This is a genomic window from Lentzea jiangxiensis, assembly GCF_900104175.1.
Lineage (GTDB): Bacteria > Actinomycetota > Actinomycetes > Mycobacteriales > Pseudonocardiaceae > Lentzea > Lentzea jiangxiensis.
Window position 1 is genome coordinate 57,012 of record NZ_FNIX01000009.1, and the last position, 55,512, is coordinate 112,523.

Genomic DNA, 55,512 nt, shown 5'->3' on the forward strand with positions numbered 1-55,512 from the left:
GACGGCACCATGCGCCACCACGGCTCGCGGGAGCCGAGCATCTCCTCGACGACGGCGGCCTGCTCCTCGGCCGTGCGGCGCCACACGTCGCCTTCCGGGTCGACCGGGTCGGGCGGGCCGAGCGCGGCCAGATCCGCGCGGACCCGGTCCAACCGGGACTGCACGACGAGTCGCCAGTCGGTGACCCTGGGTTTGCGTTCGGCCATGCCACGATGGTGGCAGCCGGCACCGACAATATCGGCGGCCATCCGTGTGACGTGCTGAAACGTCACCCGGGGCGGATCACGCCGTCACCTCCGCGGTGCGAAGGCCGCGTAGTCGAGCGGGTCGTCGTACCTGCCGAACCGGCAGAACCCCGGGAGGACCAGCCGCCCCCTGAGCCACTCCAGCAGGGTGTCGGCGAGCGGCCCGTCCAGCGGCGGTCCCTGGTCCGCGTGACGAGGCGCGAAGATCAACGGCCACTCGTCGGGCTCACCCCGGGTGAGCCACCCGAGCTGGTCGCCGTCGATCGAGTCGCCGAACGGGAGGAACCCGCCGGGCTCCGGCCACAGCGGCAGCGGGTGGTACTCGGGGAACTCCGCCCGCAGCTGCCGGTTGCCGTCGAGCGCGCCCCGCGACATGTCCAGCAGCCCGTGCGGGTCGAGCGGCGCCCACACCCGCAGCCAGTCGGCGAAGGTGCCCGACCCGTAGGTCTCCACCAGCGCCACGTAGTCCGCCGGCAGCGAAGTGCCCAGCTCGCCGTACAACCACTCCCACGTGCGCTCACCGAGGACGGGTCGCGCCGGTGGCACGACGAGGTCGCGCAGCGCGGCCAGCCCGGTTCCCCCGGCCAGCGCGCGCTTGCGGCCCGGCGACGAGTCGACGGGGGGCGGCGGCGTCCACGGCCGGGCGTCCGGCAAGAACGCGGTGCGCCGAGCCGAAGCGGGCAGCGGCCCCAGTCCCGGCAACGCCGTCCGCACCGCCTCCTCCAGCAGGCCCGACAACGACGTGCCGTAGTCGTGCCAGCCCGTGTCGTGGCCGAAGCCCACCACCGGCCACCGCGCGGGATCGGCGTCCACCGAGCTGTCCCAGAACAGGTAGCCGCCGCCACGGGTGGCGCCCCACGGCACCAGGTGCGGCGGCGCGTCGGCGACCGACCGCGTCTGCTTGACCCACTCGCCCCAGTCGAAGCGACCGGCCTCGACGCACGGCACGTGCAGCCAGACGAACTCACCGATGTCGAGCGGGCCGTGCTCGGACGCGATCGCCTTGTAGTCGCCCGGCAACGGCCGGCCGAGCCACGACTCGACGGCGTCCCAGTCGACCGGAACGGGCTTCCCGGAGAACTCCACGGCCGCATGATGCCCGACCCGGGGCGGGGTCAGCGCCGCATCCACGCGCTGCAACCCCGATGGACGACCTCGACACCGAGACGCTGCTGCGGTCCACTGCGGTGGACTGTCCGAACGCAACGCCGAACGCGACTGTCCACAACTGACCGACATGATGCGGGATGCGCCGCCCGGGGCACCGGGCGACGCCTGCCCCGCGCGCTCAGGCGGTCTGCGAAGGCTCCACCAGCGCACGCAGCCGGGGAGGCATCCTCTTCTCCAGCCCGTACGGTTCGAGGTGCGCCTGCAGCACGCCCGTGAACGCCCGCTCCACGGAAGCGGTGTCCCAGTTGTCGCTCTCCAGGATCGGCTGCTTGAAGTACGGCTGGCCGACGATGTGCAGCTGCCGGCCGTTGCACCGGACGACCTGCCCGGTGATGCCCTCGGCGCGGTCCGAGAGCAGGAACAGCACCAGCGGCGCCACCTTGCCCGGCGTGCGGTCGGCCGGGATGGCGCGCAGGGAGCGTTCCGACTTCCACACCATCCGCGTGTGCGCGACGGGGCACACGGCGTTGACGCGGATGCCTTCCGGCTCGAGGTCGAGCGCCCACGAGTAGCTCAGCGAGGCCACCGCGCCCTTGGTCGCCGAATAGGTGGCCAGTTTGCGCTGGCCGAACGAGGCACCGGAGGAAATGTTGATGATGGAACCACCGCCGGAAGCGCGCATCGCCCGCATCGCGGCAATTCCGGTGTAGATGACGCCGAGGACGTTCACCTCGACCACGTTCCTGATCGTCTCGGGATCGTCTTCCCAGGGCGCGGTCTCGTAGTTCAGGCCCGCGTTGTTCACCAAACCGTCGACGCGGCCGAATTCGTCGACGCAGAGCTCCACGATCTTGGCGGCCTCGCTGGGATCGGCGACCGTGTGGGTGGAGGCGACCGCGCGGCCGCCGAACTCGCGGATGTGTTCCGCGACCCGTTCTGCCAGGTCACCGTCGTTGTCGTTGACCACCACCGACGCGCCCGCGAGGGCCGCGTGCATGGCGTAGGCCTCACCCAGCCCCCGGCCCGCTCCCGTGATGACGACCGCTTTTCCGTCCAGGATCCCCATTGCACGCTCTCTTTCACTCGGACGGCGGTTTCCCGGAAGCCCCCTGTGGTCCTTGTAGCCGCCTTCGACAAGCGTGCGGACGTTCCGAAGGCCCGAAGCACATGTTTCGACGAGATGTCGCTGCCGAGCGCCCAGTGGTGAGGCGAGTTCGGCAGAGCAGATGACCTCTACTGATCGGCCTTTTGGACCCGAGCCCTTTGTCCTAACCCGATCGAGTGACACGACAAAGGCCGCCTCCCCGCGTGGGAAGGCGGCCTTCAGAAACGAGGATTCACCGTTCCGTGTAAGTCAGGTTCCTGCCGTTGGACGGGTCGAAGAGCTGGATCTTGTCCGCGTCGAACCAGATGTCCGCCGAGGCGCCTTCCACCGCGCCGGACGCCGACGACAGCCGCGTCACCAGCGAGATGCCGTCACCCGGCACGTCGTCCGACCCCGCGTCCGCCGCGAGCTCCTGGAGCTCGGCCGAGGCCGCCTGCTCTCCCGTGAGGTTGAAGTAGGCGTACTTGTCCGAGCCCATCGACTCCAGCACGTCCACCTGGTGCGTGAACTTGCCGCCCGCCGACAGCTTCGCCGGCTCGACCAGCGCCGCGTCCTCGAAGTGCTCCGGGCGGATGCCCAGGATCACCTCGCGGGGCGCGTCGGCGGCCTCGACGAGCTGCCTGATCCGGTCCGTCAGCGTCACGTCGCCGATGATCGACCGCAGCGCGCCGTTCTCCAGCGTCGCCGGCACGAAGTTCATCGACGGGGAGCCGATGAAGCCCGCGACGAACAGGTTCGCCGGCTGGTCGTAGAGGAACTGCGGCGCGCCGATCTGCTGCACGACACCACCGCGCATGACGACGACGCGGTCGCCGAGGGTCATCGCCTCGGTCTGGTCGTGCGTCACGTACACCGTGGTGGTGCCGAGCTGCTTCTGCAGGCGCGACACCGAGGTGCGCATCTGCACGCGGAGCTTGGCGTCCAGGTTGGACAGCGGCTCGTCCATCAGGAACGCCTTGGGGCTGCGCACGATCGCGCGGCCCATCGCCACGCGCTGCCGCTGGCCACCGGACAGGTTGGACGGCTTGCGGTCGAGGTGCTGCGAGAGGTCGAGGATCTCCGCCGCCTCCTTGACCTTCTTCTCGACGGTGGCGTTGTCGACCTTGGCCAGCCGCAACGGGAAGGCCATGTTCTCCTTCACCGTCATGTGCGGGTACAGCGCGTAGGACTGGAACACCATCGCGATGTCGCGGTCCTTGGGCGCCTTCTCGTTGACCCGCTGCCCGCCGATGCGCAGCTCACCGTCGGTGATGTCCTCCAGGCCCGCGATCATGTTGAGCGTGGTGGACTTCCCGCAGCCGGACGGTCCGACCAGGATGATGAACTCGCCGTCGGCGATCTCCAGGTTGACCTCCTGCACGGCCAGCGCGCCGTCGGGGTACCTCTTGGTCACCTTGTCCAGAACGATCTCTGCCATTGGTCAACTCACCCCTTGACGGCGCCGGAGGTCAGGCCGGCGACGATCCGGCGCTGGAAGAACAACACGAAGAGGATGATCGGGATGGTGATGACCACGGCGGCCGCCGCGATCGACCCGGCCGGGTCCTCGAACTGCGAGCTGCCGGTGAAGAACGACAGCGCCACCGGCACGGTCCGCGACTGCTCGGTCGAGGTGAGCGAGATCGCGAACAGGAAGTCGTTCCAGCAGAAGATGAACACGAGGATCGCCGTCGTGAACACACCCGGTGCCGCGAGCGGTGCGATGACCCGCCGGAACGCCTGCCCCGGCGTCGCGCCGTCCATCTTCGCCGCCTTCTCGAGCTCCCAGGGGATCTCGCGGAAGAACGCCGACAGCGTGTAGATCGCGAGCGGCAGCGCGAACGTGATGTACGGCAGGATCAGGCCGGGCCACGTGTCGAACAGGCCGAGCGAGCGCTCGATCTCGAACAGCGGGGACACCAGCGAGACCTGCGGGAACATCGCGATCAGCAGCGAGACGCCCACCAGCAGGTTCTTGCCGGGGAAGTCGAGCCGCGCGATGGCGTAGGCGGCCATCGTGCCGAACACCACGGCGATCGTGGTCGCGATGAGCGCGATGCCGATGGAGTTGATCAACGCCCGCGTGAACTCGGACGTCGAGAAGATGTTCTGGTAGTTCTCGAGACTCCACTCGCGGGGGATGAAGTTGCCGTCCGCCAGCGTCGCCGAGGACTTGAACGACAACGACACGATCCACAGCACCGGCAACAGCGCGTAGATCACCACGACGGCGTTGAGCAGACCCCAGCCGACCTTCTTGCCGGTGGTCTCCGCTCCTCCGATTCCAGCCATCAGCGCTTCCCCCCGTCGTCACTGCCGGGGGCAGCGGTGCCGAAGAGCTTGATGAACACGAACGCGATGATCGCGACCATGATGAAGATCAGCACGGACATGGTCGACCCGATGCCGAGGTTCAAGCCCTTGATGAGGTTGTTGTAGGTCAGCATCGACACCGACGACGTGCCCTGCGAACCCGCGGTAAGCACGAAGAGGTTGTCGAAGATGCGGAACGCGTCGAGCGTGCGGAACAGCAGTGCCACGAGGATCGCCGGCTTCATGATCGGCACGGTGATCTTGATGAACCGCTGCCACCCGCTCGCGCCGTCCATCGCGGCGGCCTTGAGCAGGTCGTCCGGCACCAGTGCCAGGCCCGCCATCAGCAGCAGGGCCATGAACGGCGTGGTCTTCCAGATCTCCGCGAGACCCACGACCATCAGCGCCGGGATCTTCTCGGTCAGCACGGGCTCGCCGCCGAGCGCCTCGGCGAGGTAGCCGGTGCCGGGCGTCCAGGCGAAGCGCCAGGAGAACGCGGCCACGACCGTGACGATGCCGTACGGGATCAGCGTCGTCGTGCGGACGATGCCGCGGCCGACCAACGCGCGGTGCATGATCAGCGCGAGCGACATGCCCAGCACCAGTTCGATCGCGACGGTCACGACCGTGAGCAGCACCGTCACCCACACCGCGTTCCACCAGTACGGGCTGCTGAGCACGGTGACGTAGTTGTCGAACCAGATCCACTCGGTGCGGTCCGGGAACTTGAGGTCGAACCTCTGCATCGACAGCAGCAGCGAGTAGAGGATCGGCCAGCCCGTCACCGCGACCATGGTGAGCGCGGCGGGCGCGCAGAGCAGCCAGCCGAGCTTGCGCTCGGCCTTCTTGCCCTCGCTCAGCGCCTTCTTCCTGGGCGCGACCGGCGCCGGCGAGGCACCGGCGGTCGCGGTGTTCTCCGTCGTCGCATGACTCACGGCAGCACCCCCTTCGAGTCCAGAGCGTCCTGCAGCTCCTTGCGCAGCCTGTCCGCCGTGGCCTGCGGGTCGATGCTCGCGGGCGGCGACAGGATCGTGGAGATGACCGTCGAGACGTTCTGGTAGGCGGGCGTGCGCGGCCGCACACTCGCGTTCTTCAGCGTCTCCTTGATGTCGTCGCGCATCGGGTACGCCTCGGCCATCTCGGGCTCGTCGTAGACGGCCTCGATGGTCGGCGGCACACCGTCCTTGAGCGCGGCGAGCTTCTGGTTCTCCGCGCTGCGCAAGCACAACACCGCGTCGAACGACTCGTCCGGCTTCGTGGTGAAGTTGCTGACGGCGTAGTTGATCCCACCGACGGTGACCTTCGACTGGTCACCGCTCACGGCGGGGTACAGGGCCCACTTGAAGTTCTTCGCGAACTCCGGCTTCTTCTGCGCCGCCGCGTAGACGTACGGCCAGTTGAGCTGGAACGCCGCGCTGCCGCCCTCCATGGCGAGGCGCGCGTTGTCCTCGGCCGCGTTGGAGAACGACGGGTCGATCGCCTTCGACGTGGCGAGCTTCTTCAACGCCGACAACGCTTCCACGGCCTTGTCGTCGACGATGGCCTTGGTGCCGTTCTCGTCGAGGATCGTGCCGCCGTTGGAGTTGACGAGCGTGTTGTACAGCACGACGAGCCCCTCGTACTGCTTGCCCTGCGCGACGATCTGACCGGGCTTCCCTTCCGCCACCAGCGCCTCGGCCATGGAGATCATCTCGTCCCACGTCTTGGGCGGCGTGGGAACCAGGTCTGAGCGGTACCACAGGAGCTGGACGTTGGTGTTGTCCGGAGCCCCGTACAGCTTGCCCTCGTAGGTCGCCGTGTCGAGCGGCGTCTTCAGCGTGCCGGACTCCACCTGCGACTTGACGGAGCCGGTGAACTCCCTGATCCAGCCCGCCTTCGCGAGCTCCGCGGTCCACGTGACGTCCAGCGCGAGGACGTCCATGCTGTCGTCCTCGGCCGCGAGTCTGCGCACCATCTGCTCGCGCTGGCCGTCGGCCTCGCGCGGCAGCTTGTTGTAGACGATGTTGTAACGCCCGCCAGCCTTCGCGTTGCAGCTGTCCACGATGGCCTGGAAGTTCTCCTGCGGGTACTTGTAGACGTTCACGGTGATGCCCTGGTCGCCAGACCCGCACGCCGTGAGGGTTCCTGCCGCGAGCACCGCGGCCCCCACACCGGCCGCGAGTCGATAGCGCCTTGTCGCACCCATCGGCCCTGCCTCCTTCCCGACTGCACGGAGGAGCCAGACCGCAGCGCGCCCGGCACCTCGTCGTGCCACCGTCCGCACCCGGCGGACCGGTCAACCGAACCTAGGCCCGGTGATCAGGAGCCGCAACCAAAGGAAGCAACGATTCAGAACCAATGCCCTTATGTAAGCCTTAAGAACTCGGGTTCACCGGCCGCATCGCGAGCTTCGCGAGCAGGTCACGGCCCTTTTCGGCCGACTTCGGGTGGCACAGGACGTCGTACCGGTTCGCAACCAGTTGGGACGCGGACTGGAAGTCCCTCTTGCCCTTCGCCGACCCGTACCCGACCGCCGCGAACACCAGCCCGAAGAACACACCGGTGATCAGGCCCGTGAGCACCGGCCCGACCGTCACGCCGGGCTCCGGGCTGAACAGCGTGAGCAGCAGTCCGACGAACAGACCGAACCACGCACCGCTGGCCGCGCCGGTCGCGAGGACGCGGCTCCAGGTGAGCTTGCCCGTGATCCGCTCGACGAGCATCAGGTCGACGCCGACGATCATCACGTCCTGCACCGTGAAGTCCTCGACGGCGAGGAAGTCGACCGCGCGCTGCGCCTCCTCGTACGTGGCGTACGAGCCGATCGGCCACCCCGTCGGCGGAGTGGGCAGGCGGGGCGGGACGCCGGGCCGGTTCGGGTTGGCGAACGGACTCGTCACAGGGACCACCTCTGTCGCGACGCGCTGATCGTCCCATCCTGCCAGTGCGGGATACGGCGTGCCGACACGCCTGCGGGTGCTTTGCCGTGATGCGCCGATAAGCGTACGGCCGTCGACACGGGGAAGATCGCTGGTCGCGCATTCCGCCTTGGGCGGGTGAGTCTCGTCCGGCAACAGAACCTCTGACTGCGGACGTACGCCCGGAGCCGGAGGTTCTGCCACTCGTCCTGCGCCTCACCTACCAGGAGCCGACGAAGAAGTACTCGATCCGGCGATCATGGGACCTGTCAGCGAGTCCCACTCCTTCTGTCATCGACGGCAAATTGTGGACGCATCCGACAAATCCGTGCAGATCGATCCGACCGAGCTCGTCGAGACCACTGATCACAACAGCGATCGGAGGTTCACTTGCGCTCCGCTGCAAATCCCACGAACGATCACTGCAGGCCGCCCGGCTACCGGCACCCAGAACGGAGAAGTCGAGCTTGTCGGTCAGTTCGACGAGGAGAACTCCTCAGCCTTCTCCCAGGAAGCAGGAAAAGCAGCACGAACGACTTGGAAGCCGAGGTCGGAAAGACCTTCCAGCAGCACCGCGGAGTCACCCGAACCCACGAAGTACGGCTCGGATCCTGGCCACGGAAAACGTGAGGCCAGATCAACCCACGACTTCGGGCCTCGCGAATCAGCAGCCACGACGCTTCCCCCGAAGTTGGACGACTCCGTCCTCACGATGACCGGCGTGCCCCATCTCGCCCCGCTCCGAAGATCAGGCGGCCGGATCCGGGCCGCTTGCCGCCCTCCGAAGCCGGCAAGATGCCGGTTTCCACATGATGGCGATTCGAAGCCGACGGAAGTCCTACCCGACAGCGAATGCCGGGTTTTTACGCGTACCGCCTTGCTCGACTCCAGGAGGATGGCCGCCATCCCTGTCCGTTGAGTCGATGACCTCACGCGCGGGTTTGCGCAGCTCTGCAGGAACACCACTGGAATCAGTCGTGCACGGGTTCGACGGCGCAAGGACGCCGGCAGACCTCACACCTGGTCGAGGTAAAGCGCGAACACCTCGTCGTGGGTGAGGACGTCGCCGTGGAAGCGAACCTCGTCGACCGAGCCGGGGAAGAACCCGGCGGCGACACCGGCCTTGCGCGCCGCGCCGACCGTGAAGCCGCCAGTTCCGCTCCACTGGTTCAGGGTGGTGCCCTCGCCGACCAGAGAGCCGTTCACGTACAGGCGGACCCGCTGGTCCTGCGCGTCGTACACACCCACCAGGTGCGTCCACCCGCTGACCTCCTCCGGCACCCCGGACACGGCGGCGGAGGTCACGGGAGCGCGATCGGTGTCGGCCTCAGCGACCGAGAAGCTCCAGTTGCCGGGGTGGTCGCGGTTCCTCAGGTAGGCGAGCGAGAAACGACTGCTGCGCACACCGTCACCGCTCACCGCGACCAGGTTGCAACTGCTGGTGCACGGGGCAGGCAGGGCCACCCACGCGGACACCGTGAAGCTCTGTCCGGTGTCGACCGTCAGCGGGCCGGCCGCGGTGCCACCGTCGAGGACCAGGCCACTGCCGGACTTGCCCGCGCCGAACGCGGCACCGCCGGAAAGCGTGGCGGTGGAACCGGTCACCGCGTCCACGGTGGTCACGCCGGACGCCTCGTCGAGCCGCCAGTGACCCGCCAACGACGCTTCGGCCTGAGCGGTCCCCGCTGCCAGGCCCAGCGAGATGATCGCAGCCGTCAAAGCCAATGCCGCACGCATCGAAGTCCCCCAGATGTCCGCGCTCTCCAGCACGGTCCGCGCACACCATAAACGTGGATCCAGCGGCGTGGCCAGGACTTATCGAGCGATCATCATCTCGAACCGATGTGCGAAGGCGCGGTACGAGCGTGCGTGGACGTCCCTGTTGCGCGCACGCTCGGAGTCGAGCAACGACTCGGGCTTCGCGACGAGCTCACGGGAGAGCGCGTCCCACGTCGCGTGCTTGTCGATGTACGGCTTGCCGTGCTTCAAAAATGTTGCAACCAAAGAGGAAGCGTTGGCCGCATGGTTGCCGCCGGTCTCGAAGGTCCATCGCCACACGGCCTTCTCCGGCATCAGGGTGCCGAGAGGCGTGGAAACAACTGGTGCGGTGGGTATTCCGACGCCCAGTGCGCGGCAGACTTCGTCGTAGCGGCGGAAGCAGACGCCCACCAGCGGGGTGACGTCCAGCGTGCCCGACAGGCCGAAGCCGAGCCAGCCGACGACGCCGTCGCCGCGATCTTCGAGCCAGACGTGCCAAGGGGCGGTAATCGCGGGCCACCGCCACGAGCTCCTCGACGGAGGCCGGGCACAGCGGCGTCAGCAGGTCGGTGAACAGTGCGGCGGCGACACAGGTCTCGGAAGCGTCAGATCTGTGGTCGAAGTGAGCGAACCCCATGACCGGCTGACGAAAACCGTCAGGGGCCAGTCCCGGGAAAGAACGGCCCCCAACGGGCGAACGACTGTCCGTGTCTAGCCGCGTGACCGGTAGTCGCGGAGCAGGCCGCGGGAGATGATCGTCTTCTGGATCTCCGAGGTGCCCTCGCCGATCAGCAGGAACGGGGCCTCGCGCATCAGGCGCTCGATCTCGTACTCCTTGGAGTAGCCGTAGCCGCCGTGGATGCGGAACGACTCCTGCGTCACCTCGGCGCAGTACTCGGAGGCGATGAGCTTGGCCATGCCGGCCTCGACGTCGTTGCGCTGCCCCGAGTCCTTCAGGCGCGCGGCGTTGACCATCATCAGGTGCGCGGCCTCGACCTTGGTGGCCATCTCGGCGAGCTTGAACGCGATGGCCTGGTGCTCGGCGATGGCCTTGCCGAACGTCCTGCGCTGCTGCGAGTACTCGATCGCGAGCTCGAAGGCGCGGATCGCGATGCCGCACGCGCGGGCGGCCACGTTCACGCGGCCCACCTCGACGCCGTCCATCATGTGCCGGAAGCCCTGCCCGGAGACGCCGCCGAGGATCTGGTCCGCGGCGATCTCGAAGCCGTCGAACACCATCTCGGTGGTGTCGACGCCCTTGTAGCCCATCTTGTCGATCTTGCCCGGGATGCTCAGGCCCGGCAGGACCTCGCCGTAGCCCTCGGGCTTCTCGACCAGGAACGTCGTGAGGTTCTGGTGGGCCTTCTCGGCGCCCTCGTCGGTCTTCACCAGGACGGCGGTCAGGTTCGACGTGCCGCCGTTCGTCAGCCACATCTTCTGGCCGTTGATCGTGTAGCCGCCGGAGCCCTTCACGGCTCGCGTGCGGATCGCGGCCACGTCGGAGCCGAGCTCGGGCTCGGACATGGAGAACGAGCCGCGCACCTCGCCCGCGGCCATGCGCGGGAGGTACTTCTCCTTCTGCTCGGGCGTGCCGTGCTGCTTGAGCATGTGCGCCACGATGAAGTGGGTGTTGATGACACCGGAGACGCTCATCCAGCCGCGCGCGATCTGCTCGACGACGAGCGCGTAGGTCAGCAGGGACTCGCCGAGGCCGCCGTACTCCTCGGGGATCGTCAGCCCGAAGAGACCCATCTCCTTCATGCCGTCGACGATGTCGGCGGGGTACGTGTCGCCGTGTTCCAGCGTCTGGGCGTGCGGGATGATTTCCTTGTCCACGAACGTGCGAACGGTCGCGAGGATTTCTTCCTGGACGTCCGTGAGACCCGCGGTCTGGGCGAGGCGCGCCATCGCACTTCCCTTCCAACGCTTCGGTTACCGGCGAGTATGGACCGGTTAACGCTCGTTTGCGACCGGGGTGTGCTCTCCGCAACACGGAGGCGTCGGCTGAACCGAAACAGCATCCCTGGCAGGTGTAATGCCGCACCCGCACGCGACGAACGAGGTGGGTGGACCTTAAGATCCCGGCTCACCACTTCTAGGGGGACCCTGATGACTTACGACCCGTACAACCCCAAGCAGCCAGGCGATCCGTACGGCCAGCAGCAGCCCTACGGCCAGCCCGGTCCGTACGGCCAGCAGCAGCCGATGTACGGCTACGGCTACCAGCCACCCGTGCAGAAGCCGCAGACGAACGCGATTCTCGCGCTTGTGCTGTCGTGCGTGGGTTTCGTGTCGTGCGGTCTCACCGCCATCGCGGGCGTTATCTTCGGCCACATCGCGCTGGGGCGGATCAAGCGGGGCGAGGAGGACGGTCACGGCATGGCGCTCGCCGGTGTGATCGTCGGTTACGTGCTGATCGTCGGCTGGCTGGCGTACTTCGCGTTCATCATCATCGCGGTCATCGCCGCCGCGAACTCGAACACCTACTGATTCCGGGACTCAGCCCGCGAGGGCGATCTCCAGGGCGCCACCGCAGTGGCGGCAGACGTCGGCGAACACGTGGACGTCGGCAGCGCATCCCGGGCAACTGCGGAAGCTGCGCTCGAGCAGGTCGTCCTCGCGGCGCCTGAAGAGCCGCAAGCGCTTGCCGGCCTTGCCGTTACTCGAACGTGACATGCCCCAGAGCATGCCCCCACACCGGGGCGAGATCGCAATCTCCGGTGACTGATTGTGCGTTACTTCACCCGTTTCAAACACAACCTGTGACGATCGAACACGTCCAGTGACAATCGGGGTGAAGTAACGCACAATCCGTAACGGTTGCGAACCGGCTCAGTCCTCCGGCGGGGTCCACACGTTCGACCGCGACATGCCCGCCGCGCGGCCCTTGCCGGAGATCACCAGCGCCATCTTGCGCGAGGCCTCGTCGATCATCTCGTCACCGAGCATCACCGCGCCGCGCTTGCCGCCCGCCTCGGACGTGAAGTACTCGTACGCGTCGAGGATGTTCTCGGCGTGGTCGTAGTCGTCCTGCTTCGGGCTGAAGACCTCGTTGGCCGCCTCGATCTGGCCGGGGTGCAGCACCCACTTGCCGTCGAAGCCCAGCGCCGCGGAACGGCCGGCGACGCGCTGGTAGCCCTCGACGTCGCGGATCTGCAGGTAGGGACCGTCGATGGCCTGCTTGTCGTGGGCGCGCGCGGCCATCAGGATCCGCATGAGGATGTAGTGGTAGGCGTCGCCGACGTCGTAGCCGGGCGGCTGCTCACCGACGACCAGCGACTTCATGTTGATCGACGCCATGAAGTCGGCCGGGCCGAAGATGATCGTCTCCACGCGCGGGGAGGCGGTGGCGATCGCGTTGACGTTGTTCAGGCCCAGCGCGTTCTCGATCTGCGCCTCGATGCCGATCCTGCCGACCTCGTAGCCCATGGTCTTCTCGATCTGCGTGAGCAGGAAGTCGAGCGCGACGACCTGCTCGGGCGTCTGCACCTTCGGCAGCATGACGCAGTCGAGGTTCGCGCCGGCGCCCTCGACGACCTCGGTGACGTCGCGGTACGTCCACTCCGTGGTCCAGTCGTTCACGCGCACGACGCGGGTCTTGTTCCCCCAGTCGCCCTCGTTGAGCGAGGCGACGATGGTCTTGCGGGCGTCGGGCTTGGCCAGCGGCGCGCAGGCGTCCTCCAGGTCCAGGAACACCTGGTCCGCCGGCAGCGTGCGCGCCTTGTCGATCATCTTCTGGCTCGAACCGGGGACCGCCAGACACGAGCGACGGGGACGCTGCTGGTCGACCACTGGAGTACCTCCTCGTACCGGCCGGTAACTGTGGCGCCACAGTGGCACGCATCGTCTCCGGGCGCATATTCGCTGAGTCCCGTTTCACAGACCCTGGCAGTCTGAACCGGTGGAGATCACCCGAGTACTCGACGCGGCGCTGCGGAAGGCGGCCGCGGTCTGGATCACCTCGCCCGGCCGCGAGCCCCGTCTCGTGCACGCGCACTGGCGCGACGACGCGCTGTGGGTCATCAGCGGCGGCACCGAACCGGAAGCGCCGCTGACCGACGGGGCCGAGGTCACCATCACCGTCCGCTCCCCCACCACGCACTCGCACCTGGTCGACGTCCCCGCCGTCGCGCACCTGACCGAGCCCGACGACGAGACGGCGCAGGCGCTGAGGACCGCGCGGCTCAACACCAGGCCGGAGTGGGAAGCCGTGTACCGCCTGGAGTTCGGCTCATGATCACCGTCCCGGCCGGCTTCGGCGAGGGCCTCGGTGACGGTGCCGCCGAGTGGGTGGCGAAGCTGCCGAAGCTCGCGACGAAGGCGTGCGCGCACTGGCGGCTCACGCCGGACGGCCCGCTGATGAACGGGTTCTGCGCGATCGTGCTGCCGGTGCGCCAGGCCGACGGGCACCCGGCCGTGCTCAAGCTGACCTGGGTCGACGAGGAGACCGAGCAAGAACCGCTCGCTCTGCGGGCTTACGACGGCAACGGCGCCGTGCGGCTGCTGGACCACGACGCCGAGCTCGGCGCGCTCCTCCTGGAACGCCTCGACCGGCACTCGCTCGACGACGAGCCGATCGACCTGGCGATCGGCGTGATCGGCGATCTGCTGCGCCGCCACCGCGTGATCGAGGCGCCGGACGGGATCCGCCGCTTCGCCAACGCGCTGGCGGACCACCCCGCGGTGCCGCGCCCGCTGCTCGACGCGGCCCGCGAGGCCGGGACCAGGCCGATGGGCACGACCCTGGTCAACGAGGACCTGCACTACCAGAACGTGCTGCGCGGTGACCGCGAACCGTGGCTGGTGATCGACCCGAAGCCGCTGTCCGGCGACCCCGAGTACTGCATGATCCCGTTGCTGTGGAACAGGTTCGACGAGCTGGACGGCCGCAAGGGTCTCACCGACCGCTTCCTGGCGATCTGCGACGCCGGTGAGCTGGACGCCGGGAAGGCGCGGGACTGGACGCTGCACCGGGCCGTCGCCAACTGGATCTGGTGCCTGGAGGAGGACGTCGCCGACCTGGCGGTGATCTGCGCCGAGATCGCTCTGTGGGCGGCCCGTACGTGATCTAGCCTGGTCCTGTGGTGGCTGTGAACCGGGTTTTCATCGCTCAGCTGGCCGGACTCCCCGTGTTCGGCCCCGACGGCGAACCCGTCGGCAAGGCCCGGGACGTCGTCATCAGCCTCCGGATCGACCGGCAACCGCCGCGCGTGCTCGGCATGGTCGTCGAGCTGGTGACGCGCCGGCGGATCTTCGTGCCGATGCTGCGGCTCACCTCGATCGAGCCGAACGCCGTGACGCTCGCGACCGGGTCGGTGAACCTGCGGCCGTTCCACCAGCGCGTCAACGAGGTGCTGGTGATCGGCGAGCTGCTCGACGCGAAGATCCAACTCGACGACGGCGGCACCGCGGTCGTCGTCGACGCCGCGATGGAGCTCACCCGCACCCGCGACTGGCGCATGGTCCGCGTCGCCGGGCGGGAGCGCACCGGCCGGTTCAGCCTCAAGGGCCCGGTCCAGGTGTGGAACTGGGAGGACGTCGGCGGCCTGAGCGTCAACGAGATCGCGGGCCAGCCGCAGGGTGCGCACCAGCTCGTCGCGGTCTTCGAGGGCATGCGCGCGGCGGACGTCGCGCACGCGCTGCACGAGCTGCCTCCCAAGCGCCGCCACGAGGTGGCGGACGCGCTGGACGACGAACGGCTCGCGGACGTCATCGAGGAACTGTCCGAAGAGGACCAGAAGGACGTCCTGTCGCACCTGGACGAGGAACGCGCCGCGGACGTCCTGGAGGCGATGAACCCGGACGACGCGGCAGACCTGCTGAGCGAGCTCTCCGAGGGCACCAAGGACCGGCTCCTGGAACTGATGGAACCCGAGGAGTCCGAACCGGTCCGGCGCCTGCTGGAGTACTCCTACGACACCGCCGGCGGCCTCATGACGCCGGAGCCGATCATCCTCACGCCGGACGCGACGATCGCGGAAGCGCTGGCACGGGTGCGGAACCCCGACCTCACGCCCGCGCTGGCGTCGATGGTCTTCGTGTGCCGCTCCCCCTCCGCGACGCCGACGGGCCGCTACCTCGGCTGCGTGCACATCCAGCGGCTGCTGCGCGAACCGCCGTTCGACCTCGTCGCCGGAGTGCTCGACACGGACATGGCGCGCCTGCCCCCGAACGCCTCGCTGAGCGACGTGACGCGCTACTTCGCGACCTACAACCTGGTGTGCGCCCCGGTGCTCGACGAGGCCGAGCACCTGCTCGGCGCCGTCACCGTGGACGACGTGCTGGACCACCTGCTGCCGGACAACTGGCGCGAGACGGGACTGAGCCATGCCTGAAGTACTGCCCCGGCGCAGGCTCGACCAGCCGCGCGAACCGAGGAGCTTCCGGTTCTCGGTCGACCCGGACGCGTTCGGTCAGCTCTCCGAACGGCTCGCGCGCTTCCTGGGCACCGGCAAGTTCCTGTTCTGGCAGACGTTGCTCGTCGTCATCTGGATCACGGTGAACCTCGTGGCGGTGTCACTGCAGTGGGACCCGTACCCGTTCATCCTGCTGAACCTGGCCTTCTCGACACAGGCCGCCTACGCCGCGCCGCTGATCCTGCTGGCGCAGAACCGGCAGGACGACCGGGACCGGGTGTCGCTGGAGGAGGACCGCAAGCGGGCGGCGCAGACCAAGGCGGACACCGAGTACCTGGCGCGCGAACTGGCCGCGGTGCGGCTGGCCCTCGGCGAGGTGGCGACGCGCGACTTCATCCGCGGGGAGCTGGAAAAGCTGGTGAAGGAGCAGAACAACACGCGCAAAGTCCGGCCTTGACGCCGCGGGACGCGACGGGCCGGCTCACGGCCTGACGCGGCCGCTCTCCACCAGGTCGTTCAGCACGTCGTGGATCGCGGGAGCCGTCTCGGCGTGCGCGCGGTACTCGTCGCGCGTCACCCAGGTCAGCTCGGCGATCTCGCCGGTGGGCCGCGGCGTGCCGAGCAGCTGTGCGGTGAAGCAGGTCATGTCGACGACCGCGCCTTCGCCCTCGCCGTACGCGGGTGCGACGTAGCGCTTCAGCTCGGCGGGATCGCGAGCCTCGACGCCCAGTTCTTCCGAGACCTCCCGGCGGAGCGCCTCGACCGGTGTCTCGTCGGGCTCGATCTTGCCGCCGGGGAGGTAGAAGGCCTTCTTGTTGCGTGAGCGCACAACGAGGAGGCGGCCAGCCTCGACGTGCACGAGTCCCACCACCGTGATCACGGGAACACGTCGTCCGCTGCCAGGCGGTCGCACGTGCGGCCGAAGGCCTCGAGCTCGCCGGGGCCGAAGCTCTCCCCGAAGTGCTCGGCGACACCGGTCAGGTGGGTGGTGGAAGCGCTGCGCAGACGTTCGGCGCCCAGCGGTGTGAGCACGGCCACGATGCCGCGTCCGTCACCGTCTGCGCGTTCGCGACCGACGAGGCCCGCGCGTTCCAGGCGGTCCACGAGGCGGGTCACGCCAGAGCGGGACAGCAGGACGGCGTCGGCCAGCTCGGTCATGCGCATGCGCGTGGAAGGCGACTCGGCCAGTTGGACCAGCACGTCGTACGCCGCGAGCGATAGGCGCTGCTCAGCAATCAGTTCGGCCTCGAGGACCCTCGTGATCCGTGCATGCGCGCGGAGGAACGATCGCCACACCCCTAGCTCGACACGGGTGGGCAACCGGGAACTACCCGATTCCGGCACGGGCGTCGATGTTACGGACAGCGTCCACTCCGCTACGACCTGGCCCTGCGCTGGAAAGTGACCGGCCGGTAGGACGGCCCTGAACCGGACGTAGCATGGATCGGTGACCACCACGCAGCCCCTCCCCACCGTCGAGGACGTCCGCAAGGCGCTCGCCGGTGTGCAGGACCCCGAGATCCGCCGCCCGATCACCGAGATCGGCATGGTCAAGGACGTCGAGGTCGGCGCGGACGGTGCCGTTGTGGTCGGCGTCTTCCTGACCGTCGCCGGGTGCCCGATGCGCGACAAGATCACGGCCGACGTCACCACCGCGGTCTCCGCCCTCGACGGCGTGTCGTCGGTCCGGGTGGACCTCGACGTGATGAGCGACGCCCAGCGCACCGAGCTGCGCAAGACGCTGCGCGGCGGCACCGAGGAGCCGGTCATCCCGTTCGCCCAGCCGGGCTCGCTGACGCGCGTGTACTGCGTCGCGTCCGGCAAGGGCGGCGTCGGCAAGTCCTCGGTGACCGTGAACCTCGCGGTGGCGATGGCGGCCCGCGGCCTGTCGGTCGGCATCGTCGACGCGGACATCTACGGCCACTCGATCCCGCGCATGCTCGGCGTGGACGGCCGTCCCACCCAGGTCGAGAAGATGATCATGCCGCCGCAGTCGCACGGCGTGAAGGTCATCTCGATCGGCATGTTCACGCCCGGCAACACCCCGGTCGTGTGGCGCGGGCCGATGCTGCACCGGGCGCTGCAGCAGTTCCTCGCGGACGTGTTCTGGGGCGACCTCGACGTGCTGCTGCTCGACCTGCCGCCCGGTACCGGCGACGTCGCGATCTCCGTGGCGCAGCTCGTGCCGAACGCGGAGATCCTGGTCGTGACGACGCCGCAGCAGGCCGCCGCCGAGGTGGCCGAGCGAGCCGGGTCGATCGCGCTGCAGACCCGTCAGCGGGTCGCGGGCGTCATCGAGAACATGTCGTGGCTCGAGATGCCCGACGGCTCGCGCATGGAGGTCTTCGGTTCCGGTGGCGGCGAGGCCGTCGCGGAGTCGCTGTCGAAGGCGATCGGGTCCGAGGTGCCGCTGCTCGGCCAGGTGCCGCTCGACCCGCGCCTGCGGGAGAACGGCGACACCGGCACGCCGATCGTGAAGGCCGTGCCGGACTCGGCCGCCGCGCAGGTGCTGTCCGAGGTGGCGACGAAGCTGAGCGTGCGGTCGCGCGGCCTGGCCGGCCGGCTGCTGAACGTCTCCCCCGCCGGCCGCTAGAGCCGGTTCCCGGCACGGAGAAGGGGCCCTGCCGAGCGAGTCGGCGGGGCCCCTTCTCCACGAGCTCAGGTGGCGTCCGGGTCGTACGGCGGCCGCTCGCCCGGCGCGAGCGGGCGCTGCTCGGCCGCGGGCGGGGTCGAGGGCGTCGGGTAGCCGTTCGACTTGGTCGTCGGCTCCGGGTCTTCGAACAGGTGCTTGGCCACCGCGCGCTTCGGGTCGAAGTTGCGCAGCTCGCGCAGGTCCTCGAGGGGCTTGCGGAGCTGTTCGAACTCCGGGCCCATCTCCTGCTTGAGCTGTTCGCGGGCGCCGGTCGCGTACTCGCGGACCTGGCGGACCGTCTTGCCGAGCCACGCCGCGGCGGACGGCAGGCGTTCGGGCCCCAGGATGAAGAGACCCGCGACCACGATGATGAGGATCTCCACCCATCCGATGCTGTCGAACACGGGCCCCAGCCTACTTGTCAGTCGCTCTTCAGCGTCACGTCGAGTTTGAGCTCACGGCCCTGCCTGGCGAGCACGACCTGCACGGTTTCGCCGATTTCGCGCTCCCTGACCGCTACGACCAGTTCGGCGGCGTTGCGGACCACGCGGTCGCCCACCTTGGTGATCACGTCGCCCTCCTGGATGCCGGCGGCGGCCGCGGCACCTCCCGCGGGGACGTTCTGGACCTGGGCGCCCTCGGATGTCTCGGCGGACACGCTCTTCACGTTGACGTTCATGTCCGCGTGCTTCACCGAGCCGTTGCGGATCAGCTCCTGGCTGATCTTGCGGGCCTGGTTGCCGGAGATCGCGAAGCCGAGGCCGACGGAGCCGCCCGTCTCGGTGCGGATCGACGAGTTGATGCCGACCAGGGCGCCGCGCGAGTCGACGAGCGCACCACCCGAGTTGCCCGGGTTGATCGCGGCGTCGGTCTGGATGGCGTCGTAGGTGACCTGCGGGCCGCCGTTCTCGCCCGCCGCCGTCACGGGGCGGTGCAGCGCGGAGACGATGCCCTCGGTGACGGTGTTGGAGAGCTGCAGCGGCGAGCCGATGGCGATCACGCTGTCGCCCACCTGGAGCTCGTCGGAGTTGCCGAACTGCAGGACGGTCGGGTTGGTGACCTCGACCTTGATGACGGCGAGGTCGGTCTTCGGGTCGCGGCCGACGACGCGGGCCTGGGCTCGGGTGCCGTCGGTGAAGATGGCGCTGAGCTTGGCCGACGTGTCCTGGGCCGCGGGGGCCACGACGTGGTCGTTGGTCAGGACGTAGCCGCCGCCGTCGATGACGACTCCGGAGCCGACGCCCGCGACGTTGGCCCCCTTGAACTCGATGGAGACCACGCTCGGGGTCACGCGCTTCGCGATGTCGGAGATCGAGCCGGCCGGGCGTTCCTTGCCTTCGGCGACCTCGGCGAGGGTCACGGTGGAGTCGGTCAGCGGGTTGCCCGCGCGGCCGATCAGCCAGCCGACGAGACCGCCGACCGCGCCGAGCACCAGCGCGACCGTCAGCAGCAGCGCGAGGGCCGCCGGCTTCACGCGGCGGCCGAAGAGCAGTTCCGGAACGCTCAGCTGCGGGCCGGGCCCGGGCTTGCGCTCGGGTTCGCCGGGAGGTTCCTCGCCGACGGCGGGCGGGCCGATCACGGCGCCGGACGCCGGGTCGCGCCACGGGTCACCCGCGGGCTTGTCGCCCCAGAAGACCGGGTCGATGTCCGGGTCGGGGCTGGAGGTGGGCTGCGGCGGGCGTTGCAGCAGTTCCGAGGAGCCCTGGCGGCCGAACGCCGTCACGAGGGACTCCGGGGGCGGCGGCGCCGTCTGGAGCTGGGGCGCGGGCACGTCCCGCGAGGCGAACGCCCCGGCGACGCCGGCGGGACGGCCGAAGGCGGTCGCGTGCGCGGGGTCCACCGGCGGCTGCACCAAGGGACGGGGCCGGAGCCTGCGGTGCGCTCCGTCGTCCACCCCGGAAACGGGTGTGGACGTCTGGCCGTTGGGCGACTGCTGGCTCATCTCTCCCCGAGTTTTTCCGCTAGGAGTGCTGAACCACAGCGTGCCTCACGAACAGTGAAATGACTGTCAGGGAGTGGTGGCGAAGACCGCGCCGGCCTTCTGCGGCGCGGCGGGCGCGGGCGGGGCCTCGCTCTCCGGCGTGGTGAACGCGAGCGCGCCGAGCAGCATGCCGCTCACGACGACGCCGGCACCCTGGCGGGCGCGGCGGCCGTTGAACCAGCCGTTGCTGCCCAGGGGTCTGGACGACCCCAGCACCGGCCCGGCACCGAACGCGGGCTTGTCCGTGCGCTGGACGGCGACGAACTGGCCGTCCTCGGTGATCGCGAGCCCGTCCGGGGCGGACGGCAGCTCGACCTCCTGGGGAATGGCACCGAGCCTGTCCAGCAGCGACGCCGGCGCCGTGGGCGTCGAGGCGGTGCGCACCGCGGCGCGCGCCTGCTGCTGGGTGTAGGCCTCGAAGGCGCAGAAGCCGCACCGCTGGATGTGCGCCGAGGCCCGTTCGTGGGCGGTCGGGGAAAGCTCCCCGTCCACGAACGCGACCACGGCGTCCAGCGCTAGGTGCTGCTCAGGCAGTCCCCAACCACGGAGGTCGGTCATGCAGAGTCCTCCAGCAACGATTCCTGACGACGGCGTTCGAGAGCGGCCTTCAGGGCCTGGCGGCCCCGGTGGATCCTGCTCCTCACGGTACCCATCTTGACCCCGAGCGTGGCACCGATCTCCTCGTAGGAGAGCCCTTCCACGTCGCAGAGCACGACCGCGGCGCGGAACTCCGGCGGGAGCTCGTCCAGCGCGGCCTGCAGGTCGGGGTCGAGGTGGTTCTCGTCGTAGATCTCCTCGGGGGACAGGTCGTCGCCCTCGAGGCGGTCGTTGTCCTCGGGCAGCGCCTCCATGCGGACACGGCTGCGACGGCGGGCCATGTCGAGGAAGAGGTTGGTGGTGATGCGGTGCAGCCACCCCTCGAAGGTGCCCGGCTTGTACGACGCGAGTGAGCGGAAGACGCGGATGAACGTCTCCTGCGTCAGGTCCTCGGCGTCGTGCTGGTTGCCGGTCAGGCGGTACGCGAGCCGGTAGACCCTGTCCGCGTGCTCGCGGACGATGGAGTCCCACGAAGGCGGCGTCCAGTCGGCCGTCTCGATGGGCGCGACGGCCTCCGGCGAACTCGACTGCGTGCGCATCAGGTGTTTCGGCACCTCCATGTGGGCCGCCCGGCGACCCTCGTGCGGCTCAACGGACGGCGGGTCCGGCTTGTTCCCGACCAGAGCCTGGCTTCTTGCCTCTGTACCTTCTCCTGCCCGCTTTAAACGATCGTGAGAGAGGGCTGAGAGCACCCTGAGAATCTCGGTTCGGGCCGCGTTCACCCGTTTTGGGCACAAGGGGCACTAGCCTGCTTACCCGTGACCTCGGAATCGGCCCTGCGGGAGTACGTCGAGCAGTACCTCCCCGAGGACGACGTGCACCTGGCGGCGCGCGCACGCGGCCAGGAACTGGGCTGCGTGCCCATCGGCGCGGGTGGAGGCGCCGCACTGCGGTTCCTCGCGACCGCACTCCAGGCCCGCGCGGTGGTCGAGATCGGCACCGGAGCGGGCACCAGCGGCCTCTACCTCCTGGCGGGGATGCCCAGGTCGGGAATCCTGACCTCGATCGACGTGGACCCCGACCACCAGCGCGCCGCCCGCGAGGCCTACGCGGCCGCCGGCGTCTCGCCCTCGCGCACCCGCCTGATCATGGGCAAGGCGCTGGAGGTCCTGCCGAGGCTCACCGACGCCGCGTACGACCTCGTCTTCGTGGACGCCTACAAGCCGGAGTACCCGCAGTACCTCGAACACGGGGTCCGCATGCTGCGGCCGGGCGGCGTCATCGCGTTCGACAACGTCCTGTGGCACGGCGCCGTCGTCGACCACACCAAGCGCGACGAGTCGACCCAGGCGATGCGGGACATCGCGCGGCTGGTCAAGGAGGACGACCGGCTCGTGCCCGTCATCCTGCCGCTGGGTGACGGCCTGCTCGTGGCCGCGCGGCGCCCATGAGAACCGGACGGTGTCCTGCGGCGGTCATCGCGGCGAACGAGCCCCATCCCGAGGGTCAGGACGACGTGAAGCCGACCGGCTGCTGACGCCGGGAGCTCAGTAGGCCCGGACGCCCTTGCCGAGGATCGTGACGCCACCGGCGCTGACCGTGTAGCGCTCGCGGTCCATCGGCGCGTCCACACCGATCAGCGCACCGTCGGGCACCACGACGTTCTTGTCCAAAATGGCCCGCCGCACGACGGCGCCCTTGCCGATCCGGACCCCGGGCAGCAGCACCGACCCCTGCACCACCGACCCGACCTCGACCGTCACGTCCGAGGAGATCACCGACCCGTGGATCTTCCCGGAGATGATCGACCCCGGACCCACCATCGAGTCCTCGGCGGACCCGCCGGCGATGAACTTGGCCGGGGGCAGCGGCGGCGTGGCCGTCCGGATCGGCCACAGCTGGTTGTAGAGGTTGAAGATCGGGTGGACCGAGACGAGGTCCATGTGGGCGTCGTAGTAGGCGTCGATCGTCCCGACGTCGCGCCAGTACCCGCGGTCCCGGTCCGTGGCGCCGGGAACCTCGTTGTCCTGGAAGTCGTAGACGTGCGCCTTCCCGCGGTCCACCAGCATGGGGATGATGTCGCCACCCATGTCGTGGTCCGAGTCCGGGTTCAACGCGTCCCCGCGCAGCGCGTCCAGCAACGCCTCGGTCGTGAAGACGTAGTTGCCCATCGACGCGAAGGTGACCTCCGGGTCGTCCGGCACGTGCGGCGGCTCGGACGGCTTCTCCAGGAAGCGCGTGATCTTGCCGGAGGCGTCGCTGTCGATGCAGCCGAAGGCCTTGGCCTCGTTGCGCGGCACGCGGATGCCGGCGACGGTCACGGCCGCGCCCGACTCGACGTGCTGCGAGATCATCTGGCCCGGGTCCATCCGGTACACGTGGTCGGCGCCGAAGATGACCACGTGGTCCGGCTTCTCGTCGTGGACGAGGTTGAGCGACTGGAAGATCGCGTCGGCGGACCCCGTGTACCAGCGCGGGCCCAGGCGTTGCTGGGCCGGGACCGGCGTCACGTACTGACCGAGCACATTGGACAGGCGCCACGTCGTCGAGATGTGGCGGTCCAGCGAGTGCGACTTGTACTGCGTCAGCACGCAGAGCTTGGCGAGCCCGGCGTTGACGAGGTTCGACAGCACGAAGTCGACCAACCGGTAGTTGCCCCCGAAGGGCACAGCCGGTTTGGCGCGGTCGGCCGTCAGTGGCCACAGGCGCTTGCCCTCACCACCGGCTAGCACAATTCCGAGAACGTGTGGCTGCCCCTTCACAGCATGTGACCCTATCCGTGCGATCGTTCTCGAACCAGACGCAAAGCGGTTCATCCCAACACCTGTGCCGGTGATCTACGGTAAGTGCGTGCGAGTTGCGCTGCTGACACGGGAGTACCCGCCGGAGGTCTACGGCGGAGCGGGCGTGCACGTGGGATTCCTCGTGCCGCACCTCCGCGAGCTCGTGGACGTCGACGTGCACTGCTTCGGTGCGCCGAGATCGGACGCCACGGCCCACAACCCGCCGCACAGCCTGGAGCAGGCGAACGCGGCTCTCACAACCCTCGCCGTCGACCTGGAAATGGCCGCGCACATCTCCACGGCGAACCTCGTCCACTCGCACACGTGGTACGCCAACATGGGCGGTCACCTGGGCAAACTCCTCCACGGCATCCCCCACGTGGTCACGGCGCACTCGCTCGAGCCGCGCCGGCCGTGGAAGGCGGAGCAGCTCGGCGGCGGGTACCGGATCTCGTCGTGGGCGGAGCGCACGGCGTACGAACACGCCGACGCGGTCATCGCCGTGAGCGAGGGAATGCGGGCCGACGTGCTCGACGCGTACCCCGCTCTGGACCCCGCCAAGGTGCACGTGGTGCGCAACGGGATCGACAGCGACGCGTACCACCCCGTTGCCGAAACGGACGCCCTGACGTCACGCGGAATCGACCCCGGGAAGCCGATCGTGGCCTTCGTGGGAAGGATCACCCGCCAAAAAGGTTTGAGCCACCTCGTGGCCGCCGCGCACCACGTGGACCCCGAGGCGCAGATCGTCCTGTGCGCCGGAGCACCCGACACGCCGGAGATCGCCGAGGAGATCCGGGCGGCGGTGAGCGAGCTCGCCGAGACGCGGACGGGTGTCTTCTGGATCCAGAAGATGCTGCAGCCCGCCGAGATCCGGCAGATCCTCAGCCACGCGGCGGTGTTCGTGTGCCCGTCGGTCTACGAACCGCTGGGCATCGTGAACCTGGAGGCGATGGCGTGCGGCACCGCGGTCGTCGCGAGCGACGTCGGCGGCATCCCCGAGGTCGTGGTCCACGGCGAGACAGGTCTTCTCGTGCACTACGACGAGCGGGATTTGTCGACATATCGACTCGAATTGGCCCAGTCCATCAACGAACTGATCACAGACCCGGAACGCGCGAAGCGGTTCGGAGCCGCCGGGCGCACCCGCGCCGAGCAGGACTTCTCGTGGGCGACGATGGCCGCCCAAACCGTCGAGGTCTACCGCAGTGTGATCTGAGCCACACTCTTGCAGGGCAACCCTGAGGAGTGAGGACCGCCTTTAACCAGTAGTGACGTTGTGACTTCAACTGGTGAGGGGCGCGAGGACTGTGCGTGCTGGGGTGCTGGGTCTGGCGGTCCTGCTCGCGGTGACCGGATGCGCCACAGCCCCGGCCGCACAACCCACGGCCGTCCAGCTCACCGTGGACGGCCGCAAGCTCGCCGACGCCTCCGACCTGCAGTCCCTCGCCGAGTCCCAGCTGGCCTACACGCTGGAGTACGGCTACGTGGCACGGGCGGGCGCCGCCGCCGTCAGCTGCTGGTTCGCCAGGACGGGCGTCGAGTCCGAGGTCGACAAGCGGCTGTGGTGCGGGCCGGTCCAGGTTCCCGGCACCGGCGCCGGCACCGACTGGGTGCCCGTACCGCTCAAGGAAGTCACCAAGACGGATGACGAGGTCCGTTACGAGGTGCAGTCGCCGCAGGTGCCGGAGAAGGGCAACCGCAGCACGCCGGACGGGATGCTCGTGCGCACCGACGGCAAGGAGTTCGACCCGAAGAAGCAGCAGGACCTGACCGCCGGCCGCGACTTCCTCGCCGTGCTGCCCGACGACGGCAAGCGCACCAACGTCGACCTCGGGCTCGGCGACGCCGACGTCGAGCTGCGCGACGACCTGCTCGGCACCGCCGTCACCGGCTGGGCGAACCCGGACATCTGGTTCACCGCCGAGGGCACGCTGCGCGCCGAGACCGGCTCGCGGCTGCGGGTCGTGCGGATGAAGGTCGAGAAGCTCAACGAGACGGACAGCGGTTTCCAGCGCACCAACTGGCAGGGCTTCGCCCCGCAGCCGTCCGAGCTCGCGCTGGAGGTGCCGGGCAAGCGCCAGGTCCTGCCGCCCGAGCGGCTGCCCGCGAACGGCTCGGTCTTCGTCGTCTACACCGTGCCGGACCCGCAGGAGGGCACCGAGTCGCTGACGCTCGGCACGCTCGGCGCCAAGTCGCTGGAGCAGCGCGCCGAGATCCCGTCCGGCAAGCGCACCGACACCCCGCCGCCGGTGCTCAAGCGCGCCGCCGGCCCCGCCCAGTTCGCCGAACGGACGCAGAAGGTCCGCTTCGGCGACCGCGAGCTCGGCATGAAGGTCACCGGCGTGAAGCTCGGCCGTCAGCGCCCGGTCAAGCTCGGCGAGGGCCAGTACGACATCGCCACGATCTCCGCCGCGGACAAGGCGTTGCTGGAGGTGCGGTTCGAGGCGGTCGGCACCCTGCCCGACACCGCGGGCGGCCTGTGGACCAAGGACCTGATCACCGTCACGCTGCCGGACGGCTCGACGGCCCCGCAGGTCGGCGCCCGCTACGACGGCGGCCCGCTGCCGTTCGCGGTCGTGGTCGAGGTCCCCGCGGACCTCCGTTCGGCCTCGGTCGGCATGGTCGAGGGCACCCTGGAGCTGCCGCGCCTCGGCAGGACGGCGATCGCCCCGGCCGACTCGCGCGTCACCCTCGCGCTGGAGTTCTGAGCCAGCACCGCCGTCAACGCGAGCCAGCCCAGGACCACCAGCACCAGTCCCGTCCAGCCCCACTCCTCGTAGGCCGTGCTGCCGGACGTGCCGCCGATGCTGCTGCCCACGTAGAACCCGGCCAGGTACAGCCCCGCGGCGTGACCGCGGGCGTGCTCCGGGGCGCGGGCGCTGACCCAGCCGCTCGCCGTGGTGTGCGAGGCGAAGAACCCGGCGGTGACGACCGCCAGGCCGAGCGGCACCCACACGAGGCTCGCCAGCGCGCCGGCGGCGACCACGCCGACGCACAGCAGCAGCACCCGGCCGCGGCCGAACCGGTCGGCCAGCCTGCCCGCGAACGCCGCGGCGGTGCTGCCGAAGCCGTAGAAGAGGAAGACCAGCGTCTCGAGCCACGCCGGGCCGGTGAGCTGGAAACCGGCGACGTTGTAGAACGAGATGAACGCGCCGACGAGCAGCATGGCGACGACGTACAACGACAGCAGCACCGGGTCCCTCAAGGCCGCCTTCATGCCGCTGGGCGCCCGCTTCGGCCCGTGCTGGGCCCCGGGCAGCAGGAACACCACGACCAGCGCCGCGACCAGCCCGAACACCCCGGCGAGCAGCACGGAGCCGCGCCACCCGAGCCAGTCGGACGTCATGCCCGCGACGAGCCGTCCCGCCATGCCCCCGAGGCTGTTCCCGGCGATCATCGCGCCGGTCGCGGCACCGAGCCCGCGCGTGTCCAGCTCGTCGGCGAGGTAGGCCATGGACGCCGCGGGCACACCGGCGGCCGCGACGCCCTGCAGCACGCGCAGGACCAGGAAGACCTCGTAGTTCGGTGCCAGCGGCAGCACGAGCCCGAGCAGGGCCGCGACCAGCACGCTGACGACGATCACCGGCCGCCGCCCGGCGCGTTCGGACAGCATCGCGATCGGCAGGACCGCCACGGCCAGCGCGAGGGTCGCCGCGGACAGCGCGAGCGAGGCCGCGCCCGGCCCCAGCCCGTACTCGGCGGCGATCTGCGGCATGACCGGCTGCGGGGTGTAGAGCAACGCGAAGCACGCGAACCCCGAGGCGGCGACGGACGCGGTCAACCTGTTCACCCGTCCGACGCTAAGCCATACGTCCAATACGGAAATGGGCCAGAATCGATCCGTGGACGAATCGGACCTGGCCCCGAAGCTGGCGGTGCTGAAAGCACTTGCCGCCGACGAGCACGTGACCCGTGTCGCAGAACGCCTCGGACTCCCCCAGCCGACGGTCAGCAGGTGGGTCGCGGAGCTCGGCGACCGGCTCGGCGCGCCGCTGCTCGTGAGGTCCGGCCGCCGGGTCCGCCTCACCCGCGCGGGCCGGTTGCTCGCCGACGCCGCCACCCGGTCGCTGGCCGCGCTCGAACCGGGCCTGCGCGAGGTCGAGGAGGAGCTCGACCCGGAGAAGGGCCGCGTCGTGCTGGGCTTCCTGCACATGCTCGGCCGCGCGATCGTGCCGGAGCTGGTCCGCGGCTACCGGGCCGAGCACCCGCACGTGCGGTTCGGCCTGGTCCAGAACGCACGTCAGCCCGTGGTCGACAAGCTCGTGAGCGGCGAGATCGACCTCGCGCTGGTCGCCCCGCCGCCCGCCGGTCCCGAGTTCGAGACGGTGGTCGTGTTCGAGCAGCCGCTGATCGTCGTCGTGCCGGCGGGGCACCGGCTCGAGTCCCGCGGGTCGGTGCGCGTCGAGGACCTGGCCGACGAGGACCTGATCACCCTGGAGCACGGCTACGGCCTGCGCCAGATCACCGACGACATGTGCGCGGCGGCGGGCTTCGCGCCGCGCTACGTCTTCGAGTGCCAGGAGATCGAGACCGTGCGCGGGCTGGTGGCGGCGGGTCTCGGCGTGGCACTGCTCACCCACGCCGAGTTCGCGCCGCCGCCCGGGCTGCGGGAGCTGTCACTGACCCCGCGCACCGGCCGGACGTTCGGGCTGACGTGGCTGCGGGACAGCCCGCTGACGCCCGCCGTCCGCGCGTTCCGCGACCACGCCCTGAGGACTCACGGCGTCCAGGCCTGAGTCCCCGACCAGGTGCGCAGGTACGACTCGGCGCCGCTCAGCATGTCCCGGACGAGCTGGTCGCCGCCGAGCTGGCGGACCCTCTCGACCCAGTCGGGCAGCAGGCCGATGTGCGCGCCCCCGTCGACGTTGATGTCCCAGACGCGCTCGCCGGTGCGCTGCCGGTCGACCAGCGGGCCCTCGGGGAAGGTGCGGAACGGGTACGTCACGCCGGTCTGCGGTGCCGGGTGCGAACCCACGCCGTTGTAGTCCGAGCCGAACCCGATGCCGACGTCGTACTTGCGGCGCAACGGCTCCGCGGCGGCGGCCTGCGCGACGTACCCGGCGGGGTCGTTCTCGTAGCCCGCGATGAACCCGCCGAGCCGGTAGACCTGCTCGGTCCACTGGGCGTCCATCCAGCTGTGGCTGGACACGATGCCCGGGAACTTCGCCTGCGCGGCGAGGTCGAGCGTGCGCCCGGCGGCCTTCACGCTCATGTGGTCGATCTCGATCATCATGTGCTTGCGCATCATGGCCTGCACCGCGTACTCGCCGAGTGACGTCAGCCCGCGCACGTTGCAGCGCTTGGCCGGGTCGTAGGCGGGAGCCACGACACCCGCGGGGATCAGCGCGTTCGGGCCGACGGTGCCGATCGGGTTGTCCTGCTGCGGTCCCTTGCACTGCTCGGTCTGCCACCACTGGCCGGTGCGCAGGAACTGGCCCGCGTTGATCACGCCGCCCTGCGTGCCCGAGTCGAACCGGACGCCGCACAGCGCGTTGTCGAACTTGTGGCAGAGGAACGCGCTGCGCGCGCCAAGCGCGTAGACCTCGTCCAGCCCGCGGTCGATGTCGGCCCGGCCGCACAGCGGGACGTCGAGGAACGTCCGGCAGCCGAACAGCTCCGAGGTCTCGATGCCGAGCACCACGGCGAGCTTGCCCTGGGCGATCACTTCCCTGGCCTGTTCCGCGGACGTGACGATGCGGAACCAGCCCTTGCCGGCCCCACCGAACTGCTCGTCGACGAACGCCTGCAGCTCGTAGGTGCGCTGGGCCTGCAGCCGCACCGACGCCATCTCGTCGCAGCCGCGGTCCTTGAACGGGTGGATGACGCACAACGTGGCGTTGCTGGTCAGGTCGGTGACCAGGACGCGCTGCCCGCCGCGCCAGGCCCGTTCCAGCCAGGCGTAGTAGTTCTGCTGGTGCGAGACCGTCGTGTCGGAGGGCCAGTCCTCGAACGTCGGCCAGCCCACCGGGTCGTGGCCGTCCAGGTCGCCCGTCACGATGGCCTCGAAGATCGCGCCCAGGCCCGCCGGGTGGTGCTCGGGGCAATCTTCGAGCGCGTCCGCGACGCCCTGCTCGGAGAACGGCTTGCCGCAGATCAGGCGGCCGCCGAAGCCCTCGTTGGTCATGAGGTGGTTGTGCGCGTCGACGAACCCGCGCACCCGGCCCTGGCCGTCCGTTCCCCGGAACGGCTCGCCGGTCACGTTGATCTGCGAGTCCGGTGCCGGCCGGGCCACCGGTTCCCACCAGGGCGCGCTCGCCGCGGCGGGGGACAACGACGCTATGACCAACGAGACGGCGAGAGCCAGGCGGAGTAACACGAGCGCTCCTCTACGACGTTGTGAAGGAGCTCACATCATGCCGTGGAACGTCGCCGTCTCGTATCGGCAGATCGGCGGGACTAACGCGAATATTTTTCAGCCAGCTCGACCAGGGTCCGCGCACCGAACCCGGTGGCTCCGGCGACGACCTCGTCGTACACCTTCTCCGACCGCGCCGGGCCCGCGATGTCGAGGTGCGCCCACGGCACGTCGCCCGCGAACTTCTGCAGGAACAGCGCCGCCGTGATGCCACCGGGGCCGGGAGGGCACTGCCGGTAGTCCGCGATCTCGCTGTCGACGGCGCTGACGTGCTCCTCGAGCAACGGCATCCGCCACCACCTCTCGCCGACGTCCGCCCCCGCGGCGATGACATCGGCCGCGAGACCGTCGGAGGAGCTGAACACGCCGCCCGTGCGCAGGCCCAGCGAGACCTTCATCGCGCCCGTCAGCGTCGCGACGTCGACGAGCAGGTCCGGCTTCAGGTTCGCCACCGCGTACGCCATCGCGTCGGCCAGGACCATGCGGCCCTCGGCGTCGGTGTTCGTCACCTCGGTGGTCGCGCCGCCGTAGTGGCGCACGACGTCGCCCGGCCGGTACGCCGAGCCGCTCACGTGGTTCTCCGCGCACGGCACGAGGCCGGTCACCCTGATCGGCAACCGCCGCCGGGCCACGGCCAGCAGGGCGGCGATCACCGCGCCGCCCCCCGCCATGTCGGTGCGCATCAGGTGCATGCCGTCGGCGGGCTTCACCGAGATGCCGCCCGTGTCGAACGTGATGCCCTTGCCGACGAAGACCAGGTGCGGGCCGGTGGTGCCGTAGGTCAGCTCCAGCAACCGCGGCGGGCGGGACGAGCCGCCACCGACCGCGAGCACGCCGCCGAAGCCCTGCTGCCGCAGCCACTTCTCGTCGCGCACGGTGGCGGTGAGGCCGTCGGCCTTGTCGGCGAGCTTGGCCGCGGTCGTCGCGAGCCAGCGCGGGTCCTTGACGTTGGACGGCGCGTTGGCGAGGTCGCGGGTCAGCGCGGTGGCCGTGGCGAGCGCGTGGGCCTTCAGGGCGGCGGAGGTCAGCACCTCTTCGAAGCCCGTGTCGGCCGTGATCAGCCGCAACGAGCCGACCCGCCCGGGGGCCTCCTCGCCGGTGACCTTGAAGCGGTAGCCGCCGAGCGCCGCGCCCAGCACGAACGCGCGCACCTTCGCGGCGTCGAAGTCCGGGGTCAGCAGGACGTCGGCGGTCTTGGGAGCGTCCTCACCGCTCAGCGCCCGCGCGAGGGCGGCGCCGGCCGTGCGGTAGTCGGCGGGCGTGCCGGTGCCCACGCCGAGGGTCCACCTGTCGTCGTGGCGCACCGCCTCACCGGCCTTGCCGGTCAGGTCGGAGACGTCGATGCCGTCGCCACCCGGCCCCAGCGCCGGTCCGGTGCCCGTGAGCACGACCGACGGGACGTTGCGGCGCGAGGTGGTGGCCACCTCGACGTCCACGAGCTTGGTGGGCACTGACGGGACCGTCGACGCCACGGTTGGGCCTCCTCATCGCTGTGACGAGCGTTCATTCTCGCCCAGGCCTCCGACGCGCCCCACCTGGGGCGAGAACGAAGCGATGCCCCGGTCTCCACTGTGGAAACCGGGGCTCGAACTGCTTCCTCGCCGGGTGCCTCAGCCGACGGCGGCCTTCAGCGCGTCGCCCAAGGCGCTGGCCTCGTCCGCCGACATCTCGACGACAAGGCGCCCACCACCCTCGAGCGGCACGCGCATGACGATGCCGCGTCCCTCCTTGGTGACCTCGAGGGGACCGTCGCCGGTCCGGGGCTTCATGGCCGCCATCGCGTGCTCCCTCCGTCAACATCTTCCCCGTCCGGCCAGGCCGGATCTGCTCCATTCTCCCCTATCGCGACTCAGGGACGAAACCGAACCGATCTTTTGGCGAGTCCCGGTCACATTTGTCGATCTTGACTTGTCGCTGTTCACCGCGCGTTTTCACGACAAGGCAACACTTTCGGCACGGCTGGGCGCGGCGTGACAGACTGGGCCGGGTGCGAGCCCGTTCCGCGCTCTTCGACGTCTACGGTGGCCACCTGCGCGAACGCGGTGGCGCCGCCACCATCGCCGCGCTCGTCCGGTTGCTCGAACCCCTCGGCTTCGCCGCGCCGGCCGTCCGCACGGCCGTCTCCCGCACCGTCCGGCAGGGCTGGTTGCAGCCCGCGCGGCTCCCCGACGGGCCCGGATACGCGATGACACCTCGCGGGGAACGACGGCTGGACGAGGCCGCCGCCCGCATCTACCGCACCCGGCCGTCCACCTGGGACGGTCGCTGGCACGTCGTCGTGCTGGAGGAGCTGCCCGGCCGCGACTCGCGCGACCACCTGGCGTCGGAACTGCAGCTGCTCGGCTACGGCGCCCTCGGACCTGTGACGTGGATCGCGCCCCGGCCCTCCCCGGAGCTCGCCGACGTGCTGGCGGCCGAGGAGGTCGCCGCACGAACTTTTCACGGTTCACACGACGGCGAGAACGCGGAGCTCGCCGCGAAGGCCTGGGACCTGGCCGAGCTGGGCCGCGACTACGCCGCGTTCGTCGCCCACTGGGGCGCTCAGGTGTCCGTTGTGGACGAAACGGACGACGCGGCGGCGTTCGCGGCGTCACAGCAGCTGTTGCACGCGTGGCGCAAGTTCCTGTTCCGCGATCCCGGTCTTCCTGCTGAACTGTTGCCACCGGACTGGCCGGGCCACGCGGCAGCGTCGTTCTTCGACGAACAGACGCTGCGGCTGGCGCCGGGCACGAGCCGCTTCGTCGACGAGTGCCTGCGGCCGGTGCGCAACGTTTCCACAGCTTGATGGAGGTCCAGTGTCCGAGCTCCTCGTCGAAGACGCCGATGGTGTGCGCACGCTCACGTTCAACCGCCCGGAGTCGTTCAACGCCTTCACCGTCTCGCTGAAGGAGGCGTTCCTCGCCGAGCTGAAGGCGGCGGCGGCCGACGCGTCGGTGCGCGCGGTGGTGATCACGGGTGCGGGCAGGGCGTTCTGCGCGGGTCAGGACCTCAAGGAGCACATCGGGTTGCTGCAGGCCGGTGACCCCGCGCCGCTGCACACCGTCGAGAAGCACTACAACCCGATCGTGCGCGAGCTGATCGCGATGCCGAAGCCGGTGATCGCCGCGGTCAACGGCAGCGCGGCGGGTGCGGGCGCGTCCTTCGCCTACGCCGCCGACCTGCGCATCGCGGGCACGTCGGCGAAGTTCCTGATGGCCTTCGCGAACGTGGGCCTGACCGCGGACTCGGGCGCCTCCTACACGCTGCCGAGGCTGATCGGCCACGGCCGCGCGATGGAGATGATGCTGCTCGCGCAGCCCGTCGGCGCCGAGGAGGCGTTGCGGATCGGCATGGTCAACCAGGTCGTGCCGGACGACGAGCTGCTGCCCACCGCGCAGGCGCTGGCCGCCCGGCTGGCGGCGGGCCCGACGACGGCCTACGCGAAGATCAAGGAAGCGCTGGCCGCGGCGGCGGACGGGACGCTGGAGGACGCGCTGGAGGCGGAGCGCCGCACCCAGGCCGACTGCGGCGCCACCGAGGACCACCGCGAGGCGGTGGACGCGTTCGTGAACAAGCGCGCCCCGAGGTTCACCGGGCGCTAGCGCGGAAGCAGGTCGCTATGTGGTCGTCCACCATCCCGGTGGCCTGCATCAGCGCGTAGCACGTGGTGGGGCCGAGGAACTTGAAGCCGCGCTTCTTCAGCTCCTTGGCCATCGCCTTCGACTCGTCCGTGATCGCCGGCACGTCCATGATCGTCGCAGGGCGCACGTGGCCGGCGGGGGCGAACGACCACAGCAGCGCGTCGAGGTCCACGTCCTGCTCGACGATCACGCGGGCGTTGTGGATCGCGGCGTCGATCTTCATCCGGTTCCGGACGATGCCCGCGTCGGACATCAGCCGTTCCACGTCGGCCGGCCCGAACGCGGCCACCAGCTCCGGGTCGAAGCCGCCGAACGCCGCGCGGAACGCCGGGCGCTTGCGCAGGATCGTGATCCACGACAGCCCGGACTGGAACGCCTCCAGCGACATGCGTTCGTAGAGCTCCGGGGTGCCGTGCAGCTCCACGCCCCACTCGGTGTCGTGGTAGGCGGCGTAGTCCGGGGCCGAGTCGCCCCACGGGCAGCGGACGAGCACCTGCTCCCCGGCGGCCCGCTCAAGCCGGGTGGTCACTGCTCTCCCTGTCCTCGAGCTCCGCGACGCGCGCCCGCAGCGTCTCGACCTCGGCCGAGAGCCGCTGCAGGACCCAGTCGACCTCGCTCATCTTGTAGCCGCGGAAGACCTGCTGGAACTTCAGCTCGCGGACGTCCTGCGCGGTGATGTCGTCGGCGGGCAGCCGCGTGGGCGACGCACCGGGTGGCAGCGGCGCGAGCTCCTCGCCGCGCCCGAACACCAACGCCGCGAGCAGGAACACCACTGCCGCGACGGCCACCAGCACGATCAGGTAGATCAGGGCGTTGGTCACGCGACGATCGTGGCACAGCTCAGGCAGCGGCGAGCGAGCAGACCGAGCCGGACGATCACGGTCCACGTGACGAGGCTCGCGACGCTCATCGGCAACGACTGCACCAGCCGCGCCACGTCGAGGTGCGCGGTGGCGACGATGATCGAGAGGTTGCCGAGCAGCACCGCGCCGACGGCCGTGAGCGCGACACCGGCGCCGAGCCTGGCGAGCAGCTTCGCGTCGCACCTGCGCGCCAGGAGCCGGCCGAGGATTAGCGTCACCAGCGCCACCCCGGACGCGATGCCACTGGTCAGGTCGTTGGCCTTGGCGATGAACAGGTACCAGGCGGGCGGCATCGAGCCGAAGTCCTGCCACGGCCCGACGAGCAGCAACCGGCCGTACTCCCACGCCATGTGCATCAACGGCAGCACGATCGCGAGCCAGATGAGCGTGCGCGTGCCGTAGGCGACGGCGAGCTCGGCCTGGTACTCGTTCGCGATCTCGCGCACGGGGCCGAACTCCTCGACCGCGCGTTGCCGGGCCTCTTCTTCCGCGAGGCCGCGGCCGAGGTGCGCCTCGGAGGCGTCGGTGAGGCTGTCGCGGGTTTCGGTGAGCAGGTCGCGGACCTGCTTCCGCGAGCCCTGCAACCGCGCCCCGAGCTCGGCGACGTACCGCTCGATCGGATCGGTTTCCCTCACTGCTGCGCCCACTTCCCCCCTCCCAGCACCCCGTCGATGACCGTCGTGAACTCGCGCCACGCGCTGCGCTCGGCGTTCAGGGCGCGTTGCCCCGCCTGCGTGAGCCGGTAGGTGCGGCGCTTGCGCCCGCCGACCGTGCTCCAGTCGCTGACGACGTGGCCCGCCCGCTCCAGCCTGCGCAACGCCGGGTAGACCGTGCCCGTCGGGAGGTCGAGCGCACCCCCGCTGCCCTGCTGCAACGCCTCGATGATCGCGTAGCCGTGCAGCTGCCTGCCGTCGAGCGTGGCCAGCAGCAACGCGTCGAGGTGGCCGCGTAGCGCGTCGGGCTTCATGGGGCGACTCTACTGAGCCGGGCTCTGGGAGTGGTCCCTGAAATCCTCGGTCAGGGTCTGCCCTGAGATCCCCCTGAGATGCGCTTTCCGGGCTTAATAAGTAGCCGCGCTACGCATACCGTCGCTCCCCATGAACGCAGTAGACCTCGCCCGGCTCCAGTTCGCGCTGACGACGTCGTTCCACTTCCTGTTCGTGTTGCTCACGCTGGGCCTGGTCACGCTGCTCGTGGTCATGCAGACGAGGTTCACGATCACCGGCGCGCCCGTGCACGAGCGGATGACGCGGTTCTGGGGCCGGATCTACGTGATCAACTACGCGCTGGGGATCGTCACCGGGATCGTGATGGAGTTCCAGTTCGGCCTGAACTGGTCGGGCCTCGCGACCTACGCCGGCGACGTGTTCGGGGCGCCGCTCGCGCTGGAGACGCTGATCGCGTTCTTCCTGGAGTCGACGTTCCTCGGACTGTGGATCTTCGGCTGGGGCAAGCTCCACCGCTGGCTGCACCTGGCGCTGCTCTACCTGACGGCGCTGACGGCGTTCGCCTCGGCGTTCTGGATCATGGCGGCGAACGGGTTCCTGCAGCACCCCGTCGGCTACCGGGTCGACGGGAACGTGCTGCGGCTGGACGACTTCGGCGCCCTGCTGACCAACCCCGCGTTCACCTCCGCCCTGGTGCACGTCGTCTTCGCGGCGATCACCGCGGGCGGCGTGTTCCTGACCGGTGTCTCGGCGTACCACTTCATCAAGCGGACGCCCGAGGCCGACTTCTTCCGGCGCTCGCTGCGGATGGGCGTGGTCACCACGGCCCTGGCCACGCCGGCGCTGATCGGTGCCGGCTTCGCCCAGTTCCCGGTGATCGAGCGGTACCAGCCCGGCAAGAGCGACGCGGCGCAGTGGATCGGGGCGCCGCTCGGGTTCATGATCCTGATCGGGATGGGGCTGACGCTGATCAGCTGGCTCACGCTGCCGCTGCTGATCAGGGACGCCGTGATCAGGATGCGCTTTCCCCTGTACCTCATGGTGATCGGCATCCCCTTCCCGTTCGCGGCGGCCGTCTTCGGGTGGATGTTCCGGGAGATCGGCCGTCAGCCCTGGCTGGTCTACGGCCTGTTGCGCACCGAAGACGCGGTGTCGCATGTGGACGCCTCGCAGATCCTGTTGTCGCTCGTCGTGTTCACGACCCTGTTCGTGCTGCTGGCCTGTGTGGACTGGGCGTTGATCGCACGTGCGGTCCGCCGCGGTCCGGACGTGGCGCCGGCTCCTGTCTCGCCGCTGGTGGTGACGCTCTGATGGAAGCCCTCTGGTTGACGGTGCTCGGTGTCCTCACGGCCGGGTACTTCGCGCTGGCCGGTTTCGACTACGGCACAGGCCTTCTCCTGCCGTTCCGCCGGCGCGAGGTCGCCCTGCGCCGGATGAACCCGTTCTTCCTGGGCAACGAGGTGTGGCTGGTCGCGGCGGTCGGGGTGCTGTTCGCGGCCTTCCCCCGCCTGGAGGGAGAACTGCTCTCCGGCGCGCACAGCACGTTCACGCTGGTCCTGGCCGGGCTGGTGCTGTTCATGGCGGCCGTGCAGCTGCGGCTGTGGTGGTGGCTGGTGTTCACCGGTGCGCTCATGGTGTCCGCGGGCTGGGGGTTGTTCCTGGCCCACCTGCTGGAGGCGCCCTGGCCCGTCGCACTCGTGATGCCGGTGCTGTTCGCGGTGCACGGCTGGGTGTTCCAGGCCCGGCTGTGGAAGGTGTTCCCGGTGACCGCGGCGCTGTGCGCGGCGCCGATCCCGCTCGCGTTCAGCTCGGTCGACGTCACCGGGCTCATGGCGCACCCCGACACGCTCGGCCTGCTCGCGTGGGTCGCGATCCCGGTCATCCCGCTGGTGGTGGTGTTGCAGTGGTCGATCGTCGCCCTCTCCTCGCGCTGATCCCGATCCCGTTCCTGGTGCTCGCGCAGGCCGAGCTCCTGGCGTCCGTGCTGAGCGGTGGCACCGGTCTTCTCCTGCTGTGCCTCGTGATCGGCCTGCGGGTGCTGGTGTGGTGGGGGCACCGCGAGTGGGCGCACCGGGCCGCCGAACGCACTCGCGTCCGCCTGCGGGAGGCGTTCCTGCGCTCGCCGGGGACCAAGGCCGGCGAGGTCGCCACGCTGGTGACGCGCGGCGTGCACGACGTGACGCCGTACGTCGTCGGGTACCTGCCGATGCGGGTCCTGGCCGTCGCCGTGCCGCTCGCCGTGGTGGTCCGGCTGGCGTTCGCCGACCTCACGGCGGCGCTGACGATCCTCGCCACGCTGCCGTTGATCCCGGTCTTCGGTGCGCTGGTCGGCGCCCACACCCGTGAACGGACCGCCCGCCAGTGGGAGGCGCTGGCCACCCTCGGCGGCCACTTCCTCGACGTCGTCAGGGGAATCGGCACGCTGCGGGCGTTCGGGCGGGCCGGGGCGCAGTCCGAGGTGGTCCGCGGGCTCGCCGCGCGACACCGGGCGGAGACCATGTCGGCGCTCCGGGTCGCCTTCCTGTCGGCGTTCGTGCTGGAGCTCGTGGCCACGATGTCGGTGGCGCTCGTCGCGGTGCCGGTGGGGCTCAGGCTCCTCGGCGGCGGAGTGCCGCTGCACACCGCGTTGCTCGTGCTCCTCCTCGCCCCGGAGGCGTTCCTGCCGTTGCGGGCGGCCGGTGCCCAGTACCACGCGAGCGCCCAGGGCCGGGAGGTGCTCGCGAAGGTCCCGGCGCTCGCCGAGTCCCGCGGCCAGGCGCCGCCGGACCTCGCGAGCTCGGAGATCGTGTTCGACGACGTGAGCGTCCGCAGCCTTAGGAACTTTTCGCTGCGCATCCGGCCCGGCGAACGGATCGCGCTCGTCGGCCCGAGCGGCGCGGGCAAGAGCACGGTTCTCGGGCTGCTGCTGGGTTTCGTGCGTCCCGACAGCGGCCGCGTGCTCGTCGGTGGCGTCGACCTGCGGGAGATCGATCAGCGGAGGTGGCTGGAAGCGCTGTCGTGGGTGCCGCAACGCCCCACGCTCGTCCCGGCGGCGCTTTCGTCCGGTGAGCAGCAGCGGGTCGCGCTCTCCAACGCCCTGGACCGGAGCGGAGCCGGTCTGTTCCTGCTCGACGAGCCGACCGCGCACCTCGACGCGGAGACGGAGTCCCTGGTGCTCGCGGCGGCCCGCGAGTTCATCCGAGGCCGGACGGCCGTGGTCGTCGCGCACCGGCCGGCACTGCTGGAGGAGGTCGACAGGGTGGTCCGGACATGAGACTCGCGATCTTGGTCGGCGTCCTCGCCGAACTGGCCGGCGTCGGCCTCACCGCCACGGCGACGTGGCTCGTCATGCGCGCCGCCGAGCACCCGCCGATGGCGGCGCTCACCGTGGCGGTCGTCGCGGTCCGCACGCTCGCGCTCGCCAAAGGCGCGCTGCGCTACCTCGAACGCCTCACCAGCCACGGGGCGGTGCTCGGCGAGGCCGTGGAGCTGCGCGGCAAGGTCTACGACGACCTCGTGCACCGCCGGCACGTCCCGTCCGCCACGGCGCTGACCCGCATCGTCACCAACGTCGACCAGCACCTCGACACGAAGCTGCGCACCACCCTGCCGTGGATCACCGCGGCCGTGGTGAGCGCCGTGGTCGCCGCCGCCTCGGGCTTCTCGCTGCCGCTGCTCGCCGGCCTGACGATCAACCTCGCACTCCTCCCGTGGCTCGCGGTCCGTGAGCCACGGGACCTCACCCCGGTGCGCGCCAAGCTGACCGAACAGACCACGGAACTGGTGCACAGCAGGGAAGAACTCATCGCCTACGGCCTTTTCGACGACAAGCTCCGCGCGGCCGCCGAGACCGCCAGGACGTTGTCCCGCGGGGAACGCACGCGCGACCTGACGCCGTTGGCGATCGGCGTCCAGTTCGCCGCCGCGCTGCTGATGCTCCACCAGCACGAGCCCGCCTGGCTGGTCATGGCCGCCATCGCGACGTTCGAGATCACCGTGCCGCTGGCGGCGATGTCCAGGCCGGTCCCGGAACCGGCGGACGAACCCGAGCCGGTCCACGTGCCCGAAGCCCCGGTCCCCACCGGCAGGACGGCGATCGTCGGCCCGAGCGGTTCCGGGAAGACCACGCTGCTCAACGCCCTCGCGCACCGGCTCGAACCGAGCAAGGGCGCGCTGGCCGACGCGCACGTCTTCCACACCACGGTCCGCACGAACGTCCTGCTCGCCCGACCCGGTGCCACGCAGGAGGAGCTCGACAGGGCCGCGGCGATCACCGAGCTCGACCTCGACTGGGACCGGGTCGTCGGCGAGCGCGGTGAGGAGATCTCCGGCGGCCAGCGCCAGCGGCTCGTGCTGACGAGGTCGGTGCTGGCGCACCCCGAGGTCCTGCTCCTCGACGAACCCACCGAGGGACTGGACCCGGAGCAGGCCGACCGCGTGCTGGGCGGGGTGCTGGACCACTGCCGCGGCACGGCCCTGGTCGTGACGCACCGGGAGGAGCAGCTAGCGCTCTTCGACCACGTGCACCATCGGCGGCCGGTCGGCCACGAGCACGTCGGCGGAGTCGGGTAGCCACTCGCCGCCGACCTGCACGAACTGCGTGAGCGGCCCGGAGCCGGCCTCGACCCCGCACCGGGCCAGCGCCGTTCCCATGATCTGCGCCGACATCGCGCCGAGCTGCAGCAGCGACCGGTTGCGGTGCTTGCGCACGCCGAGGTTCACCTGGGCCAGCGCGGAGAGCCCGTGCAGCCGGTGGACGTCGAGCAGGAGCCCGATCTCCACTCCGTACCCGGCCGCGAACGGGACGGACTCCAGGAAGGACCGGGTGGCCGCGTACTCACCGCCGAGCGGTTGCACCACACCGGAGAGCTCGGGCCTCAGCGCGTTCAGCAACGGCCGCGCGACCAGTTCGGTGACGCGCCCGCCGCCGCTGCTCTCCAGCCGCAGGGGCCGCCGGTAGAACCCCTTCACGAGGTGCACGCCGGAGTCGAGCAGCAGCGGCCCGAGCAACGCCGTGACGAACGCCGTCTCCGGGTCCACCAGGTCGGAGTCGAGGAACACGACCAGGTCCCCGGACGTCGCCGCCAGCGACCGCCACAGGACCTCGCCCTTGCCCGGCAACGGCGCAAGCCACGGCACGACGTCCTCGCGCAGCACGACTCGCGCCCCGGCGGCGGAGGCGACCTCGACGGTCCGGTCGGTCGAGCCGGAGTCCACCACGACGAGCTCGTCGACGAGGGTCCCGAGCAACGGCCGGACCACGGCGACGACGTCGCCGACGGTCTCCTCCTCGTTCAGCGCGGGCAGCACCACGGACACGGTCCGGCCGCGCTTGAGCGCCACGAGCTCGTCGGCCGACCAGGACGGCTGCTGCCAGGTGTGCGAGGCGAACCACGCTTCGGCGGAGGGCAGCATCAGGCGAGCGCCCGCATCGCCCGCGCCGGCGGCTTGGTCCCCGCCACGCTCGCCACCATCTCCACGACCTTCCTCGCCTGCCGCACGTCGATCGCGGCGATGGCGCGTGCTCCGGACATCGCGGCCACTGTCGCAGCCGCCAGCGTCTGGTCCTCGTCCCCCGCCGGGATCGTCACCACGTCCAACGTCCCGGTGAGCGACGGCAGTTCCAGCTCGCCGTCGAACTCGATCACATCGGCACCGTCCGCGACGGCCTGGGCGAGGGCGTCCGCGCTGCTCAGACGCGCAACGACCAGTACGCGGTCCTCGGGCAGCTCGGTGACGCGGAATCGGTTCACACCACCCAGCGTAAACAGTGACCTGACTCACAGGGTCTTGCTACTCGCGAGTAGCAACCTGCTTTACTCCCGAGCGGCAACCCTGCGTGATCTACGTCATGGTCAAGGAGGACCAGCGTGCGACGATCACTTGTTCTGATCTCGGTACTCCTCACCACCCTGCTCGGTGCTCCTGCCGCGCTTGCGGTCGTCCCCGGACACCAGATCACCTACAAGTCCATCCCCGGCGTCGGCGGCACCGCCTTGAAAGCCCTCGTCGTCGAGCCCACCGGCCGGGGCGGCGGACCGTTCCCGCTGCTCGTCATGCCGTCCAGCTGGGCGGTCCCCAACATCGAGTACGTCGGCGCGGCGGCGAAGCTCGCCAAGGAGTCCGGCTACGTCGTCGTGAGCTACACCAGCCGCGGCTTCTGGGACTCCGGCGGTCAGATCGACGTCGCCGGCCCCGAGACCGTCGGTGACGTCAGCAAGGTCATCGACTGGGCCATCGCGAACGCCAGGGCCGACGCCTCCAAGGTCGGCGCGGCCGGGATCTCCTACGGCGCCGGGCAGTCCCTGCTGGCGGCGGCGAACGACAAGCGCATCAAGGCCGCCGCGGCGCTGAGCACGTGGACCGACCTGGCCCGCTCGCTCTACCCGAACAGCACCGTGAACAAGCAGGCCGTCGAGGTCCTGCTCGCGGCGGGCAAGGCCACCGGGCGTCCCGGTCCCGTCCTCGTGGAGGCCGAGGACGCCTACCGCGACGGCCGGTTCTGGGAGGTCGTGCCGATCTCCGCGGACCGTTCCGCCGCCACCGCCACGAAGATCGCGCAGATCAACGCCAACGGCACCGCGGTCATGCTCGGCAACGCCTGGAACGACGGCATGTTCGCGCCCGGCCAGATCGCGGACTTCTACGGCGGACTGACCGGCCCGAAGCGGCTCATGCTCTCGCCGGGCGACCACGCCACCGCCGAGCTGTTCGGCGCGGCCGGGTTGCCCAACGAGATCTGGGAGTCGGTCGGCCGCTGGTTCGACCGCTACGTCAAGGGCACGGCCAACGGCATCGACGCCGAGCAGCCCGTCCGCCTCAAGCCGAACAACGGCGGCGCGTGGCGGACGTTCAGCAGCTGGCCGAACGCCAACGCCGACACGGTGCAGCTCGACGGCAGGACGATCCACGCCGGGTGGGGCACGGTGGCCGACAGCGGCACGATCCTGCTCTCCGGTGCGCTGCAAGGGTTCCTGAACATCCCGACCGGGGTGTCGCTGCCGTTCGTCGACCGCACCGTCGCCGGCGTGTGGAGCGGACCGCAGTACTGGAACGGCGCGACGCTCGCCGGAACGCCGAAGCTCAAGCTGACCGTGACGCCGAGCGCGGAGACGACGACGTTGTTCGCGTACCTGTACGAGGTCGGTCCGCTCGGCCTGGGCGCGCTGATCACGCACAAGCCGGTGAAGCTGACCGGCGCGGGCCGCACCCGGACGCTCGACGTGGAGCTGGAGCCGACGGTGTGGAACGTCGGCGCGGGCAACCGGATCGCACTGGTGATCGACACGGTCGACCCGCGTTACCTCACGGAATCGACACGTGGCTCAACCGTCACCTTCGGACCGTCGAGCCTCACCGTGCCGAAGGCGTAAGAATGTCCGGGTGGACCTCACCCGGCAACAGGTGCTCTTCCACCGGATCCATCAGCACGAACTGGACCGGCGGACCTCCGGCGCGGCCGAGCTGGCGGTGTTCTCCCTGGGAGTCCAGGACAACACCTCCGGCTCGGCCCTGCTGAGCCTCGCCGCCAGGCTGCACGAACCCTCGGTCGAGGACTTCACGCTGACCTGGTCCGTGCGCGGCGCACCACACCTGCACCGCCCGGGAGAGCTGAAGGCGTTCGCCCGGGCCCTGTGGCCCTGGAGCGACGCCGACGCGAGAGCACGCGCCTCCCGCCCGAAGGTCGACGACCTGCTGGACGCGCTGCGGCACATCGCGACGGCCATGCGGTCGATCGTCACGAAGCCGATGACCAAGGGCGACGTGAGCGCGGCCCTGACCCCGTTGGCCCCCAGGCAGACGATCGAGGCCTGCCGGGGCTGCGGCACCGAGCACGTCAGCGACCCGATCTTCCGCCTGGGCGCGCTCCCCGCGGGCCTGAGGATCATCCCCGAAGAGAAGACCGTGACGTTCGAGCGCGTCCACGGCTGGCCGGGCGTCCCCCGCAGGACCGCGGGCTTCGACGAGCTGGTCCACCGCTACCTGACCCTGCACGGCCCGGCCGGACCGTCCGAAGTGGCCGGTTACTTCGGCACGACCACCCGTGAGGTGAAGAAGCGCTGGCCGGGGGAAGGCCTCGTCGAGGTGACCGTGGAGGGCCACCCGGCGTGGCTGCCGGAAGGCCTGGAGATCGCCGACGCCGCCCCACCGCCCGTCCGCCTGCTCCCCCCGACCGACCCGTACCTGCAAGCACGCGACCGGGACCTGCTGCTCCCGGACAAGGCGGCGCAGAAGGACGTCTTCCGCGTCCTCGGCCGCCGGGGCGCGATCCTCGTGGACGGCGAGATAGCGGGCTCCTGGCAGGGCAGGGTGGTTTCCGGAAAGCGCTTCGAGGTGACCGCCACCCCGTACCGCCCGCTGCCGGACCTCCTACCGGAGACCGAACTCCTCGCCCGCGCCAAGGGTCTGGACGACGCAAGCGTCAAGAGCGGCTGACACGTCGTCCGTGACGACCAGCGACTCCAGCGCGGCGTGCGAGACGAAACCCTTGTCCCGCAACTCGGTCAGCCACTCGACGAGCCCCTTGTAGTGGTTGTCGACGTCGAGCAGCACCACGGGCTTGTCGTGCATGCCGAGCACCCCGGCGGTCCACACCTCGAAGAACTCCTCGGCGGTCCCGATGCCACCCGGCAACGTCAGGAACGCGTCCGCCTTGTCGTCCATCATCTTCTTGCGCTCGCGCATCGTTTCGACGACGTGCAGCTCCGTCGACTCGCGGTCGGCGATCTCCCGAGTCGCGAGCCCCCGGGGAATCACGCCGTAGGTGTGCGCACCACCGGCACGCGCCTCCCGCGCCACGGCACCCATCATCGACGTCTGCCCACCACCCCACACGAGGTGCCAGCCCCGCTCGGCGATCTGCCGCCCGACCTCGGCGGCGAGGTCGACGTAGCTCTGGGGGACGGTGGCGAGGCTTCCGCAATACACAGCGACGTACATCGGTCCGAGGTACCACTTTCACCACTCGAAGGAATGCGACCAGCGCCCCACTGTCGCACGACGTCCGGCCGCCGCGGAGCCGGCACCGGCGATCGGGGCTTTGGCTCGAGGGGCAGGATGCTTCCCCCACAGGCCTTTCCTGCCGTCCCGGCATCCCGCCACGGGCTCGAGGTCAAGCCCCGGTCGCCATCCCGGCGCTTCGACCCGACCCGCGCCGGATCAGCCGGACTCAGTGCGCGTCGGCCCAGGCCTGATGCGCTTCCTTGACCACCCGAACCGCGTCCTCGATGTCGTCGGTCAGGTGCAGCAGGGCGAGGTCCTTCTCCCCCACCTTGCCGCCCTCCAGCACCGAGCTCTTGATCCAGTCGTAGAGCCCCTGCCAGTAGTGCGTTCCGAACAGCACCACCGGGAACTTGGTGACCTTCTTCGTCTGCACCAGCGTCAGGGCCTCGAACAGCTCGTCGAGCGTCCCGAACCCACCGGGCAGGCAGATGAAGGCCTGCGAGTACTTGATGAACATCGTCTTGCGGACGAAGAAGTACCGGAAGTTCACCCCGAGGTCGACCCAAGGGTTCAGCCCCTGCTCGAACGGCAACTCGATCCCGAGCCCGACCGAGAACCCGCCGGCCTCCGAGCACCCGCGGTTGACGGCCTCCATCGCACCGGGCCCACCACCGGTGATGACGGCGAAGCCGGCCTGGGCCAGCGCCGCACCGAGGTCGCGCCCGGTCCGGTACTCCGGGTGGTCACGCCCGGTCCGGGCCGACCCGAACACGGTCACCGCGCTCGGCACCTCGGCGAGCGCGCCGAAGCCCTCGACGAACTCGGCCTGGATCCTCAGCACGCGCCACGGGTCGGTGTGCACCCAGTCCGTGTGGCCGCGCGAGTCGAGCAGCCGCTGGTCGGTGGTCGTGAGCTCGTCCCTGTGTCCGCGGCGCAGCACGACCGGGCCGCGCTGCTTCTCCTTCGGGTGCTCGTCCACGACGCCGTTCTTCTCTTCCGTCATCACTGAGATGCTAGTGATCAGTCCAGCAGAAATCGCTTAAGCACGTCGAAACAGCCGGTGATCTGATGGACGGGCACGTTCTCCTCCCGCGTGTGCGCGAGCGTCGGGTCGCCGGGTCCGAAGTTGACCGCGGGCATGCCGAGCGCCGCGAACCGCGCCACGTCCGTCCAGCCGAGCTTGGCGACCGGGGTGCCCCCGGCGGCCGTGACGAGTTCCTGCGCCGCCGGGGCGCCGAGGCCCGGCAGGGCGCCGGCGGCGAAGTCCGTGACGGTGACGTCGAAGCCCTCGAAGACCTCGCGGAGGTGCTGTTCCGCCTGCTCGACCGTGCGGTCGGGCGCGAAGCGGTGGTTGACCGTGAGCACCGCGGCGTCCGGCACGACGTTGCCCGCGACGCCGCCGCTGATCTTCACGGCCTGCAGGCCCTCGTGGTAGCGGCAGCCGTCGATCTCGGGCTGGCGCGGCACGTACTGCTCGAGCCTGCGCAGCGCCTCGCCCATGCCGTGGATGGCGTTGCGGCCCATCCACGCCCTGGCGGTGTGGGCGCGCTTCCCCGACGTGCCGACCTCGATGCGCATCGTGCCCTGGCAACCCGCCTCGACCGTGCCGTTCGACGGTTCGCACACGATCGCCAGGTCGCCCAGCAGCCACTCCGGCAGTTCGCGCTCGATGCGCGTCAGGCCGTTGCGCTCGGCCTCGATCTCCTCGCAGTCGTAGAAGACGAACGTGAGGTCGTGGCGCGCATCAGCGCTGAGGGCCGCGATCGCGAGCATCACCGCGTCGCCGCCCTTCATGTCGACGGTGCCGCAGCCGTGCAGGACGTCGCCCTCGCGGCGGCTCGGGAAGTTGTCGTTGACCGGCACGGTGTCCAGGTGCCCGGCGAGCACGACGCGGCGCTCCCTGCCCGCGTTCGTGCGGGCCAGCACCGAGTTCCCCGATCGAGTGATCTCCAGGTGGGGCGCGTGGAGTGCCAGCGACCGCTCCACGAGGTCCGCGATCTCCGCCTCCTCCCCGGACACGCTGCGCACATCCACGAGCGCGGTCGTCAGGTCGATCGGGTCGGCGAGGAGGTCAAGGGTGTCGGACACGGCGTTCACCCTACCCAGCCCGCTTGGGCGCCGGGCCGTTCAGCCGATACCGTGCGGAACGTGGTCGAACGCACACTCCTGGTCATCGCGCTGCTGCTCACGGCCACCGGCTGCGGCGAAGCCCCGGCGACGTGCGCCCGGCAGTGCGGCGAGATCCACGACCTGTTCACGGCACCGTGCGGCTCCCAGCACAGCGGCACCCCCGCCGAGTGCGCCGAGTGGGTCGGCTCCGTCAGCTCGATGACCCGCAGGCTCGACAGCTCGTTGCGGGGCAAGCGCGTGAAGCCGGCCGTGAGCGAGGTCCTGCCGCGCCTGATGACGTCGGTGGGCGAGTTCGAGGCGCACCGCTGCGGCGAGGTGCGCGTCGACAACATCTCCAGCACCGACGTGCGCCAGTCGAAGTGCAACGAGGCCCTGATCGCCACCCGCGGCGACCTGGGCTCGCTCTACTTCAGCGCCGGGGTTCCCGACTGACCGGTGCCACTTCCGGCTCGTCCGGCACCTCGCCGCGGCCGGCGGAAGTGCTCGGCGGACTAAGCTCGGTACCCGTGAGCACCGCATACGGCATCGGCTTGGCCACTGTGACCCCGGAGGGCACCGTCCTCGACACCTGGTACCCGTCCCCCGCCCTCGGCGAGGCGCCGGAGCTCGACACCGTCCGGGTGTCGTCCGCCGAGATCGCGGAGGCCCTCGGCGAGGCCGCCGCCAAGCTCCTCGGCGAAGACCCCGAGCGCGGCGTCGAGGTCGTCGGCGTCCGGGTGGCGATCGACCTGGAGGCCGCCCCGCGCGACACCTACGACGTCTGGCTGCGCCTGCACCTGCTCAGCCACCGCCTGGTGAAGCCGCACGGCGCGAACCTCGACGGTCTCTTCGGCCTGCTCACCAACGTCGTGTGGACGAACCACGGCCCGTGCGCGGTCGAGGGCTTCGAGCAGACCCGCACCCGACTGCGCGTCCGCGGCCCGGTGACGGTCTACAGCGTCGACAAGTTCCCGCGCATGGTCGACTACGTCGTCCCGTCCGGCGTGCGGATCGGCGACGCGGACCGGGTCCGCCTCGGCGCGCACCTCGCGTCCGGCACCACGGTCATGCACGAGGGCTTCGTCAACTTCAACGCCGGCACGCTCGGCGGCTCGATGGTCGAGGGCCGCATCTCCGGCGGTGTCGTGGTCGGCGACGGCTCGGACGTCGGCGGCGGCGCGTCGATCATGGGCACGCTGTCGGGCGGCGGCAAGCAGGTCATCAGCCTCGGCGAGCGCTGCCTGCTCGGCGCCAACGCCGGTCTGGGCATCTCGCTCGGCGACGACTGCGTGGTCGAGGCGGGCCTCTACATCACCGCCGGCACGAAGGTCACGCTCCCGGACGGCGAGGTCGTCAAGGCCCTGTCGCTGAGCGGGCAGTCGAACCTGCTGTTCATCCGGGACTCCGTCACCGGCACCGTGCTGGTGAAGCCGCGCAAGGGCACCGGCGTCGAACTCAACGCGGCGCTGCACGCGAACGACTGAGCTCCGGGGGAAACTCGGTGTCTGGGGCCCGGTCTGCGCAGGCAGACTGGGCCGCAGCCGCTTTCAGGGCCGTCCCAGGGAGGTGCACGTGCTGAAACAGCGACTCGAGTTGAACGCTCGCGCCGCCATCGAGCGTGCCCTGCAGGGGGCGCAGTCCGAGGACTCGTTCGTGGAGTTCAAGACGCAGTGGCCGGTCGACCACGGCAAGGCCGCACGGCAGATCGCCGCGCTGTGCAACGCCGCCCGCGGGTCCGAGGCCATGTGGATCGTCGGCGTCGACGAGAAGGGCCGCTACGTCAAGGGAGCGCCCGCCGAGGAGCTGTCGAGCTGGTGGCCCAGGGTGGAGAGCCACTTCGACGGCGTCGCACCGGGCCTCACCACGGTCGCGTTCGACTGGGCCAGGAACCGCACGGTCGTCGTCCTCAGCCTGCAGACCGACAACGCGCCGTACGTCTTCGTCACGAAGAAAGAGCCGTACAGCAGGGAGATCCCGTGGCGCTCGGGTGAGCGCACGCGGTCGGCGCGGCGCGGTGAGGTGCTGGAACTGCTGGTGCCCAAGCTGGACATGCCCGGCTGGGAGTTCGTCAGCGCCCGCGCCACGCTGAGCCAGCACTCGCCGACGCTGCGGTTCGAGGGCGACCTCTACCTGGAGACGAACCAGCCGTTGTCGTTGCCGCACCACAGATGCCACTCGTACGCGACGTACGGGCTCGACAGCGAGACGGTCGACCTGGCGTTCAGCTTCCGCACGAACACACGGGACGTGCGCGCTGTCGAAAGAGTCGTCCGCGTCGCCGAGCCGGCCGTCCTCCACGTCAGCGCGGACGCCGACGTGGAACTGGACGCGTTCCAGGACCTGTGGGACCTGCACTGGCACCTCGTGCTCGGCCTGGGCCTGAGCGGCGAGGAGATCAGCACCAGCGTCCGCCTCACGACGGACGCGGTGCCGCCGAACCAGTTCACCCGCAGGGTCTGGTCCGCTCTCAAGCCCTGAGGTCAGGTGCCGAGGCGCTCCGCGGCCGCCGCGACCCGTTCGTCGGTGGCCGTGAGGGCGATCCGCACGTGCTGGGCGCCCTCCGGCCCGTAGAACGTGCCGGGAGCGGCCAGGACGCCGCGGTCGGCCAGCCAGGAGATGGTCTCCCAGGCGTCCTCACCGCGCGACGACCACAGGTAGAGCCCCGCCTCGGAGTGCGACACGGTGAACCCCGCCGCCTCCAGCGCGGGCTTGAGCACCTCGCGCCGGGCGCGGTAGCGCGCACGCTGCTCGGCGACGTGCTCGTCGTCCTCCAGCGCCGCCCGCATGGCCTCCTGCACCGGCCGCGGCACGATCATGCCCGCGTGCTTGCGCAGCTCCAGCAGGCCCGCCACCAGTTCCGGGTCACCGGTGATGAACCCGGCCCGGTAGCCCGCGAGCGACGACGACTTCGACAGCGAGTGCACGGCGAGCACGCCGTCGAAGGAGTCCACGACGGACGGGTGCAGCACCGACACCGGCTCCGCGTCGTCCCACGGCAGCGCCAGGTAGCACTCGTCCGAGGCCACCACGGCGCCGACGGCACGAGCGGCGGCGACGGCGTCCCGCAGCTGCGCCGCCGACAGCACCCGGCCGGTCGGGTTCGACGGCGAGTTCAGCCACACCAGCTTCGTACCGGCGGGCGGTTGCTCCCCGTCGGCCAGGCGGACGACCTCCGCTCCCGCCAGCAGCGCGCCCACCTCGTAGGTCGGGTACGCCACGGACGGCACGGCGACGACGTCACCGGGGCCGACGCCGAGCAGTGTCGGCAGCCACGCCACGAGTTCCTTGGAGCCGATCGTGGGCAGCACCGCGGCCTCGGACAGCCCCGTGACCCCGTACCGGCGCCCCATCGCGGCGACGAAGGCCGCGCGCAGCTCGGGGGTGCCGTGGGTGGTCGGGTAGCCGGGGACGTCGGCGACCGACGACAGAGCGGCCTGGACCACCGCGGGAACCGGGTCGACGGGTGTGCCGACCGACAGGTCGACCACGCCACCGGGGTGCTTGCGCGCCTTGGCGGCGTGGTCTGCCAGCGAGTCCCACGGGAAGTCCGGCAGCGCCGGGCCCCTGCGCCGGAGGATCAATGCCCCTCGGCAGCCTGCGGTGCGAGCGCCTTGACGAACTCCGGGTCGGCGCTGACCTTGCCGACCTTGGAGGCGCCACCGGGCGATCCGAGCTCGTTGAAGAAGTCGACGTTCGCCTTGGTGTAGTCCTTCCACTCGTCCGGGACGTCGTCCTCGTAGTAGATGGCTTCCACCGGGCACACCGGCTCGCACGCGCCGCAGTCCACACACTCGTCGGGGTGGATGTAGAGCATCCGGTCGCCTTCGTAGATGCAGTCGACCGGGCACTCTTCGATGCACGCCTTGTCGAGCAGATCCACGCACGGCTGGGCGATCACATAAGTCACTGCGCTCTCCAACTTCATCTGGTCACACCGCGCAAGCCGGAGAGTACGCGGCACGTTCGAGTATCACCCGGTCAGGCTTGCCTTAGCTGCACGGTGTTCCACGTCACAACACCTGGTGGGACAGGATGAACGCGTGCACACCGCCGATCATCTCGAACTGCTCTGCGCGCGAGCATGGCCCGCTGTGGCAGAAGTACCGCTAGGAGATTGGTTGATGCGCGCGGCGAACGGGTTCACCGGACGCGCCAACAGCACTCTGACCTGCGGTGATCCCGGCATTCCCATTCCTGACGCGTTGGGGGTCGTCCAGGGGTTCGCACGGGAGCACGGCATCAAACCCACGGCTCACGTCGTCCGGGGCTCCGCGCACGAGCCCGCGGTCGAACGGGCCGGGTGGCGCGTCGACCTCGATCATCCGGGCGGAGCGGAGTCGCTGGTCATGACCGGTGCTCTGGAGAAGTTCGCCGAGGGCGTGGCCGAAAGTCGTGATCTTCCCGGATGGTGGGAACTGACGGCCGGATCCGAGGTCTCCGCCGCCCAGCGGCACGTGCTCGGCACCGGCGACGCGGTCTGCTTCGCGAGCACCACCGAGAACGGCACCGTGGTCGCCGCGGTGCGGGGTGCGGTCGTCGACGACCTGCTCCACGTCGCACGGCTCGCCGTCCGGCCGTCACACCGCCGCCAGGGCCTCGCGAGGCGCCTGATGGGTGAGCTGGCGGGCTGGGGACTCGAGCGCGGCGCCGCGACGTGCGTGCTCCAGGTCGCCGAGCACAACGAGCCGGCGATCAGGCTGTACGAGGAGCTCGGCTGCTCCGAGCACCACCGCTACCGCTACTGGATCCCGGCGGTCTCGTAGAGGCCGGGCCTGTTGGCCGCGTTGCGCGCCATCACGGCGCCCACGGCCACCGCGCCCGGCATGGCGCCGCCCGCGATCAGCAGCAGCGTGCGCCAGTCGCCGAGCAGGAACTGGCCCTGGCCGCCGGGCTCGAGGAACCCGAGCCCGAAGATCGTGAAGAACCACACGAGAAGAGGCGCGGCGGCGGCCGCGACGCGCGTGGACAGGCCCGACGCCCACTGCACGAGCAGCGGGGTGGTGACGACGGCCACCACGACCGTGACCGGGAACGGCAGGTCGCCCAGCCGGGGCAGGACCAGGCCGTCGAGCCTGAGCGGGAGGAAGAACGTCTCCAGCACGGCGAGCACTGCTGCCTCGACGCACAGGAGCAGCAGGAACACCACTCGCCAGCTACCGGTCACCCAGTCCTCCGAACAGATCCGCCTCCGCGCCCGCGGCCGATCCCTTGGCGAGCACGTAGTACTCGGCCCCGACCAGCGGCTGCGCGATGTCGTTCGACAGCGCGTACCCGTCGTCCCACACGCTGACCTGCGTCGAGTGTGCACGCAAAGCGCGGCGCTTGGCCGTCAGGTGCTCGGACACGTCCACAACCGTTGTGATCTCTTCATCCGGCGTGACCGGCAGCTCACCGGGCTCGGGCAGCCGGAACGCCTCGGGGACGTTCTCCAGGGCGGCCACACCGGCGTTCGTGGCGTCGCGGGACGTGACGGCGTAGAAGACCCGTTCGACGTCGGAGACCTGGGCGCACGCGGCGACCGTGATCTCGTGCGCGCGGATGTGGTCCGGGTGGCCGTAGCCGCCGAACGCGTCGTAGCTCACGACGACCTGGGGCTTGACCTCGCGCAGGATCTCGACCAGCTGCGCGGTCTGCTCCTCCAGCGCCCCCTGGATGAACGCGCGCGCCTTCGCGTTGGACGGCACGTCGACCATGCCGGAGTCGCGCCAGCGCCCGATGCCGCCGAGGAACCGGTGGTCCGTCACGCCGAGTGCGGCGCAGGCCGACCTCAGCTCACCCACTCGGTAGCCGCCCAGCTGGTCGGCGGCGTCGGCGGCCAGGTGCGCCAGCGCGGGCGGGATGATCTCGCCCTCCTCCCCCAGCGTGCAGGTGACCACCGTGACGTGCGCGCCGGCCGAGGCGTAGCGCGCGATGGTGCCGCCGGTCCAGAGACTCTCGTCATCGGGGTGGGCGTGCACGAAGAGCAACCGTGGTGGGGCAGTCAGCGTCACCGGAAAAGAGTAAAGCGGTGTTCATCTCCCCTGCTCCGCAGGGGCGGCGAGATCGCCGGGAAGACGCGCCCGCGTCAGAGCGCGGAGAGCCTCGGCCGGCCCGTTGTGCGGGCCGGCCGAGGCTCTCACCGGTCAGCGGAGACCGTCACACGACCGCGCGTTCCTCCGCGAAGTGGCAGGCGGACAACGTTCCCCCCGGTCCACCACGCCTCTCCAGCTTCGGTTCCTCGGTGGCGCAGATGTCCTGCGCCTTCCAGCACCGCGTGCGGAAGCGGCACCCCGACGGCGGGTTGACCGGCGACGGCACGTCACCGGTCAGCACGATCCGCTGGCGCTGCCGCTCCGCCTTCGGGTCGGGCATCGGCACGGCCGAGAGCAACGCCTGCGTGTACGGGTGCATCGGCCTGGTGTAGATCGCCTCGCGGTCGCCCATCTCGATGATCTTGCCGAGGTACATCACCGCGACGCGGTCCGAGATGTGCCGCACCACCGAGAGGTCGTGCGCGACGAACAGGTACGCGAGCCCGAGCCGATCCTGCAGCTCCTCCAGCAGGTTCACGACCCCGGCCTGCACCGAGACGTCCAAAGCGGACACCGGCTCGTCCAGCACCAGGAACCGCGGGTTCAGCGCGAGCGCGCGGGCGATGCCGATGCGCTGGCGCTGACCGCCGGAGAACTCGTGCGGGTAGCGGGCGCGGTGCTCGGGGTTGAGGCCCACGAGCTCCATCAGCTCGTTGACCCGCCGTTGCACGCCGCCTTCGACGCCGTGGATCTGCAGCGGCTCCGCGATGATGTCGTTGACCTGCCACTTGGGGTTCAGCGACGCGTACGGGTCCTGGAAGACGATCTGGATGTCCTTGCGCAACGGCCGCAGCTGCTTGTTGCTCATCGACGTGAGCTCGCGCCCGTCGAACTTCACCGAGCCCGAGGTCGGCTTGTGCAGCTGCAGGATCGCGCGCCCGGTCGTCGACTTGCCGCAGCCGGACTCGCCGACGAGGCCGAGCGTCTCACCGGGGTGCAGCGTGAACGACACACCGGACACGGCCTGCACCGTGCCGGTGTTGCGCGGGATGATCCCCTTGCCGCGCACCGGGAACTCCTTGACGAGGTCGGTGACCTCCAGCAACGGCGCGGTCACTTCGCCTCCTCATCAGTCACCGAAGACCCGTGCACGGCGGTCACCTCGAGGGACTCGTCGGGGTTGGCCGCGGCGAACGCCGCCGGGTTCTCCACCGTGCCGATCTCGTCGTGCAGGAACAGCCTCTGCGGCTGCTCGATCGTCGCCAGGTGCTCCCAGCGGTGGCACCGCGTCCGGTGGCCGGGCGCGCCGGCCTCCTCGAGCTCCGGCTCCCACTCGTGGCACACCTCGGCGACGAGGGGGCAGCGCGGGGAGAACGAGCAGCCGGTCGGCAGGTTCACGAGCGAGGGCGGCGCGCCCTTGATCGGGGTGAGCCGCTTGCCCAGCGTGGACGGGTTCGGCACGGAGCCGAGAAGTCCCACGGTGTAGGGCATGCGCGGCCGTTCGAAGACGTCGTCGACCGGGCCGGACTCGACCACGGTGCCGCCGTACATCACCTGCACGCGGTTGACCATGCCCGCGACCACGCCGAGGTCGTGCGTGATCATGATGATCGCCGCGTCGGTCTCGGACTGGATGCGCAGCATGGTGTCGAGGATCTGCGCCTGCACCGTCACGTCGAGCGCGGTGGTCGGCTCGTCGGCGATGATCACGCTGGGGTCGTTGATGATCGCCATCGCGATGACGACGCGCTGGCGCATGCCGCCGGAGAACTCGTGCGGGTACTGCGCCGCGCGCTTGTCCGGCTGCGGGATGCCGACCAGCTCGAGCGCCTCGACCGCCTTGGCCCACGCCGCTTTTTTGGAGACGTCGTGGTGCGCGCGGTAGGTCTCGGCGAGCTGCCACCCCACGGTGTAGACCGGGTTCAGCGACGTCATCGGGTCCTGGAAGATCATCGAGATGTGCTTGCTGCGGAACGGCTGCATCTGCTTGTAGGTGCGGCCGTTCAGCTCCTCACCGCGGTAGCGGATGGAACCCTCGATGCGGGCGTTCTTGGGCAGCAGGCCCATGATCGCCATGGAGGACACCGACTTGCCGGAGCCCGACTCGCCCACGATGCCGAGCACGTCGCCGGAGTTGAGGTCGAACGAGACGTTGCGCACGGCGCGGACGTCACCGTCGTCGGTCGGGAACGTGACCGAGAGGTCCCTGACCGAGAGCAGCGGTGCGGTGGTACCGGAGGGCAGGAAGTCCTCCGAGAGATCGGGAGCAGTGGACATCAGGCACGCACCTTCGTCTGCCTCGGGTCGAACGCGTCGCGCAGGCCGTCACCGATGAAGTTGACGGCGAGGGAGAGCGACACGAGCACGATGAACGGACCCCAGAACAGCCACGGCCGGTTCAGGAACTGCCCGTAGTTCTCCAGCACGATCACGCCGAGCGACGTGTCCGGCGGCTGGACGCCCAGGCCCAGGAACGACAGCGCGGCCTCGGTGAGGACCGCGGCGGCGATCGCCAGCGTGGCGTTCACCGTGATGCTGCCGATCATGTTCGGCACGAGGTGCTTGAAGATGATGCGCGGGGTGCTGGCGCCGCAGGCCCGTGCGGCCTCGACGAACTCCCGCTGTGCCAGGGAGAGCGTCTCACCGCGCGTGATGCGGGCGATCTGCATCCAGGCGAAGGCGGCGAGCACCAGCGCGACGACGTACCAGCTGCCGGAGAAGCCCTTCACCACGATCGCGGCGACCGCGATCTGCGGGATGATCAGCAGCAGGTCGACGAGCCGCATCAGCGCGGCGTCCACGAAGCCGCGGAGGTATCCGGCCAGGGCACCGAAGGTCACCCCGATCGCGGTCGCCAGCGCGGCCACGATCAACGCGATCTGCAGCGAGTACCCGGTGCCGCGCATGAGCAGCGCGAGCATGTCCTTGCCGACCTGGGTGGTGCCGAGCGGGTGGGTGCCGCTCATCGGCTGGTAGGACTTGCTGG

At 70.1% G+C, this 55,512-nt stretch carries 61 protein-coding genes (2 of these 61 running past the window's edge); 21 read left to right on the top strand and 40 right to left on the bottom strand.

Translation table 11 applies throughout. The features are described from left to right. The 11 genes from BLQ91_RS23030 to BLQ91_RS23075 all read right to left on the bottom strand — a co-directional run. Positions 1-206, bottom strand: the start of a protein-coding gene (locus BLQ91_RS23030; RefSeq protein WP_090099681.1) for a hypothetical protein. The gene continues 787 nt to the left of window position 1, outside the view; the window shows 206 of its 993 coding nt (coding positions 1-206); its start codon is at positions 204-206; its stop codon lies beyond the left edge, outside the window. 84 nt (positions 207-290) lie between these two features. Continuing rightward, the gene (locus BLQ91_RS23035) at positions 291-1,331 is read right to left on the bottom strand and encodes an SMI1/KNR4 family protein (RefSeq protein WP_218130381.1); all 1,041 of its coding nucleotides are present in this window, start codon (positions 1,329-1,331) and stop codon (positions 291-293) included. Positions 1,332-1,533: 202 nt separating this feature from the next. Beyond that, positions 1,534-2,421: an SDR family NAD(P)-dependent oxidoreductase gene (locus BLQ91_RS23040; RefSeq protein ID WP_090099683.1), complete on the bottom strand. Its 888-nt coding sequence runs from the start codon at positions 2,419-2,421 to the stop codon at positions 1,534-1,536. A 271-nt stretch (positions 2,422-2,692) separates the two neighbouring features. After that, positions 2,693-3,877: an ABC transporter ATP-binding protein gene (locus BLQ91_RS23045; protein WP_090099685.1), complete on the bottom strand. Its 1,185-nt coding sequence runs from the start codon at positions 3,875-3,877 to the stop codon at positions 2,693-2,695. A gap of 8 nt (positions 3,878-3,885) precedes the next feature. Then, positions 3,886-4,731, bottom strand: coding sequence for a carbohydrate ABC transporter permease (locus BLQ91_RS23050; RefSeq protein ID WP_090099687.1), 846 nt, complete (start codon positions 4,729-4,731; stop codon positions 3,886-3,888). Then, positions 4,731-5,687, bottom strand: a complete 957-nt coding sequence (locus BLQ91_RS23055) for a carbohydrate ABC transporter permease (protein WP_090099689.1) — start codon at positions 5,685-5,687, stop codon at positions 4,731-4,733. Before BLQ91_RS23055 ends, BLQ91_RS23050 begins: the two co-directional genes overlap by 1 nt. Next, the gene (locus BLQ91_RS23060) at positions 5,684-6,937 is read right to left on the bottom strand and encodes an ABC transporter substrate-binding protein (protein WP_090099691.1); all 1,254 of its coding nucleotides are present in this window, start codon (positions 6,935-6,937) and stop codon (positions 5,684-5,686) included. The genes BLQ91_RS23055 and BLQ91_RS23060 overlap by 4 nt, the downstream gene beginning before the upstream one ends. A 169-nt stretch (positions 6,938-7,106) precedes the next feature. Further along, positions 7,107-7,631, bottom strand: a complete 525-nt coding sequence (locus tag BLQ91_RS23065; protein ID WP_425412520.1) for a YflT domain-containing protein — start codon at positions 7,629-7,631, stop codon at positions 7,107-7,109. Between the two features lie 1,032 nt (positions 7,632-8,663). Continuing rightward, positions 8,664-9,419: a LamG domain-containing protein gene (locus BLQ91_RS23070; protein ID WP_090099695.1), complete on the bottom strand. Its 756-nt coding sequence runs from the start codon at positions 9,417-9,419 to the stop codon at positions 8,664-8,666. A gap of 45 nt (positions 9,420-9,464) precedes the next feature. After that, complete coding sequence (locus tag BLQ91_RS40435) at positions 9,465-9,707, bottom strand: hypothetical protein (protein WP_143022774.1); 243 nt, start codon at positions 9,705-9,707, stop codon at positions 9,465-9,467. A gap of 411 nt (positions 9,708-10,118) precedes the next feature. Continuing rightward, positions 10,119-11,315 (bottom strand): acyl-CoA dehydrogenase family protein, encoded by a 1,197-nt coding sequence (locus BLQ91_RS23075; protein WP_090099697.1) that lies wholly within the window; start codon positions 11,313-11,315, stop codon positions 10,119-10,121. Positions 11,316-11,516: 201 nt separating this feature from the next. On the opposite strand from BLQ91_RS23075, the gene BLQ91_RS23080 reads away from it, so the two are divergent. Continuing rightward, a complete protein-coding gene (locus tag BLQ91_RS23080; RefSeq protein ID WP_090099699.1) occupies positions 11,517-11,897 on the top strand; it encodes a DUF4190 domain-containing protein in 381 nt (126 codons plus the stop codon). 9 nt (positions 11,898-11,906) lie between these two features. Here BLQ91_RS23080 and BLQ91_RS41565 read toward each other — a convergent pair whose 3' ends face one another. Beyond that, positions 11,907-12,083: a hypothetical protein gene (locus BLQ91_RS41565; protein WP_176959912.1), complete on the bottom strand. Its 177-nt coding sequence runs from the start codon at positions 12,081-12,083 to the stop codon at positions 11,907-11,909. A 156-nt stretch (positions 12,084-12,239) separates the two neighbouring features. Next, positions 12,240-13,199 carry an HpcH/HpaI aldolase/citrate lyase family protein gene (locus BLQ91_RS23090; protein ID WP_090099701.1) on the bottom strand — a complete coding sequence of 320 codons (960 nt, stop codon included), beginning with the start codon at positions 13,197-13,199 and terminating at the stop codon, positions 12,240-12,242. A gap of 109 nt (positions 13,200-13,308) precedes the next feature. Here BLQ91_RS23090 and BLQ91_RS23095 point away from each other — a divergent pair, with 109 nt between their 5' ends. Genes BLQ91_RS23095 through BLQ91_RS23110 form a run of 4 tightly spaced genes read left to right on the top strand, consistent with a single transcriptional unit; the run spans position 13,309 to position 16,220 of the window. Beyond that, complete coding sequence (locus tag BLQ91_RS23095) at positions 13,309-13,644, top strand: hypothetical protein (protein ID WP_245733756.1); 336 nt, start codon at positions 13,309-13,311, stop codon at positions 13,642-13,644. After that, positions 13,641-14,474 (top strand): aminoglycoside phosphotransferase family protein, encoded by an 834-nt coding sequence (locus BLQ91_RS23100; RefSeq protein ID WP_090099702.1) that lies wholly within the window; start codon positions 13,641-13,643, stop codon positions 14,472-14,474. Before BLQ91_RS23095 ends, BLQ91_RS23100 begins: the two co-directional genes overlap by 4 nt. Before the next feature lie 14 nt (positions 14,475-14,488). Further along, positions 14,489-15,742, top strand: coding sequence for a magnesium transporter MgtE N-terminal domain-containing protein (locus BLQ91_RS23105; RefSeq protein ID WP_090099703.1), 1,254 nt, complete (start codon positions 14,489-14,491; stop codon positions 15,740-15,742). Further along, complete coding sequence (locus tag BLQ91_RS23110) at positions 15,735-16,220, top strand: DUF1003 domain-containing protein (RefSeq protein WP_090099704.1); 486 nt, start codon at positions 15,735-15,737, stop codon at positions 16,218-16,220. The genes BLQ91_RS23105 and BLQ91_RS23110 overlap by 8 nt, the downstream gene beginning before the upstream one ends. A gap of 24 nt (positions 16,221-16,244) precedes the next feature. Here BLQ91_RS23110 and BLQ91_RS23115 read toward each other — a convergent pair whose 3' ends face one another. Next, a complete protein-coding gene (locus BLQ91_RS23115) occupies positions 16,245-16,643 on the bottom strand; it encodes an NUDIX hydrolase (protein WP_090099705.1) in 399 nt (132 codons plus the stop codon). After that, on the bottom strand, positions 16,640-17,107 hold the full coding sequence (locus BLQ91_RS23120; RefSeq protein ID WP_090099706.1) for a MarR family winged helix-turn-helix transcriptional regulator: 468 nt from the start codon (positions 17,105-17,107) through the stop codon (positions 16,640-16,642). The genes BLQ91_RS23115 and BLQ91_RS23120 overlap by 4 nt, the downstream gene beginning before the upstream one ends. A 103-nt stretch (positions 17,108-17,210) precedes the next feature. Here BLQ91_RS23120 and BLQ91_RS23125 point away from each other — a divergent pair, with 103 nt between their 5' ends. Further along, positions 17,211-18,356, top strand: a complete 1,146-nt coding sequence (locus BLQ91_RS23125) for an Mrp/NBP35 family ATP-binding protein (protein WP_090099707.1) — start codon at positions 17,211-17,213, stop codon at positions 18,354-18,356. Positions 18,357-18,421: 65 nt separating this feature from the next. Here BLQ91_RS23125 and tatB read toward each other — a convergent pair whose 3' ends face one another. From tatB to sigE, 4 genes are all read right to left on the bottom strand, one after another. After that, positions 18,422-18,799: a Sec-independent protein translocase protein TatB gene (gene tatB / locus BLQ91_RS23130; protein WP_090099708.1), complete on the bottom strand. Its 378-nt coding sequence runs from the start codon at positions 18,797-18,799 to the stop codon at positions 18,422-18,424. A 17-nt stretch (positions 18,800-18,816) separates the two neighbouring features. After that, on the bottom strand, positions 18,817-20,337 hold the full coding sequence (locus BLQ91_RS23135) for a S1C family serine protease (protein WP_090099710.1): 1,521 nt from the start codon (positions 20,335-20,337) through the stop codon (positions 18,817-18,819). Positions 20,338-20,403: 66 nt separating this feature from the next. Next, a complete protein-coding gene (locus BLQ91_RS23140) occupies positions 20,404-20,934 on the bottom strand; it encodes an anti-sigma factor family protein (protein WP_245733757.1) in 531 nt (176 codons plus the stop codon). After that, positions 20,931-21,512, bottom strand: a complete 582-nt coding sequence (gene sigE, locus BLQ91_RS23145; protein WP_090100013.1) for an RNA polymerase sigma factor SigE — start codon at positions 21,510-21,512, stop codon at positions 20,931-20,933. Before sigE ends, BLQ91_RS23140 begins: the two co-directional genes overlap by 4 nt. Positions 21,513-21,731: 219 nt before the next feature. Between sigE and BLQ91_RS23150 the strand changes: the two genes are divergently transcribed. Beyond that, complete coding sequence (locus BLQ91_RS23150) at positions 21,732-22,364, top strand: O-methyltransferase (protein ID WP_090099712.1); 633 nt, start codon at positions 21,732-21,734, stop codon at positions 22,362-22,364. A 96-nt stretch (positions 22,365-22,460) separates the two neighbouring features. Here the strand turns inward: BLQ91_RS23150 and glgC are convergent, their stop codons facing one another. After that, on the bottom strand, positions 22,461-23,675 hold the full coding sequence (gene glgC / locus BLQ91_RS23155) for a glucose-1-phosphate adenylyltransferase (protein WP_090099714.1): 1,215 nt from the start codon (positions 23,673-23,675) through the stop codon (positions 22,461-22,463). Positions 23,676-23,763: 88 nt separating this feature from the next. Here glgC and glgA point away from each other — a divergent pair, with 88 nt between their 5' ends. Continuing rightward, positions 23,764-24,915: a glycogen synthase gene (glgA, locus tag BLQ91_RS23160; protein ID WP_090100014.1), complete on the top strand. Its 1,152-nt coding sequence runs from the start codon at positions 23,764-23,766 to the stop codon at positions 24,913-24,915. A gap of 1,329 nt (positions 24,916-26,244) precedes the next feature. Here the strand turns inward: glgA and BLQ91_RS23165 are convergent. After that, positions 26,245-27,489, bottom strand: a complete 1,245-nt coding sequence (locus BLQ91_RS23165) for an MFS transporter (protein WP_090099716.1) — start codon at positions 27,487-27,489, stop codon at positions 26,245-26,247. A gap of 52 nt (positions 27,490-27,541) precedes the next feature. Between BLQ91_RS23165 and BLQ91_RS23170 the strand changes: the two genes are divergently transcribed. After that, positions 27,542-28,435, top strand: coding sequence for a LysR family transcriptional regulator (locus tag BLQ91_RS23170; protein ID WP_245733758.1), 894 nt, complete (start codon positions 27,542-27,544; stop codon positions 28,433-28,435). Here BLQ91_RS23170 and BLQ91_RS23175 read toward each other — a convergent pair. The 3 genes from BLQ91_RS23175 to BLQ91_RS23185 form a co-directional block, all read right to left on the bottom strand. Next, on the bottom strand, positions 28,417-30,015 hold the full coding sequence (locus BLQ91_RS23175) for an amidohydrolase family protein (RefSeq protein WP_143022775.1): 1,599 nt from the start codon (positions 30,013-30,015) through the stop codon (positions 28,417-28,419). The two genes, BLQ91_RS23170 and BLQ91_RS23175, sit on opposite strands and share 19 nt — an antisense overlap. 80 nt (positions 30,016-30,095) lie before the next feature. Next, positions 30,096-31,505 carry a leucyl aminopeptidase family protein gene (locus tag BLQ91_RS23180; RefSeq protein ID WP_245733759.1) on the bottom strand — a complete coding sequence of 470 codons (1,410 nt, stop codon included), beginning with the start codon at positions 31,503-31,505 and terminating at the stop codon, positions 30,096-30,098. A gap of 159 nt (positions 31,506-31,664) precedes the next feature. Further along, complete coding sequence (locus tag BLQ91_RS23185) at positions 31,665-31,832, bottom strand: DUF3117 domain-containing protein (RefSeq protein ID WP_090099723.1); 168 nt, start codon at positions 31,830-31,832, stop codon at positions 31,665-31,667. Between the two features lie 209 nt (positions 31,833-32,041). Between BLQ91_RS23185 and BLQ91_RS23190 the strand changes: the two genes are divergently transcribed. Together BLQ91_RS23190 and BLQ91_RS23195 are read left to right on the top strand one after the other, a co-directional pair. Then, complete coding sequence (locus BLQ91_RS23190; protein ID WP_090099725.1) at positions 32,042-32,839, top strand: PaaX family transcriptional regulator; 798 nt, start codon at positions 32,042-32,044, stop codon at positions 32,837-32,839. Positions 32,840-32,849: 10 nt separating this feature from the next. Then, the gene (locus BLQ91_RS23195; RefSeq protein ID WP_090099726.1) at positions 32,850-33,635 is read left to right on the top strand and encodes an enoyl-CoA hydratase-related protein; all 786 of its coding nucleotides are present in this window, start codon (positions 32,850-32,852) and stop codon (positions 33,633-33,635) included. Here the strand turns inward: BLQ91_RS23195 and BLQ91_RS23200 are convergent. The 4 genes from BLQ91_RS23200 to BLQ91_RS23215 are packed head-to-tail and all read right to left on the bottom strand — an operon-like array spanning position 33,622 to position 35,504. Further along, positions 33,622-34,203, bottom strand: a complete 582-nt coding sequence (locus tag BLQ91_RS23200) for a DNA-3-methyladenine glycosylase I (RefSeq protein ID WP_281199642.1) — start codon at positions 34,201-34,203, stop codon at positions 33,622-33,624. The genes BLQ91_RS23195 and BLQ91_RS23200 overlap by 14 nt on opposite strands. Next, positions 34,187-34,495 (bottom strand): DivIVA domain-containing protein, encoded by a 309-nt coding sequence (locus BLQ91_RS23205; protein ID WP_090099728.1) that lies wholly within the window; start codon positions 34,493-34,495, stop codon positions 34,187-34,189. Before BLQ91_RS23205 ends, BLQ91_RS23200 begins: the two co-directional genes overlap by 17 nt. Beyond that, the gene (locus tag BLQ91_RS23210) at positions 34,492-35,184 is read right to left on the bottom strand and encodes a permease prefix domain 1-containing protein (protein ID WP_143022776.1); all 693 of its coding nucleotides are present in this window, start codon (positions 35,182-35,184) and stop codon (positions 34,492-34,494) included. The genes BLQ91_RS23205 and BLQ91_RS23210 overlap by 4 nt, the downstream gene beginning before the upstream one ends. Further along, entirely contained in the window at positions 35,169-35,504 is a 336-nt protein-coding gene (locus tag BLQ91_RS23215; RefSeq protein WP_090099732.1) for a PadR family transcriptional regulator, read from the bottom strand. Before BLQ91_RS23215 ends, BLQ91_RS23210 begins: the two co-directional genes overlap by 16 nt. 130 nt (positions 35,505-35,634) lie before the next feature. Here BLQ91_RS23215 and BLQ91_RS23220 point away from each other — a divergent pair, with 130 nt between their 5' ends. Genes BLQ91_RS23220 through BLQ91_RS23235 form a run of 4 tightly spaced genes read left to right on the top strand, consistent with a single transcriptional unit; the run spans position 35,635 to position 40,035 of the window. Continuing rightward, entirely contained in the window at positions 35,635-36,795 is a 1,161-nt protein-coding gene (locus BLQ91_RS23220) for a cytochrome ubiquinol oxidase subunit I (protein WP_090099734.1), read from the top strand. Further along, complete coding sequence (locus tag BLQ91_RS23225; protein WP_090099737.1) at positions 36,795-37,418, top strand: cytochrome d ubiquinol oxidase subunit II; 624 nt, start codon at positions 36,795-36,797, stop codon at positions 37,416-37,418. Before BLQ91_RS23220 ends, BLQ91_RS23225 begins: the two co-directional genes overlap by 1 nt. Further along, complete coding sequence (locus tag BLQ91_RS23230) at positions 37,388-38,737, top strand: ABC transporter ATP-binding protein/permease (protein ID WP_090099739.1); 1,350 nt, start codon at positions 37,388-37,390, stop codon at positions 38,735-38,737. Before BLQ91_RS23225 ends, BLQ91_RS23230 begins: the two co-directional genes overlap by 31 nt. Then, entirely contained in the window at positions 38,734-40,035 is a 1,302-nt protein-coding gene (locus BLQ91_RS23235) for an ATP-binding cassette domain-containing protein (protein ID WP_090099741.1), read from the top strand. The genes BLQ91_RS23230 and BLQ91_RS23235 overlap by 4 nt, the downstream gene beginning before the upstream one ends. Here BLQ91_RS23235 and BLQ91_RS23240 read toward each other — a convergent pair. Both BLQ91_RS23240 and BLQ91_RS23245 read right to left on the bottom strand, forming a co-directional pair. Continuing rightward, on the bottom strand, positions 39,967-40,878 hold the full coding sequence (locus BLQ91_RS23240; RefSeq protein WP_090099743.1) for a glucosyl-3-phosphoglycerate synthase: 912 nt from the start codon (positions 40,876-40,878) through the stop codon (positions 39,967-39,969). The two genes, BLQ91_RS23235 and BLQ91_RS23240, sit on opposite strands and share 69 nt — an antisense overlap. After that, positions 40,878-41,216, bottom strand: coding sequence for a hypothetical protein (locus BLQ91_RS23245; protein ID WP_090099745.1), 339 nt, complete (start codon positions 41,214-41,216; stop codon positions 40,878-40,880). Before BLQ91_RS23245 ends, BLQ91_RS23240 begins: the two co-directional genes overlap by 1 nt. Before the next feature lie 117 nt (positions 41,217-41,333). Between BLQ91_RS23245 and BLQ91_RS23250 the strand changes: the two genes are divergently transcribed. Together BLQ91_RS23250 and BLQ91_RS23255 are read left to right on the top strand one after the other, a co-directional pair. After that, the gene (locus BLQ91_RS23250; RefSeq protein WP_090099746.1) at positions 41,334-42,836 is read left to right on the top strand and encodes a CocE/NonD family hydrolase; all 1,503 of its coding nucleotides are present in this window, start codon (positions 41,334-41,336) and stop codon (positions 42,834-42,836) included. 10 nt (positions 42,837-42,846) lie between these two features. Further along, on the top strand, positions 42,847-43,899 hold the full coding sequence (locus tag BLQ91_RS23255; protein WP_176959913.1) for a winged helix DNA-binding domain-containing protein: 1,053 nt from the start codon (positions 42,847-42,849) through the stop codon (positions 43,897-43,899). Here BLQ91_RS23255 and BLQ91_RS23260 read toward each other — a convergent pair. The 3 genes from BLQ91_RS23260 to dapE form a co-directional block, all read right to left on the bottom strand. Then, positions 43,834-44,403, bottom strand: coding sequence for an LOG family protein (locus BLQ91_RS23260; RefSeq protein ID WP_090099750.1), 570 nt, complete (start codon positions 44,401-44,403; stop codon positions 43,834-43,836). The two genes, BLQ91_RS23255 and BLQ91_RS23260, sit on opposite strands and share 66 nt — an antisense overlap. A 229-nt stretch (positions 44,404-44,632) precedes the next feature. Further along, entirely contained in the window at positions 44,633-45,409 is a 777-nt protein-coding gene (locus BLQ91_RS23265) for an LOG family protein (RefSeq protein WP_090099751.1), read from the bottom strand. 17 nt (positions 45,410-45,426) lie between these two features. After that, on the bottom strand, positions 45,427-46,494 hold the full coding sequence (gene dapE, locus BLQ91_RS23270; RefSeq protein WP_090100018.1) for a succinyl-diaminopimelate desuccinylase: 1,068 nt from the start codon (positions 46,492-46,494) through the stop codon (positions 45,427-45,429). Positions 46,495-46,554: 60 nt separating this feature from the next. Here dapE and BLQ91_RS23275 point away from each other — a divergent pair, with 60 nt between their 5' ends. The 3 genes from BLQ91_RS23275 (at position 46,555) to BLQ91_RS23285 (ending at position 48,993) form a co-directional block, all read left to right on the top strand. Then, a complete protein-coding gene (locus tag BLQ91_RS23275) occupies positions 46,555-46,968 on the top strand; it encodes a hypothetical protein (protein WP_143022777.1) in 414 nt (137 codons plus the stop codon). Between the two features lie 74 nt (positions 46,969-47,042). After that, on the top strand, positions 47,043-47,999 hold the full coding sequence (gene dapD, locus BLQ91_RS23280; protein WP_245733760.1) for a 2,3,4,5-tetrahydropyridine-2,6-dicarboxylate N-succinyltransferase: 957 nt from the start codon (positions 47,043-47,045) through the stop codon (positions 47,997-47,999). An 88-nt stretch (positions 48,000-48,087) separates the two neighbouring features. After that, positions 48,088-48,993 (top strand): hypothetical protein, encoded by a 906-nt coding sequence (locus tag BLQ91_RS23285; RefSeq protein WP_143022778.1) that lies wholly within the window; start codon positions 48,088-48,090, stop codon positions 48,991-48,993. A gap of 2 nt (positions 48,994-48,995) precedes the next feature. Here the strand turns inward: BLQ91_RS23285 and dapC are convergent, their stop codons facing one another. Together dapC and fdxA are read right to left on the bottom strand one after the other, a co-directional pair. Then, complete coding sequence (gene dapC, locus BLQ91_RS23290) at positions 48,996-50,096, bottom strand: succinyldiaminopimelate transaminase (protein WP_281199643.1); 1,101 nt, start codon at positions 50,094-50,096, stop codon at positions 48,996-48,998. Further along, a complete protein-coding gene (fdxA, locus tag BLQ91_RS23295; RefSeq protein ID WP_218130387.1) occupies positions 50,093-50,422 on the bottom strand; it encodes a ferredoxin in 330 nt (109 codons plus the stop codon). The genes dapC and fdxA overlap by 4 nt, the downstream gene beginning before the upstream one ends. Before the next feature lie 184 nt (positions 50,423-50,606). Between fdxA and BLQ91_RS23300 the strand changes: the two genes are divergently transcribed. Continuing rightward, positions 50,607-51,278: a GNAT family N-acetyltransferase gene (locus BLQ91_RS23300; protein ID WP_425412524.1), complete on the top strand. Its 672-nt coding sequence runs from the start codon at positions 50,607-50,609 to the stop codon at positions 51,276-51,278. Here the strand turns inward: BLQ91_RS23300 and BLQ91_RS23305 are convergent. The 5 genes from BLQ91_RS23305 to BLQ91_RS23325 all read right to left on the bottom strand — a co-directional run. Next, entirely contained in the window at positions 51,254-51,679 is a 426-nt protein-coding gene (locus BLQ91_RS23305; RefSeq protein WP_090099763.1) for a hypothetical protein, read from the bottom strand. The genes BLQ91_RS23300 and BLQ91_RS23305 overlap by 25 nt on opposite strands. Beyond that, on the bottom strand, positions 51,669-52,505 hold the full coding sequence (gene mshB, locus BLQ91_RS23310) for an N-acetyl-1-D-myo-inositol-2-amino-2-deoxy-alpha-D-glucopyranoside deacetylase (protein ID WP_090099765.1): 837 nt from the start codon (positions 52,503-52,505) through the stop codon (positions 51,669-51,671). Before mshB ends, BLQ91_RS23305 begins: the two co-directional genes overlap by 11 nt. A 145-nt stretch (positions 52,506-52,650) precedes the next feature. Continuing rightward, complete coding sequence (locus BLQ91_RS23315) at positions 52,651-53,643, bottom strand: ABC transporter ATP-binding protein (RefSeq protein WP_090099767.1); 993 nt, start codon at positions 53,641-53,643, stop codon at positions 52,651-52,653. Then, entirely contained in the window at positions 53,640-54,803 is a 1,164-nt protein-coding gene (locus tag BLQ91_RS23320) for an ABC transporter ATP-binding protein (protein WP_090099769.1), read from the bottom strand. Before BLQ91_RS23320 ends, BLQ91_RS23315 begins: the two co-directional genes overlap by 4 nt. Beyond that, positions 54,803-55,512, bottom strand: the 3' portion of a protein-coding gene (locus BLQ91_RS23325) for an ABC transporter permease (protein ID WP_425412525.1). Its footprint extends 223 nt past the window's final position; only the last 710 of its 933 coding nucleotides appear in the window; its start codon lies off the right edge, out of view; it ends in the stop codon at positions 54,803-54,805. The genes BLQ91_RS23320 and BLQ91_RS23325 overlap by 1 nt, the downstream gene beginning before the upstream one ends.

Bases quoted from the DNA above. Each gene is read 5' to 3' on its own strand.
- BLQ91_RS23040 (WP_090099683.1), bottom strand. From the start codon at position 2,421: ATGGGGATCCTGGACGGAAAAGCGGTCGTCATCACGGGAGCGGGCCGG.
- BLQ91_RS23045 (WP_090099685.1), bottom strand. From the start codon at position 3,877: ATGGCAGAGATCGTTCTGGACAAGGTGACCAAGAGGTACCCCGACGGC.
- BLQ91_RS23050 (WP_090099687.1), bottom strand. From the start codon at position 4,731: ATGGCTGGAATCGGAGGAGCGGAGACCACCGGCAAGAAGGTCGGCTGG.
- BLQ91_RS23060 (WP_090099691.1), bottom strand. From the start codon at position 6,937: ATGGGTGCGACAAGGCGCTATCGACTCGCGGCCGGTGTGGGGGCCGCG.
- BLQ91_RS23075 (WP_090099697.1), bottom strand. From the start codon at position 11,315: ATGGCGCGCCTCGCCCAGACCGCGGGTCTCACGGACGTCCAGGAAGAA.
- BLQ91_RS23080 (WP_090099699.1), top strand. From the start codon at position 11,517: ATGACTTACGACCCGTACAACCCCAAGCAGCCAGGCGATCCGTACGGC.
- BLQ91_RS41565 (WP_176959912.1), bottom strand. From the start codon at position 12,083: ATGTCACGTTCGAGTAACGGCAAGGCCGGCAAGCGCTTGCGGCTCTTC.
- BLQ91_RS23100 (WP_090099702.1), top strand. From the start codon at position 13,641: ATGATCACCGTCCCGGCCGGCTTCGGCGAGGGCCTCGGTGACGGTGCC.
- BLQ91_RS23110 (WP_090099704.1), top strand. From the start codon at position 15,735: ATGCCTGAAGTACTGCCCCGGCGCAGGCTCGACCAGCCGCGCGAACCG.
- BLQ91_RS23135 (WP_090099710.1), bottom strand. From the start codon at position 20,337: ATGAGCCAGCAGTCGCCCAACGGCCAGACGTCCACACCCGTTTCCGGG.
- BLQ91_RS23140 (WP_245733757.1), bottom strand. From the start codon at position 20,934: ATGACCGACCTCCGTGGTTGGGGACTGCCTGAGCAGCACCTAGCGCTG.
- sigE (WP_090100013.1), bottom strand. From the start codon at position 21,512: ATGCGCACGCAGTCGAGTTCGCCGGAGGCCGTCGCGCCCATCGAGACG.
- BLQ91_RS23185 (WP_090099723.1), bottom strand. From the start codon at position 31,832: ATGGCGGCCATGAAGCCCCGGACCGGCGACGGTCCCCTCGAGGTCACC.
- BLQ91_RS23215 (WP_090099732.1), bottom strand. From the start codon at position 35,504: ATGAAGCCCGACGCGCTACGCGGCCACCTCGACGCGTTGCTGCTGGCC.
- BLQ91_RS23220 (WP_090099734.1), top strand. From the start codon at position 35,635: ATGAACGCAGTAGACCTCGCCCGGCTCCAGTTCGCGCTGACGACGTCG.
- BLQ91_RS23225 (WP_090099737.1), top strand. From the start codon at position 36,795: ATGGAAGCCCTCTGGTTGACGGTGCTCGGTGTCCTCACGGCCGGGTAC.
- BLQ91_RS23235 (WP_090099741.1), top strand. From the start codon at position 38,734: ATGAGACTCGCGATCTTGGTCGGCGTCCTCGCCGAACTGGCCGGCGTC.
- BLQ91_RS23240 (WP_090099743.1), bottom strand. From the start codon at position 40,878: ATGCTGCCCTCCGCCGAAGCGTGGTTCGCCTCGCACACCTGGCAGCAG.
- BLQ91_RS23260 (WP_090099750.1), bottom strand. From the start codon at position 44,403: ATGTACGTCGCTGTGTATTGCGGAAGCCTCGCCACCGTCCCCCAGAGC.
- BLQ91_RS23265 (WP_090099751.1), bottom strand. From the start codon at position 45,409: ATGACGGAAGAGAAGAACGGCGTCGTGGACGAGCACCCGAAGGAGAAG.
- BLQ91_RS23320 (WP_090099769.1), bottom strand. From the start codon at position 54,803: ATGTCCACTGCTCCCGATCTCTCGGAGGACTTCCTGCCCTCCGGTACC.